32 protein-coding genes (1 of these 32 running past the window's edge) are annotated in these 44,893 nt (G+C 55.1%); 21 read left to right on the top strand and 11 right to left on the bottom strand.

Annotated elements, in window-relative coordinates; genetic code table 11:
• Window positions 1-158 precede the first annotated feature (158 nt).
• The 3 genes from KIS77_17855 to KIS77_17845 all read left to right on the top strand — a co-directional run bounded on the left by KIS77_17855 (window position 159) and on the right by KIS77_17845 (window position 6,713).
• On the top strand, window positions 159-2,195 hold the full coding sequence (locus KIS77_17855; protein ID MCW5924192.1) for a glycosyltransferase family 39 protein: 2,037 nt from the start codon (window positions 159-161) through the stop codon (window positions 2,193-2,195).
• Window positions 2,196-2,451: 256 nt separating this feature from the next.
• Window positions 2,452-5,829, top strand: a complete 3,378-nt coding sequence (locus KIS77_17850; GenBank protein ID MCW5924191.1) for a hypothetical protein — start codon at window positions 2,452-2,454, stop codon at window positions 5,827-5,829.
• Between the two features lie 482 nt (window positions 5,830-6,311).
• Entirely contained in the window at window positions 6,312-6,713 is a 402-nt protein-coding gene (locus tag KIS77_17845) for a DUF2721 domain-containing protein (protein ID MCW5924190.1), read from the top strand.
• A 6-nt stretch (window positions 6,714-6,719) separates the two neighbouring features.
• On the opposite strand, the gene recO is transcribed toward KIS77_17845, so the two are convergent.
• From recO to KIS77_17830, 3 genes are all read right to left on the bottom strand, one after another.
• Entirely contained in the window at window positions 6,720-7,451 is a 732-nt protein-coding gene (recO, locus tag KIS77_17840) for a DNA repair protein RecO (GenBank protein MCW5924189.1), read from the bottom strand.
• A 68-nt stretch (window positions 7,452-7,519) separates the two neighbouring features.
• Complete coding sequence (locus KIS77_17835; GenBank protein ID MCW5924188.1) at window positions 7,520-8,524, bottom strand: hypothetical protein; 1,005 nt, start codon at window positions 8,522-8,524, stop codon at window positions 7,520-7,522.
• Window positions 8,525-8,558: 34 nt separating this feature from the next.
• A complete protein-coding gene (locus KIS77_17830) occupies window positions 8,559-9,146 on the bottom strand; it encodes a sigma-70 family RNA polymerase sigma factor (protein ID MCW5924187.1) in 588 nt (195 codons plus the stop codon).
• 359 nt (window positions 9,147-9,505) lie between these two features.
• Here KIS77_17830 and KIS77_17825 point away from each other — a divergent pair, with 359 nt between their 5' ends.
• From KIS77_17825 to KIS77_17810, 4 genes are all read left to right on the top strand, one after another.
• Window positions 9,506-10,231: a PorT family protein gene (locus tag KIS77_17825; GenBank protein ID MCW5924186.1), complete on the top strand. Its 726-nt coding sequence runs from the start codon at window positions 9,506-9,508 to the stop codon at window positions 10,229-10,231.
• A gap of 179 nt (window positions 10,232-10,410) precedes the next feature.
• The gene (locus tag KIS77_17820; protein MCW5924185.1) at window positions 10,411-10,695 is read left to right on the top strand and encodes a hypothetical protein; all 285 of its coding nucleotides are present in this window, start codon (window positions 10,411-10,413) and stop codon (window positions 10,693-10,695) included.
• On the top strand, window positions 10,685-11,572 hold the full coding sequence (locus KIS77_17815; GenBank protein MCW5924184.1) for a hypothetical protein: 888 nt from the start codon (window positions 10,685-10,687) through the stop codon (window positions 11,570-11,572). The genes KIS77_17820 and KIS77_17815 overlap by 11 nt, the downstream gene beginning before the upstream one ends.
• Window positions 11,573-11,658: 86 nt before the next feature.
• Entirely contained in the window at window positions 11,659-12,477 is an 819-nt protein-coding gene (locus KIS77_17810; protein MCW5924183.1) for a MotA/TolQ/ExbB proton channel family protein, read from the top strand.
• Between the two features lie 166 nt (window positions 12,478-12,643).
• Here the strand turns inward: KIS77_17810 and KIS77_17805 are convergent, their stop codons facing one another.
• Window positions 12,644-13,261: a hypothetical protein gene (locus KIS77_17805; GenBank protein MCW5924182.1), complete on the bottom strand. Its 618-nt coding sequence runs from the start codon at window positions 13,259-13,261 to the stop codon at window positions 12,644-12,646.
• A gap of 336 nt (window positions 13,262-13,597) precedes the next feature.
• On the bottom strand, window positions 13,598-14,167 hold the full coding sequence (locus KIS77_17800) for a hypothetical protein (GenBank protein MCW5924181.1): 570 nt from the start codon (window positions 14,165-14,167) through the stop codon (window positions 13,598-13,600).
• Between the two features lie 79 nt (window positions 14,168-14,246).
• Here KIS77_17800 and KIS77_17795 point away from each other — a divergent pair, with 79 nt between their 5' ends.
• Window positions 14,247-15,449, top strand: a complete 1,203-nt coding sequence (locus KIS77_17795; GenBank protein ID MCW5924180.1) for a beta-lactamase family protein — start codon at window positions 14,247-14,249, stop codon at window positions 15,447-15,449.
• Window positions 15,450-15,642: 193 nt separating this feature from the next.
• Window positions 15,643-18,300 (top strand): transglycosylase domain-containing protein, encoded by a 2,658-nt coding sequence (locus KIS77_17790; protein ID MCW5924179.1) that lies wholly within the window; start codon window positions 15,643-15,645, stop codon window positions 18,298-18,300.
• A 97-nt stretch (window positions 18,301-18,397) separates the two neighbouring features.
• On the opposite strand, the gene KIS77_17785 is transcribed toward KIS77_17790, so the two are convergent.
• A complete protein-coding gene (locus KIS77_17785) occupies window positions 18,398-20,485 on the bottom strand; it encodes a PQQ-dependent sugar dehydrogenase (protein ID MCW5924178.1) in 2,088 nt (695 codons plus the stop codon).
• A 283-nt stretch (window positions 20,486-20,768) separates the two neighbouring features.
• Here KIS77_17785 and KIS77_17780 point away from each other — a divergent pair, with 283 nt between their 5' ends.
• Both KIS77_17780 and KIS77_17775 read left to right on the top strand, forming a co-directional pair.
• The gene (locus tag KIS77_17780) at window positions 20,769-21,203 is read left to right on the top strand and encodes an Hsp20/alpha crystallin family protein (GenBank protein ID MCW5924177.1); all 435 of its coding nucleotides are present in this window, start codon (window positions 20,769-20,771) and stop codon (window positions 21,201-21,203) included.
• A gap of 65 nt (window positions 21,204-21,268) precedes the next feature.
• Window positions 21,269-22,300, top strand: a complete 1,032-nt coding sequence (locus KIS77_17775) for an AI-2E family transporter (protein ID MCW5924176.1) — start codon at window positions 21,269-21,271, stop codon at window positions 22,298-22,300.
• On the opposite strand, the gene KIS77_17770 is transcribed toward KIS77_17775, so the two are convergent.
• Window positions 22,281-23,561, bottom strand: a complete 1,281-nt coding sequence (locus tag KIS77_17770; GenBank protein MCW5924175.1) for an acetyl-CoA hydrolase/transferase family protein — start codon at window positions 23,559-23,561, stop codon at window positions 22,281-22,283. The genes KIS77_17775 and KIS77_17770 overlap by 20 nt on opposite strands.
• Window positions 23,562-23,645: 84 nt before the next feature.
• Complete coding sequence (locus KIS77_17765) at window positions 23,646-23,834, bottom strand: hypothetical protein (GenBank protein ID MCW5924174.1); 189 nt, start codon at window positions 23,832-23,834, stop codon at window positions 23,646-23,648.
• A 454-nt stretch (window positions 23,835-24,288) separates the two neighbouring features.
• Between KIS77_17765 and KIS77_17760 the strand changes: the two genes are divergently transcribed.
• The 3 genes from KIS77_17760 to KIS77_17750 all read left to right on the top strand — a co-directional run bounded on the left by KIS77_17760 (window position 24,289) and on the right by KIS77_17750 (window position 30,447).
• Window positions 24,289-24,663 (top strand): hypothetical protein, encoded by a 375-nt coding sequence (locus tag KIS77_17760; GenBank protein ID MCW5924173.1) that lies wholly within the window; start codon window positions 24,289-24,291, stop codon window positions 24,661-24,663.
• Window positions 24,664-24,804: 141 nt separating this feature from the next.
• Window positions 24,805-29,214 (top strand): CusA/CzcA family heavy metal efflux RND transporter, encoded by a 4,410-nt coding sequence (locus KIS77_17755; GenBank protein MCW5924172.1) that lies wholly within the window; start codon window positions 24,805-24,807, stop codon window positions 29,212-29,214.
• Between the two features lie 39 nt (window positions 29,215-29,253).
• On the top strand, window positions 29,254-30,447 hold the full coding sequence (locus tag KIS77_17750; GenBank protein MCW5924171.1) for an efflux RND transporter periplasmic adaptor subunit: 1,194 nt from the start codon (window positions 29,254-29,256) through the stop codon (window positions 30,445-30,447).
• Window positions 30,448-30,516: 69 nt separating this feature from the next.
• Here the strand turns inward: KIS77_17750 and KIS77_17745 are convergent, their stop codons facing one another.
• On the bottom strand, window positions 30,517-30,990 hold the full coding sequence (locus tag KIS77_17745; GenBank protein ID MCW5924170.1) for a hypothetical protein: 474 nt from the start codon (window positions 30,988-30,990) through the stop codon (window positions 30,517-30,519).
• A gap of 803 nt (window positions 30,991-31,793) precedes the next feature.
• Between KIS77_17745 and KIS77_17740 the strand changes: the two genes are divergently transcribed.
• Window positions 31,794-33,851: a glycoside hydrolase family 65 protein gene (locus KIS77_17740; protein ID MCW5924169.1), complete on the top strand. Its 2,058-nt coding sequence runs from the start codon at window positions 31,794-31,796 to the stop codon at window positions 33,849-33,851.
• A gap of 176 nt (window positions 33,852-34,027) precedes the next feature.
• Here KIS77_17740 and KIS77_17735 read toward each other — a convergent pair whose 3' ends face one another.
• Entirely contained in the window at window positions 34,028-36,424 is a 2,397-nt protein-coding gene (locus tag KIS77_17735) for an alpha-L-rhamnosidase N-terminal domain-containing protein (protein ID MCW5924168.1), read from the bottom strand.
• Between the two features lie 197 nt (window positions 36,425-36,621).
• Here KIS77_17735 and KIS77_17730 point away from each other — a divergent pair, with 197 nt between their 5' ends.
• The 6 genes from KIS77_17730 to KIS77_17705 all read left to right on the top strand — a co-directional run bounded on the left by KIS77_17730 (window position 36,622) and on the right by KIS77_17705 (window position 44,304).
• Window positions 36,622-37,137: a hypothetical protein gene (locus KIS77_17730; GenBank protein MCW5924167.1), complete on the top strand. Its 516-nt coding sequence runs from the start codon at window positions 36,622-36,624 to the stop codon at window positions 37,135-37,137.
• A 189-nt stretch (window positions 37,138-37,326) separates the two neighbouring features.
• Window positions 37,327-38,397, top strand: a complete 1,071-nt coding sequence (locus tag KIS77_17725) for a TerC family protein (protein MCW5924166.1) — start codon at window positions 37,327-37,329, stop codon at window positions 38,395-38,397.
• 66 nt (window positions 38,398-38,463) lie between these two features.
• Window positions 38,464-38,655 (top strand): hypothetical protein, encoded by a 192-nt coding sequence (locus KIS77_17720; GenBank protein ID MCW5924165.1) that lies wholly within the window; start codon window positions 38,464-38,466, stop codon window positions 38,653-38,655.
• A gap of 91 nt (window positions 38,656-38,746) precedes the next feature.
• Window positions 38,747-39,994, top strand: a complete 1,248-nt coding sequence (locus tag KIS77_17715) for an insulinase family protein (protein MCW5924164.1) — start codon at window positions 38,747-38,749, stop codon at window positions 39,992-39,994.
• Between the two features lie 79 nt (window positions 39,995-40,073).
• The gene (locus tag KIS77_17710; GenBank protein ID MCW5924163.1) at window positions 40,074-41,117 is read left to right on the top strand and encodes a hypothetical protein; all 1,044 of its coding nucleotides are present in this window, start codon (window positions 40,074-40,076) and stop codon (window positions 41,115-41,117) included.
• Window positions 41,118-41,238: 121 nt separating this feature from the next.
• A complete protein-coding gene (locus KIS77_17705; protein MCW5924162.1) occupies window positions 41,239-44,304 on the top strand; it encodes a DUF2723 domain-containing protein in 3,066 nt (1,021 codons plus the stop codon).
• A gap of 296 nt (window positions 44,305-44,600) precedes the next feature.
• Here KIS77_17705 and KIS77_17700 read toward each other — a convergent pair whose 3' ends face one another.
• On the bottom strand, window positions 44,601-44,893 hold the 3' portion of the coding sequence (locus tag KIS77_17700; protein MCW5924161.1) for a site-2 protease family protein. The gene runs 946 nt beyond the window's last position; only the last 293 of its 1,239 coding nucleotides appear in the window; its start codon lies off the right edge, out of view; it ends in the stop codon at window positions 44,601-44,603.

Below are 44,893 nucleotides of genomic sequence, written 5' to 3'. Positions count from 1 at the left end.
GGGGGGGCTAACGACCCCGCAACGTTTCCGTCCGGCTGTCCGCCCGCGCCGATACGGGCGGGCGCGGGCGGGGCGCTCAAATGGGTGGCGGCGAACACTATTGCGGAGGAGTTGAGAATTCTTCGTTTTTTCGCGGTGCCAAAAATTGCGTTTAAAAAATGTCGAAACATCGGAAGCCCGCGCCCAGACCCGCCGCTGCGCCCTCGCGTGCGGTCAACGCCCCCAAGCAGGCCATCTATCAGCCGCCGGCCATCGTCGCCGCCGATTTTTTCAAGCGCACCCTCCTGCAAAGCGGGCTGATATTCGCGCTCGCGTTTTTGCTATACGCCAACACGCTCACGCACGGTTTCGTGCTCGACGACTCCATCGTCATCAATGACAACATGTTCACCCAAAAAGGCACGGAGGGCATCGCGGGCATCCTCACGAAGGACACGTTTTTTGGCTACTTCAAGGTGGAGGGCAAGGCCGAGTTGGTGATGGGCGGGCGCTACCGCCCCCTGACGCTGATGCTGTTTGCCCTTGTTTTTCAGTTTTTTGGTGAGAATAGCGTGGTGTTTCACCTGCTCACGGTGCTGCTGTTCGCGGCGACGTGCGTGGTGCTGTACCGCACGTTGCTGTTGCTGTTTGTGCCTCGTTTTGGGGCCGATTACTCGCTCATGCTGGCGTGGATGGCGGCGGTGCTTTTCGCGGTGCATCCCATCCATGTGGAGGTGGTGGCCAACATCAAGGGCTGCGACGAAATCGCTACCTTGCTTGGCAGTCTCGGTGCCTTGTATTTTACCCTGAAATTTTTCGACACGCGAAAAGTCGCGTGGGCGCTCGCCGCGGGCATCTCGTTTTTTCTCGCCTGCCTCTCCAAAGAAAACGCGGTCACGTTTTTGGCGGTGGTGCCGTTGGCTTTGTGGTTTTTTCGCCCGTCGCAAGCGGCTCAACAGCAGGCAGGTCCCTCCGTTTGGAAATACGCGCTGCCGCTTTTGGTCGCCTTTGTCGTTTTTTTTGTCATTCGCGGCAACGTGCTGCATTGGCCCAAACTCGTGGGAGGGCGCGTGCCGATGGAATTGATGAACAACCCCTTCCTCAAAATAGAGGGGAACGAGTGGGTGCCGTGGGCTTTTTCCGAAAAATTGGCAACGGTCTTTTTCACCCTGCTCAAATATGTACAGCTGCTTTTCGTGCCGCACCCGCTCACGCACGACTATTACCCCAAACAGATTGAGATGCTCCGCTTTGGCAGCCCGGGCGCCTTGCTGGGGCTGGCGTTGTATGTTTTTTTGGCCATCTATGCCCTGAGCGGCCTGCGTCGGCGCGACCCCGTGCGCTTCGGGATTTTGTTTTACCTGCTGACCATCAGCATCGTGTCGAACATCGTTTTTCCGGTCGGCACGCTGATGGGCGACCGTTTTGTGTTCATGCCCTCTGTGGGATTCTGCATCGCGGTGGCGGCACTGCTGATTCATTATTTTGGAAAAAACATGCAGGTCGCGCTCGGCATTTTCGGCATACTCGCCTTGCTTTACGCATTCAAGACGGTGACGCGCAACCCGGCTTGGGCAAGCAACGAAAAACTCTTTTTCACCGATGTGAAGGTCTCGCTCAACAGCGCGAAAATCCACAATGCCTGCGGCGGGGTGCTGTTTGACCGCGCCTCCAAAGAAAAAAACGAGGTGGAACGCTCCGAAATCTGTACCCAAGCCATGATGTATCTGAACAAGGCCATCCAGCTGTACCCGAATTACAAGGATGCGTACATGAGCCGAGGCGGTTGTAATTATTATTTGAAAAACTACGATGCCGCGGTGGAGGACTACCGCCGCGCATGGCAGTTGGCCGAAGGCGACCTCAAAATCAAAAAGGCGCTGGCGTTGGTGTTGCGCGATGGGGGCAAGTATCACGGGGAGCAACGCGGCGATTTGCGCCAAGCCATGACCTACCTGAGCGAGTCGTGGCAACTCAACACCGAAGACGGCGAAACGGCGCGACTGCTCGGTGTGGCCAACGGGGTGCAGGGCAAAGGAGCCGACGCGGTGATGTGGTTCGAGAAATCGGTGGCGCTTGAGCCAGACAACGCGACCTATTGGTTCGACCTTCACTTGGCCTACCGCGCAGTGGGCAATGCGGCCAAGGGCGAGGAAGCCCTACGCAAGGCGCTGGAAATCAACCCGAAAATCGTGGAAGAGCGAGGCAGGAAGTAACCGCAAAACGGTAATTTGCGCGACACAACTTCACTTTGTTGTTAAAAATGAAAGTCATGGTGCGTCGCTACATATTAAAACGCTAATTTTGTCACGCATAAGCATTTCTGTAATCTCGCCTTAATTTTTCAATCCTCCACCTCCCCCGCCCGCGTTGCGAAACGTGCTTGTCGTATGTGCAAGCCGCTCGTTTTCAGGTGCTTTTTAATCCCGCATGCGTAATTTTTTTTCCGATTACTAAACAACACCCTCTCCCATGGGAAGAACATTTACTCATCTCAATTTCCGAGCAAGCAGCGCCCCCCTCTCTTTTGGCGGATTATTGGCTCTCCTTCTCCTATTGCCTTCGTTCATTCAAGCGCAGCCAGTCACCGTGACCGTCACGGGCACCAATGTCACCTGCAATGGGGCTAACAACGGCACAGCCACAGCAGTCGGCGGCGGCGGCTGGCCCCCCTACACCTACCAATGGAGCAATGGCGCGACGACCGCAACCGTCACGGGCTTGGCCCCCGGCACCTACAGCGTCACGGCCACCGACATTGACCTCGGCTACGCGGTAGGCACTATCACCATCACCCAACCCACCCCGCTCTTCGTGGAGGCATCGTGCGAAAGCCAAATTTGCGACATCGTGCCGGATGGTTGGGCCAAGGTGATTCCGGCCAATGGCACCCCTCCCTACACTTATTTGTGGAGCAACGGACAGACCACGCCGCTCATCACCGGCTTGGATGCTGGCATCTACACCGTCACGGTGACGGATGCCAATGGTTGCACAAAAGCGGACAGCTGTGAGGTCGTTTTCTGGGACGAGGGCGTGTGGCTGATGGATAGTTCCTCCAATGTCACCTGCTTTGGTCTCAACAACGGTTTTTCGCACATCGGCCCCATGTCGGGTACGCCCCCTTACACCTACATCTGGAACACGGGTGCCACCACGCAAGATGTGTTCAACCTTGCCCCCGGCACCTACACCGTCACGGTGACGGATGCCAATGGCTGCTCCAACTTCCATGTTGTCACCATCACACAGCCACCGCAATTGCTCTGCAACGCTTCCTCCACTCCCGGGGCATGCGGACTGAAAGGCTCGGCAACCGTTGCTCCTTCCGGCGGAACGCCGCCCTACACAGTGTTGTGGAGCACGGGTTCCACCAATTTCACGATTGACGCGCTGCCCGGCACCTATGGTGTCACCGTCACGGATGCCAACGATTGCACCTGCTCCGCTATGGTCACCATTGATAGTACCACGAGTAGTCTCGTGGTGACGACGACCGTCAATAGCAATGCGGGGTGCACGATTGGAGGCGGGGCGACGGCCTCGGCATCAGGCGGCACGGGCAACTACGCTTATTCTTGGGACAACGGCCAGATGACGGCCACCGCCACCAATTTGACCGCTGGCAACCACACCGTCACCGTCATTGACATCACCACTGGGTGCACGGGCGTTGGCACGGTCAATATACCCGCCGCGCCTCCATTGACAGCCACTGCCACTTTGGTGGACGACGCGGACTGCCTCATGGGCGGCAGCGCCACCGCTGCTGGCAACGGCGGCACGCCTCCTTACTCCTTCCTGTGGGACAATGGTCAGACGACGGCCACCGCCACCAATCTCGGTGCGGGGCCACACACGGTCACCGTGTCGGATACGAAGGGCTGTATCGTGACCGCGCTCGTCACCATAGGCCAAAGTCAAGGCCCCATGGTGAACGTGGTAGTGAACGCCAACGCAACTTGCACCGCTGGCGGCAGCGCGACTGCCCAACCGAGCGGCGGTACCCCACCTTATATTTATTTGTGGGACAACGGCCAGACGACGGCCACTGCCACCAATCTTGCGGTTGGCACACACAAAGTCACGGTGACGGACGCGGGTGGTTGCTCGGCTACTGGCATGGTCAATATCACCCAGCCAGATGCGCCCACCGTGCAGCTGGTGAATGTCACCAACGCCACCTGTGTCATGGGCGGCTCGGCTACGGTAGCCGCCTCCGGCGGCACACCGCCCTATTCCTATGTGTGGGATAGCGGCTCCATCAATGCCACTACCATCAATCTTGCTGCCGACGACTACACCGTCACAGTGACGGATGCGGCAGGCTGCACGGCCACACTCACCGTCACCATCGGCGGGCCGATGCTGCCAAGCGTCATCATCACGGCTTCGGCAAACGCCAAGTGCGACCAGCCCGGCAGCGCCACAGCCAGCGCCGTCGGCGGGGCGGGCGGATATACTTATTTGTGGGACAACGGCGAGACCACCGCCACCGCCTCCAATCTTTCGGCTGGTCCGCACAGCGTCACGGTGACGGATGCCGCAGGTTGCACGGCCACTGCCTCGCTCAATATCGGGCTGACCAACAACGGCATCAAATTGGGCGACTACGTTTGGTACGACAATGACCAAGACGGCTTCCAAAATCCGCTCGAAACGGACGGCGTGCCCAACGTCACGGTCAAACTCATCAAAGCGGGGCCAGATGGGGTGTTCGGAACTTCGGACGACGAAACCGTGCAGACGACGACCACTAACGCCAATGGCAAATACGAGTTTGTTTGCGTCACGCCGGGTGTTTACATCATCAATTTCAGCGGCATCCCGCAGGGGTACCAGTTCACAAAGAAAGACTATGTGAACAACGACTGCAAGGACAGCGATGCCAAGCAAAATGGCAACACCGACCCATTCACCATCGTGGCAGGCCAAACGGACAATCTCTGCTTTGATGCGGGCATCCATATTTTCTGCGACAATGTGCTCAACGCTGGCACTATATGCTGCAATCAAACCATCTGCGAAGGGGAAACACCCGCGTTGATTTACAATGTGCTCACGCCGTGGGGCGGTAGCGGCACCATCGAATATCAGTGGCTACAGCTGTTGCAAATCGGTCAGTCCGCGCCCAACTGGGTGGCCATTCCCGGCGCTACCAACGCCACCTATCAGCCCGGCCCGTTGTTTCAAAATGCCTATTATATGCGCTGTGCGCGTCGGGCAGGTTGCGTCACGTTCCTTGAATCGAACATCGTGACCATCACCGTTGTGCCCGCTGGTTCTTCCAATTGTCCCGACTTCACGGGCGACCTCAGCGCAAGCCTCGCAGGCTCCAATGCGGTGAACGTGCAATGGACTACCACGCTGCCCGAGCTCGACCAATATATGTACACCGTGCAGCATTCTACCAACATGGTGGATTGGGTGCCTGCCACGAACATCATGGGCAAACGCGACGCGACCAAGCCCAATCATTACAGTTTCTTGCACCAAACGCCTGTGATGGGCAAAAACTACTACCGCGTGAAGCGCACGAACACGGGCGGGCTGGAAAGTTTCTCGCCTATTCGCTCGGTGGACCTCGAGGTATCGCTCACCGCGGCGGTAGCCATCAACCCCAACCCAGTATCGGATGTGCTCATTATCAAAAACGTGGCGCAATACGATGGCGACGTGACGGTAGAACTCATCACCACCAAAGGCGAGGTGCTGCGCGCATTGACCATACCGGCAGGCAAGCTGCACTACGAGGAATTGCCCGTCGCTGCGCTGCCCTCTGGACTTTACATGGCGCGTATCCGATTCCCGGATGGGTCGTTGCGCACGCTGAAAATCACCAAATTCTGATGGCTGCGTGATTCGGGCATTTTACAAAAAATGTTTGAAAGCCCCCGCATGGTTTGCCCGTGCGGGGGCTGCTTTTTGTGGGGGGGGCAAAATATCGCCATTTGTAGCCCGGCATGGTATCCCGGTGAGGCGTTCCATTTCGGGGAAGTATGGAAAGCCATTCCGCGCCATATATACCTCGTGCCGCCAACTGTTCAAAATCAAGGACATCCATCGTGGTGAACTGACAACCCCCGGTGAATCAACAGCTATTCTCGGTTTGTAAGAGGTGTCATCTTTTGAGGAACGAAAAAGGTGACACCTCGGCCTGTTTTTGAGATGTCACCCCTCCATGCTTCCGGGATGACACCTCAGAACCCAGCAAAGCGAGAATCGCTGGTGAATCAAGGTATATTTTGCGACAAATTGGGATGTGCTCTTTTTGTGGTGACGCTTTGCAAGAGCGACGTTTCTATGGGTGTTTCATTTCAAAAGTACACTTCATGGATTTACCGATTCAGACCCCCGCCTTGCTTTTTCCCGCCGTCTCGCTGCTGCTCATCGCTTACACCAACAAGTTTTTGGCCATTGCCAATCTCATCCGCAAGCTGGTGTCGGACTACGAGCACAACAAGCAACATCATCTTTTTAGCCAAATTCACAGCCTTCGCCGCCGCCTGATGCTGATTCGGTGGATGCAGGTGTTTGGCGTGGCGAGCATCTTGGTCTGTGTTGTTACCATGTTTTTCATTTACGAGGGCTGGCAGATTTGGGCAAAAATCCTCTTTGCGCTCAGCCTTTTGCTGATGATGGCCTCTTTGGTTATCAGTCTCATGGAGATTTTCCTGTCGGCGGGTGCGCTGCGGGTATTGTTGCGCGAATTGGAGGAAATGGAAAAAAGGTGATGCGCCTCAGAGTACCATTTCAAGCACCTCTGGCGTGTGGATGTCCGAGAATCCCGGCACATGGAGCTGGTAGAATTGCAAAAGCCGTTGCAATAGGGACTTGCGCTCGGCCTTGTTCAGGGCGATTTCGTGGCAAAGCTGGAGCGGGCTGCGCAGCAGCGCCACCAATTGGGCGGTTTGCAATGGCTCCAAATAATGTGATTGTAGGGGCGGCACAGGGCTGAAGGAGCCTTCTTTCAAATCAAAAAACAACTCTGCCTGCTCCTCTGCCATATCTGTTTGTGGCTGAAAACCAAGAAACCCCGAAAGGGACAGCAGGAAATGCAGGTGCAGGTTGGCGATAGGGTGGGGGGTGCTATCGAGCCAGCGCAGATTGTCCAGCAGGAACTCGAACAATTCGCGGTTTTCCTCCGCCTCGTGGATGCTTTTTCGACACACCTCCGCCATGAAAAGTGCCACGGCTCCCCGGCGAATGTCAAAAGGGATTTGAGCCCAAATCTCGGCAGCGCGAAATTCTTTCAGGCGATGGAGGGAGCCTGTCCCCTCGCGGTAGTAGCACACCATGTCAACCGCCGTCATGGGTTGAAAAAGACTGTACGGCATTCGAGCCTTCGCCGTGCGGACGCTGCCGGCAATGAACGAATGCAGCCCTTTTTCTTCGGTAAAAATGTCAGCGATGACGCTTGTCTCGCCGTATTTCATCGAGCGAAATACAATGCCGCGCGTGGACAAAAGCATGATGTGGGTGATTTGCAAACCTCGCCACAAGGTAAGATTCTCTAGGGTGCATTTCAAATTGTCGCTTTTTACTGCCCTACTTTCACCTTCAATGCTTTTGCCTTTGCCTGAAAAGCATGGTTGGGCTGGGCAGCTATTCGGTCGAGCGTGCGGTCGAGAAGGGCTTTTTGGGCAGGCATCAGATGGAGCAGGGTGAGGGCCATTGCCCACTCGGAGCGTTCGGCGATGGCTTTATCGCTGGCGCCAGAGAGTTGCCGGAAGTAGGTGAGCGCCTCGGCATATTGGCCGCGCTGGTAGAGAGAATGGGCGAGCAACTCTTTGTTTTTCAGTGCATCTGCGCCTTGTTGGCTTTTAGGTTTGAGCCATTTTTCCGCTTCCGCATACTTGCCGGATTTGAAGTTGTCAAGCGCCTGACCGTAGCCGGGTGCATCGCCGTTTGTGGGGGTGTTTGATTCCTGAATGAAATCGGCTTGCCGGTAAAACGTGGCGGCGAGCGCGGGGTAGTTGGGGGGGGGAGTGTAGGGTGCGGGCGCGGTAGGTTGGGTAGGTGGTGGGGTGGAAGGCACTGACGGCTTGGGCTGTGGCAGCTCTGCCACGCGCTCGTCTTCTTTTTCTTTGGTCGGAGGGGTGGAGGCAGGTGGTTTGGGTGAAGGTTTTGGAGACTTTGGTGGCGCGGTGGTGGCGGGAGGCTTTGTCGAGGGCGCGCTGACGATGGGAGTGGGGCCGCCTATGTCTGCTTGGGGTTGCAAGAGCCACCAGCCAAAAAACGCGGCGGTCAGGGTGGCGGCTATGCTTACTGCCCACCACATCGCCCGTCTCCGCACGCGGGCGATGGGTTGTTTCGAGGGGATGTCGCCGCGCATGGTGTCTCGTTCCCATCTGCTCATTTTGGTCAACAGGTCTCGCTCGACGAGCCATTCCAGCCCTTCCCGTTCCATGCGGTGGGTTTTTACCAGTGCGGCCAACACGGGGTTGGCGGCTATTTCCGCTTCAAAAGCCGATGCTTCTGCTGGGGAGAGGCGGCCTCGCAGATAGGCTTCTATTTTGTCGAAAAGTATTTCGTCGTGGTTCATGGTGCGTACAGGATTTAGAATGGTTTTTGGGGGGCTAACCAAGATATTCCGTCCAAAGCGGGTGGTTTTCCAGAAGCTCGCGCAGGCGCATACGACAGCGATAAGCCTCTTTCTTGGCGGTCTCGGCATTGGCATAGCCCATTTCGCGCGCGATTTCTTCCATCGAGTAGTCCAACTGGTAGCGGCGCAGTAATTCGCGGCATCGCTCGCCGATGTGCCCCATCGCCTCGGCCAACAGTTCGCGGTGCTCGTTGCGAAGTGTGTCGGCTTCTGGACTTTCCACCGTGCCATCGTATTGGGCGGGCGAAAGTTCCTGATAGCGACCTTGCTGGCGGCGCAAGGTGACCCAACGCCATTTGGCGATGGCCACGAAATAGGTGGCCAATGCGCTTTTGCCTTCAAATCTTCCTTCGCGCAAGTTGCGGTCGAAGAGCACGAGCGCTTCTTGAAAAACATCTTGGGCGTCGCTGCGGCTACCGCCGTTGTCGAGTATGTGCCGAACGACGGTCTCTCGCAGCCCGGGGAAAAGATAGATGTGCCGAAGGGCGGATTCGCGTGCTGCTCCGCCGCTTTGAATGGCGGCAAGGAGCGATTCGTCGGTCCAATTCGTGTGGGTTGTCATTAGTGCAGTTGATGGGCGAAAGGTAACCAAGTGTTTTCTGCATTGACGGGAGGATTTTTGGGTTGGCAGGATTTGCAAGGTTTGCAGGATGTTGAAAACGGCCAGTCCGTCCCAGCAAATTTTGTCCACAAAAAACTGTCAATCAGTGGGGTGTATAAGTCCTTTGGAAAGGACTTCGGGTGGATGAGTAGGGGCGCAGCTGTTAAGAATCGAATTGTTTCTTAACGTTTGGGTCTTTCAGCGGGCGTTTTCGTTACCATTTTCCTAAATGTCAAATGCGGGGGGTTACTTGTGGGGAGCATCTTGCACAAAGCAGCAACAACAATCGAAAATCATCACGCACAAAAAAACTGCAAGTCATGAAAAAATTGTTTTTGCTTCCGTTGTCACTCCTTTTCTTCCAAGTGTTGAACGCTCAAATAAGCGGCGTTGGCATACGTCCCGGTGTCAGTCTTTCCACCTTTAAACTCAACCGGGAGTACAACGACATCTATAACGCTTCGCTGCGCCCCGGTATGAGCATGGCGGCGTTCATGGAAATCAACCTTGGCAACCGTTTCACGTTGCAACCCGAAGTGGCTTTCACCCAGCGCGGTGCCAATCTGCGCAGCAAAAGCACCATCTACTGGGATGGCCCCGCTTTTGGGTATCCCGCTGACTATCGGGTGGTGGATTACCGTCAAAAAGAAACGCTCAATTATCTGGACGTGCCCATCATGGTGGAGAAAAACTTTGGCGGGGGCAATGTCGGCGCTTATGTGGCACTTGGCCCCGGGCTGTCCTTCGGATTCAAGGGCAAAGGCCGCGAGGAAATCACCTACGAGTTCCCGGTCAGCGACGGCCAAATTGACATAGGCGCCGACCGTTTTGAGTATGGCATCGAGATGGGCTCGGGTCGCTTCGACACCTACAAGGGTTTTGATTTCAGCCTCAATGCTGGCGCGGGCCTGCTCTTCTTGCTCGAAAATGGCGAAATCGGCATTGACCTCCGCTACACGCACGGTCTGAAAAATCTCAACGTGGACGGCCTGAAAAACCGGAACCTGCTGGTCGGTGTGTCGTATATGCACTACATTGGTCAATAAGGGATTGAAGGGGGGTGAAGGCGGGGAGTGAGAATGTTTAAAAAAGCTGTCAACCCTTCCCGGACGTTTTCTTTTTAAGCGGCAAACTCGTGCCCCTTCGTGCCTCTGTGTTTCCTTATCGGCGTCCATTGGGATGGTGTAGCCCCCTCCCCCCTTCAACTCACTCAACTTCTTTCGATATGAACTGCCCGAACTGCGGCCACCCCACGCCGCCCACCCACGCGGCGCGATGCGGCCATTGCAACTTCAAACTTCCGGCGAACCCGACATCGCAAGCCAGCCAGTCAGACACGACGCTGCCTTGCTGGAACTGCCGGCACCCCAATCCCGCCGAGGCCGAACGCTGCGAATGGTGCAATGCAAAACAGCAAGCATCGCCTCGCTCGGCAGTGCCCTTCGCCTCGCGGCAGCCCCTACAACCTCAAACCCGCAAATCCATCAACATCGCAAGCCATGACAAATAAAGGTTTCAATCCGCTTTTTGTGTCGGCGCTCGACATCCTGACTGGCGCATTGAGCGTGTTCATCGTTCTCAATTTTCTGAACACGCGCCTCATGGGAGTGCCACCCACGCCAGTCAATCCGCCCGAAAAAGAAAAGGTGGCGAAAAAAGAGGAGAAGGCGCCCAACAAAACCAAGCCTGCTCCTGCCGTCGGCCCGGGCACTTATCGGCAAAGACCTGTGGAGCCGACCAAGCCTTCCGTCCCCAATGAAAAGCCCAACCCAACCACTCCACAGCCGTCGCCCCCCAAACCGACCACCCCTGCGCCCGCTCCCCCATCCACAGTGCCCCATCCGCCATCTCCGCCATCCGACCCTGTCGCGGTGGATTTGATGAAGCAGACCAAAGGTGCGGTCGTCATCTTGTTGCAACAAGCCGACCAGTCGAAACAATCGGTGGAGTTCATGCTTCGGCAAGGCAATCGTACTTGGAAGCCGGGTCGCGCAAGCAAGTTTCAGGACAATGGCTTCAAGTATGAGAAGGCGCTGAACTATTTCTATCAGTCGGAAATAGAGCCGGGGACCTATGAAGTGCTGGTGCGCGTGAAAAGTGGTCAGCGAGGTGGTGGCGCCAAACCCTTCAGCCTGTTTGGCAAGTTGGTGCCTCCCGGTCAAAAATCGCTGTCCTACAACTTTGGTGCGTACGCTGTGAACGGCGCTGCGAGCGATTGGGTATCTGCTGGCACGCTCAAAGTAAGTGCCTCGGGATTGCAATACCAGTCACGCCTGCCCGTCGCCACCAAATCGGAAACGGAGCCGACACAGAACGCTCCCACCACGCCCGATTCAAAACCGGCACCTGCCACCAAACCATCAGGCAGGAGCGGAAAGTGGGGATAATCAACCAATGGACGGTGCACGGGGGATTCCTGCCAACTCTTGAAAAACCACTTCAACCTTTTCTAACACTCAAACACATCTCAGCCATGTTTGCCAATAAAAATCTGCAAATTGTTGCCGGTCTCGGCATTGCTTTCGTTATCGCCGCTTTGATGGCGCTCGGTTATCACACCGCTCCGTCTGGCTCTTCCTTAGAAACCTTCTTCTTCGCGCTGGGCGGCAAAATGCCCGCCGGAATCATACAGGCCGCCACGATTGCCTGCTTCTTCATCTGCTTGTTTGGCATCCACGCGCTCAGCCAGCGCATCCAGCAGGAAGAAGGGGCCTACATGGCCAAGTTGCTGCCGGAGGCCGAGCAATATGTGCTCTACCCGGAGGATGTGGCCCGCATCAAGTTGGAGACCATTGATGCCGAAAAACGCATGGGGCCGCGTTTGCTGACCGACCTCATCAAGCAAGCCACCACAAAATTCCGCGCGGAAAGCTCCACCGGCGAAACGCTCTCCATGGTGGAAACAGTGAGCGAGATGCAGCGCAAATCGCTCGAGAAAGAATTTTGGCTCATCAGCACTTGCCAGACTTTGATACCGACCTTCGGTTTCCTCGGCACGGTGTGGGGCATGGCCTCGGCGATATTGAGCATGGGCCAAACCAAACCAGTGATAGCTGCCGCCACAACGACGGCGACACCTGCCGCCACGCCTGTGGCACCTGCAGTGAGTTCTACCGACATTCAGGCGTTGATTGACTCGATGGGCTCGGCGTTTTTCACCACGATTCTGGCCATCATCTTGGGCATTGTCGTGAGCATATTGGTGAAAAGACTCGAAACGCGCGTGGAAGATTTCCAGACCGGGATGAAGCGCTATGTGGTAGAGAATCTGGTGAACAGGATTCACAAGTAGTTGGAAAGGTCATTAGGGGCATTCTCAAAAAAACACCGAGACCCAAAGGCACACAGAGAGGGTTGATTCTGAAAAAATTGACGCTGCGTGCTGCTGGGTCTCGGTGTTTTTGTTTGCAACCCAAGAACAGTGGGCATCCCCTTGAACGCACCCCAAAAAATGGTTTTCACTTCACTTTCTGCCACAGCTTCAGCTTTCGGTCGAAGTCGGTAGCCTGTATCTCATAACTGTCCGGCACTTCGTCGAGATAACTAAAATAGGTGGCCACCCTTGTCCCGACGGGCATGGTGTCCAATTGTTGGCGCACATACAGCGAGTAAACGGCATAAAGGATTTTGTCCAATTTGACCGAATTGTCTATTGGATTCGATTGCAGAATATTTTCGTAGAAAGGATTGAAAAGGTATATCGCATCGAAGGTGTTGAAATCAACATACACCATGTTGGACAGGATGAAGTGCGTGTTCGCGACATGGTAGCGTTCCGACAGCCGCACCGACAATTGGTGCAGGCGCTCGCGTTGCTCCACTCCGGTGAAATGCCCTTCGGTACAGCTGGCACCAATCATGCAAAACTTTCCCACGCCCGACCCCACATCGAGCACTCGTGTGCCCGGCTCGTCAACGAGAAAATCCGCAGCGGCAAGCGCCACTTTTATAGGCGTGAAATGCACCTCTGACAGTGCCCTGATTTTTTTGGAAAAAATGGCATCAAAATCTGCATCAAGTACCTCGGCACCCGTTTTCAAACGTTCGAAGATCTCTAACCCAAGTCTTTTTGTCATCTTGGTGGGCGGACTGGATTGGCAAGCGGGCAAACGTGCGAACAACTTTGTGGGGACAGTGCCATGCCAATTCTTTGTGGGGCAAATTTAGTGCTCCATAAATTAGATTTTGCCACAAAGTCGCTACTAAACAAAGGATTAACTAACAGATTTTGAAAGCCTTTGAGTCTTTCTGGCATCTTCAGGCGACTTGGGTTGCAGCGTACTTGCAAGGAGGCCGCCCCAAGGCAAACGCACCAAAATCGCACAAACCTCGGAGAGGTCAAATGTTGGAAGGATGACAAATCCAAGCGAATCAAGGTATATTTTGATGCCTTTCCCTCCCCACGCCCAACATCAGTATTCCCACCGTCTGGGCAGGCCCTCCTGCTGAGCGAGCTGCGCGGTAGGCTTGAAGCCCCAAATAAAATCAAGCAACTCATTCAATTCGCGGCGAAACTCGATGAAATAGTCCTCGTGCAATTTTTCGGCTTTTTTCAAAATAACCGACACGCGCTTCACGACGTATGGCGCGAAAGTCTGGCTGCGGTGGGCTGGGAAGCGAAGAAGCATTTCGTTGTGCCGCCGAAACGCTTCGGCCAGCAGAAAAACGACGAGACTCACCTCGCCCGATTTGTCTTTGGTGGCTTGCACATGCTCGTTGATGCGGGCGTTCCAATGCCGCAGGTCGAGCAGCAGCAGCCCGGGCGTGAGATAGAGCGCGCCTGTTGTGGGCAGATATTTGGCAATCTGTTGGCGCAGCTCATCGGCACGGTCGTCGCGGGTTTCGCCGCCTTCGAGCAGTTCGAAGATGAGTTTTCTGACCAATTTTTCATCTTTGGCCACAAGGCGAAAAAGCAGTTTGTCTTTTTCTTTGACTGGCAATCGGGCGATAGCTGCTTTGAGTTGGTCGTCAAGTTTTCGCATGGGACAAAAGTAATGCTTGGCACATTTTGGAAAATACAGACTGGCAAAATCTCGTTGGTGAACTATTTTCGCCCCCAGCATGAAATCATCCCGTATCCTCTCACAAATGCCCGCGGTCGCCGCGATAATCCTCGCCTCACTCGTGCTGCCCACCTGTGCAGACGCGCCAGCGCAATCGCTGGCTTCCTTTCATCATCCGAAGTCGCTCACCGCTCATCCGTACCTCAGCGCCTTTCTCGACGAATACGACCAGTTTTTTGCCAACGAAATGGCGCTGACACAAACGCCCGGCGCAGCGGTGGTAGTCGTGAAAGACGGGCAAATCGTGTTCGCGCGTGGCTATGGCGTGAAAGTGGCTGGCACCCAAGACTCGGTGGATGCCAATACGCTGTTCAGAATCGGCTCGCTGTCAAAAGGATTCGCGGGCGTGCTGACGGGCATACTGGCAGCGGACGGCCTGCTCGATTGGGATGAAAAAGTGCAAAAGCATTTCCCCCAATTCACGCTGGGCGACCGCCAACAGGCCGCGCGCGTGCGCCTCTGGCACCTGCTGTCGCACACCACCGGGCTGCCCTACCATGCCTACACCAACCTCGTGGAGCGAGGCTACAGCATCCGAAAAATCGTGACGGACTATTTTCCCAAAGCCCCCGTAAAAGGCAAGGAAGGCGATTTTTTCGCGTATCAGAATGCCGCGTTCAGCATCATCGAGGAAGTCATGCGCGGAGCCACCGGCAAGCCATATCAGGAACTTTTGTTTGAAAAAATACTGCGCCCGGCGGGCATGAACGCTGCCTCATGCGACTACTCCACCATGCAATTCGCCGCCAACAGGGCGCTGCCCCACTTCAAAACCGCCGCCGGATGGAGAATCGGCGACATCACGACGCGCTACTACAACGCCGTGGCCGCCGGCGGGGTGAACGCCAGCGCCGCCGATATGGGCGCATGGCTGCAAGTATTGCTTGGGCATCGGCCCGACATCGTCGCGGAGGCAACGCTCGACCGCGTGTTCCGCCCCGTCATCAAGACCGACAAGGAACGCCGCATTTTCCCCAACTGGCTCCAGCGCGACGCGGCTTCCTACGCGCTGGGCTGGCGGGTGTTGCAGGATGGCACAGACACCATCATCTACCACGGCGGCTATGTGAATGGGTTCAAGGGCGAAATAGCCTTCAATCGCCGCGACGACATCGGGGTGTGCATCCTGTTCAACGCGCACTCGGAACTGAGCAGAGAGTGCATTCCCGTCTTCTTCGAGCGGTGGAAGGATTGCAGATGAGCGCCCGCCAAGAGCCCTCAAGCAATTCGTGCGGAGATTTCATTTTTTTGAAAATCAATGTTTTTGAAAAAATCTCTGTGTCTCGGCGCCGCAATGTATTAAAAGTGCCCAGTGGCGTGTTAGTTAAGCCTGCGTCTGAATACTTTTGTGCATCCGAATCCCTCCCAAGCCATTCATAGCACCCCTCGCGCACATGGAGCCTCAACATCTTATCTCTATCAAAGCAGCCCTGCAAGAAAAACGCGCATCGCTCTATCGCAGCATCGTTCGCTGGACCTGGCGCTTGTTGGCAGGCGGCCTTTTGGCCGTCATCATCCTGTTTTTGAGCATCAGCTTCTCCGCCATCCCCTCGTTTCGAGAGCTCGAAGACCCCAGCTCCGCATTGGCCAGCGAAGTGTTGGCCAACAACGGCGAAGTGTTGGGGCGCTACTTCATCGAGAATCGCGTCCCGGTAGCTTACGAAGACCTCAGCCCCCACCTCGTCAATGCGCTCATCGCCACGGAGGACGAGCGATTTCGGCAGCACTGCGGCATTGATGCCAAGGCTGTGGCGCGGGTGATGTTTCGCACCATCCTCATGCGCGACCAAAGCGCGGGCGGCGGCTCCACCATCACGCAGCAGCTGGCAAAAATGCTCTATTCCGACCGCGACTTCGCGGGCATGGGCAAATTGCAAAAGACCTTCAAGTTGATATACATGAAACTCCGCGAATGGATTACGGCGGTGAAACTGGAACGCAGCTACACCAAAGAGGAGATATTGGCCATGTACCTCAACCAGTTCAATTTCATCAACAACGCCTACGGCATTCACGCGGCATCGGAAGTTTATTTTGGGAAAAGCCAAGCGGACTTGAGCCTCGAGGAAGCCGCCTTGCTAATCGGGATGCTCCAAAACCCCTCTTATTTCAACCCCGTGCGCTTTCCCGAACGCGCCATGAAACGGCGCTGGATAGTACTGTATCAGATGTACAACAACGGCTTCATCACCAAAGAGGAATTCGACCGCGTGAAAGTGATACCACCCGACATGAGCCGTTTCAAGCGAGTCAACTTCACCGACGACCGCGCGCCATACCTCTGCGCCGAGTTGAAAAAAGATTTGGCCCGCATCCTCGACGCGCCCGAAAGCCGCCGCCCTGATGGCTCCAAATACAACATCTACAAAGACGGCCTTCGCATCTACACCACCATTGACCCCGCGTATCAGCTACACGCCGAGGCCGCCATGCAGGAGCACATGAAAAAACTCCAAGAGCGATTTTTCCAAGTCTGGAAAAACCGCGACCCGTGGACCTACCGCACGGGCGACACCTCTCCCAAGGAAATCGAGATACGCAAGGAATCGCTCTGGGATAGGGTGCGCGAAAGCGAGCGATACCAAAACATCCGCCCGCAATTTTTCGATGCCATCACCAAGCGCGTGCAGCAGAAATACGACTTCGAGCTACGCGATGCCGACATCAAGCGTATGTTGGAAGAAGAAAAAACAGCGGGCGCGCTCAGCAAAATGATAACGGATGGCTACGTCACCCCCGAGCAAGCATCTGTCTATCGCCGCATCATGAACGGGCCGGAGTGGTCGGAAATCAAGACGCAGTATCGCGCCCTGCAAGCAGCGGCCAAAAAGGCTTTCGACACCAAAGTGCCAATGACCGTTTTTTCGTGGGACAGCCCCAATTTTGAAAAAACGGTGGTCATGTCGCCTATGGACAGCCTGCGCTACCATCGGATGCACCTGCAAGCAGGCATCCTCGCCATGGACCCTTCCACCAGCGAGGTGAAAGCATGGGTAGGCGGCATTCATTTCAAGCATTTTCAGTTCGACCACATCCGCACCGACCGACAGGTAGGCTCCACGTTCAAGCCCTTCGTGTATGCCACCGCTATCGCGCAGCAGCACATCAGCCCGTGCTTTTCCGTCTATGACCAACCGGTGACCATCCCGGCGCGGTATCAGAATTTTACGAACATCACCGACTGGACACCCAAAAACGCCACCAACTCATACTCCGGTGCCCGGCTCACGCTCAAGGAGGCCCTCAAAAACTCGGTGAACTCCATCAGCACCTATTTGATGAAACAAATGGGCGACACCGAGCCTGTGCGCGGTCTTTGCAACAACATGGGCATAGATTCCTCGCTCGGCCCCAACGGTCGCTATCGCATACCGAAACAACCATCCATCTGCCTCGGCGTTGCCGACCTGACGGTGTGGGAAATGACTGCCGCTTATGCCACTTTCGCAAACAAAGGTGTGTATGGGACTCCTTATGTCATTCGGGAAATCAGGGACAAGAACGGCCGCCGCATTTACAGCTCGTTGCCGGAAGAACGCCCGGCCCTGCCGCCCAACGCCAATTATGTGATGCTCGAAATGTTGAAATACAATGTGACGGGCGCACCCGGTGTCAACGCCCTCAAAAGCGAGGTAGGCGGCAAGACGGGCACCACGCAAAACCAGACCGATGCTTGGTTCATGGGCGTGACACCGCGCCTCGTGGTCGGCACTTGGGTCGGCGGCGAAGACCGCTGGATTCGTTTTACCACACTCTCCGACGGTCAAGGCTCTCGCATGGCCCGACCCATTTTCGCCGGGTTCATCAGTCGCTTGGAAAAAGACCCCAACTCGGGCTACGATTTCAACGCTCGTTTTGTGCGCCCGCCCGGCGATTTGGGCATAGAGACCAACTGTGCCAATTACACGGACGGCGCCGCGCCGCCCACGCGAGACGAGGAATTTTACCCAGACAATTACAAGGACATCTACAACGACGAGCTCGATGAGGATAGAGCCGCCCCGGCCAAGAAAAAACGACCCGACGATACATTTGGCGACCAGATACGTTGAGAAGTGTTTTTTGTTAAACACAGAGGCACAGAGACACGGAGGATAATTCCAAGTAGTCTCCGTGCCTCTGTGTTTTTTTTTAAAAAAACAACCCTCCTCAGTTCTTCACCACCCTTCTCACCAAACGTCCCGCATCCGTCTGAATCGTAAGGAAATACGTCCCAGCGGGAAGCGACCTAAGGTCAATGGGCACCGTCAATTTTTGACCTTGACGCGATTGGTTATACACCACCTTTTGCCCCACATCGCTCAAAAAGAGCGTGATGCTCTCGTAGCGTTCCAACTCCAACGTCAACACCACCTCGTCCTTCGTCGGGTTGGGAGCCAGCGAAAAATGACGCACATCGGGCGGGAACGACGCGCTGACCGTCACCTGATAACCGGGCGTGTAAACGCAGCCATTGGGCGAGGTGAACAAACATTCGTAGAATCCCGATGCCTGGGCGATATAGGTATTGCCTGAGGCACCCGGAATGGGCTGGCCGTCGAGCAGCCACTGCTCGCATGGAGCGGATGCCACCACCGTGTCGCCCACCTGCCCCACAAACGGGGGAAGAATCGTCTCCTCCGTTATCTCGATATCGCCAGAATAGGGCGCACAAACAGTATCCACCACCAAAACGGCATAGATGCCCGGCTGCGTGACAGACAGCGAAAAACTACTTTCGGAGGAAGTGGTCGTGGTGAAAAGCGCCCCGTCGAGATACCAATTCAAGGTGTTGGGCACTGTCAGGTTGGAAGCCGTCAGCTCGATGGACTGACCGGGGCACAGCACCGTGTCGGCTGCGGCCAAAACAGGCACATCCGGCCCCGTCTGCTCGATTGCAAAAGTGTCGCGCCGCACACAGCCGTTGCCGTCCGTCACCGCGACGGTGTAAGTGCCGGGGTTGAGGTAAACAGCGGCAGACTCAGTGGTGCCATTCGACCATGCGTAAGTGACAGGGGTGGCTCCTCCGCTTGCGCCTACTTCCAACAGGCCGCTAAAAGATTGGGCGCACACAGGGCTTATGATTTTTGTCAATTCTATTTGGAACGGCGAGCACACTTCCCGCACCCTTTGTACGCTGCCCGAACCGAGCAGCGTCACATACAATTCACCATCCTTGTCCTCCCCAAAACTGCTGTACTGATAGGTGGAAAAATTGGCCAGCACCGAAGTGCTGAACGTCCCGTTCGGGTTGCGGCGCGTGTACCACCAACGCCCGCTGCAATAGTCGGCAAACACATAGCAACCATACAAATCCGGGTACTTCGAGCCGCGATAGACAAAGCCGCCCGTCACCGAACATCCGTTGCCCCCGCCGTGCGTGTAGTCGAATACCGGCGGCGTGTAGTTGCTCGCTCCCAAGCAGCCGCTCGTGTTGTAGGCCGCGTTGCCCTCGTAGCATCGCCAGCCGTAGTTTCGTCCCGGCGTGTTGGCAGGTTCAAAATCAATCTCCTCGCGAGCGCCTTGCCCCACGTCGGCTATCCACATTTCGCCCGTGAGCCGGTCGAACGAAAATCGCCACGGATTGCGCCAGCCCAACGACCAGATTTCCGGCAGGTAGGTCGCGTCGCCCACGAAGGGATTGTCGGCAGGCACGGTGTAGGGCTGGCTCGCGTTGCTGTTGCTCACGTCAATGCGCAGGATTTTTCCGAGCCATGAGTTTTTTTTCTGGCCATTGTTCTGCGGGTCGCCGCCGGAGCCGCCGTCGCCGAGCGCGATGTAGAGGTAGCCATCGGGGCCGAATTTGATGCAGCCCCCGTTGTGGTTGGCAAAAGGCTGGCTTTGGGTCAGCACGAACAATTCGCTGTTGGGGTCGGCCTTGTTGGGGTCGAGTGCGTCGCGGGTGAAGCGCGAGACGCGGGTCGCCCCATCCGTTTGGCGCGTGTAGTTGACAAAAAAATAGCCCGACGTGGCGTAGTCGGGCGGGAAGGCCAAACCGAGCAAGCCCTGTTCGTTGCCGTTGGAGCGCACCCGTGTCTGAATGTCGAGAAACACCTCTGGCAGGCGGTTGCCGAGGCTGTCGAGTATCCAAATTTTGCCCGCCTGCTCCACCACAAACAAGCGGCTGTCGCCGCAATGCGCGATGTCCACTGGGCGGGAAAAGCCCGTGGCGACATTTTGAAGTTGAATTTTGGGCTGGGCCAAAAGCCAAGAAGCCGTGGTGAAAAAGACAAGCGCGATGGCGAACAATTTGTGCATGGCGGTAGCAGGTTGAAGTTTGGTGAACCGAAAAATTGGGTGGGTGAAGGTAGCCCACAGCCCTCATACGCGGGAAGCCTTCTTGTGGCGGGTGTCCAAGATTGGCGAAAAGTGTGGCGTGTCGAGTTGTCTGAAAAAATCTTGACGAAACACAAAGTGCGGTGAGCAAAATCAACGCCGCGCCTATTGGAAGTCATTGCCACTGGCGAAGGGCGGCCCCGATATTTGTGATGGATTCCGACTCACGGGTTTTATCCAAATCACAAAACAAAAGGAGGTCATTATGTCACTCATTAAATGGAACCCAGAAACCAGTTTTTTCCCCTCGATTTCAAGTTGGATGGATGACATTTTCGACGACAACGGCCGCTGGCCCGCCGTCAAGGGTGTGTCGGTGCCTGCCGTGAACGTGACGGAAAGCAAAAACGCTTTCAAGCTGAAAGTGGCCGCTCCCGGCTTCAAAAAAGAGGACTTCAAATTGGAAGTGCAAGGCGGCTACCTCACCATCTCCGGCGAATCAAAAGAGGAAAAGGAAGACAAGGATGAAAAGTACACGCGGCAGGAGTATCGCTACAGCTCGTTCAGCCGCTCGTTCACCCTGCCCGACAATGTGAAAAGCGACGACATCTCTGCCGAATATGCCGACGGGGTATTGAAGGTGGTGTTGCCGAAGAAAAAAACAGAGGAAAAAACCGCCACCCAAATAGCGGTGAAGTAAAAGTATAGTGGGTAATTTTGCTGTCAGCAGGCCGCTCGCTTCGGGTGGCCTGTTTTCTTACGACCATGATGAATCAGATACCCGGCATCCAAGTCCGCCAATCGCTGCTGCTGCTGCTCATCGCGGTCATTTTTGGGGTGCTGTTCTGGAATCTCCGCTTTTTCCTTCCGGCGCTGTTGGGTGCCTACACCCTGTATGTGCTGCTGCGGGGGCCGTTGGTGTTTCTGACGGAAAAATGGAAATGGCGAAAAAAAGCAGCGGTGGCAGCCCTCCTCCTCACCTCGTTTCTGATACTGCTTTTTCCCGCGTATTGGATTTTCGGGATGCTCGAAAAGCGCCTGATTGCGCTCTTGATGAATTCTGAGCAACTGATTCAGAATGCCAGCGACATCCTGCGCAAATTGGAAGCCCGCTTCAGCATTGACTTGCTGACACCCGACAACATCAACAACGTGGCCGGTTGGGGCATGGCCGAGGCGCAGCGCATCGTGAACGCGACGCTCGGCGGCTTGGGGCTGTTGCTGGCCGCCTACTTCATCGTGTGGTTCATGCTGACGGAGAGCGAGCGGATGGAACGCTCGTTTTTCAACTGGCTGCCGCTCAAGGATGAAAACCGGGATTACGTCCGCACCCAGCTCAACGACATGGTGTGGGCCAATGCGCTGGGCATCCCACTTATGGGTTTGGTGCAGGGTTTTGCGGCGGTCATCGTGTATGGGCTGATGGGCGTGGAAAACCCGTGGCTGTGGTTTGCCATCACCTTTGTGGCAGGTATGTTGCCTGTGCTGGGCGTGGCGTTGGCCTATATCCCCCTGTCGCTCATCCTGTTGGCAGAGGGCATGGAGCTCAAAGCGTTGATAATTTTCCTCTATGGCTTCATCGTGGTCGGCTCGGTGGACAATCTGGCCCGGATGTGGCTGTTGAAAAAGATAGGCCACGTTCATCCCATCATCACGTTGTTCGGGGTCATTGTCGGGCTGAAATTGTTTGGCTTCATCGGGTTCATCTTTGGTCCGATTCTGATTGCGCTCTTCATCCTGCTGCTGCGCATTTATCAAAAGGAGTTTGACAAAACCGTTATTCCGAAAACGCCTTGAACCGCTCCACACACGCCTTTTCCAACATTTCCCGGTCGTCGGGATGCGCGATGTCAATGAGTGCCTTGGCGCGTTGTCGCAGGTTTTTTCCAAACAAATAAGCCACCCCGTACTCGGTGACGACGTAGTGAACGTGCGCCCGAGTGGTCACCACGCCAGCGCCGGGTTTCAACATCGGCACAATGCGCGGAATGCCTTTGGCCGTGCGGGCGGTGAGCGCGATGATGGGCTTGCCGCCCTCCGACATGGCCGCGCCGCGCATAAAATCCATCTGCCCCCCCACGCCCGAGTATTGATAAGTGCCGATGGAATCGGCACAAACCTGCCCAGTCAAATCCACCTCTATGGCGCTATTGATGGCAATCACTTTTGCGTTGCGGCGGATGATGTAAGGCTCATTCACATAGTCAATATCAAGAAAAACCACCGAGGGGTTGTCGTCCACAAAATCGTAGAGCCGCCGCGAGCCGAGCGCAAAAGCAGTCACCGTTTTGTTGGGGTGAATGTTTTTGTGGCGGTTGTTGACGATGCCTTTTTCCACCAATTCGATGATGCCGTCGGAAAACATCTCAGTATGCACGCCGAGGTCTTTGTGGTTGTGCAGGCATTGCAGCACCGCATCGGGGATGGTGCCGATGCCCAATTGGAGGGTGCTGCGGTCGTCAATCAATTCGGCCACCAAATGCCCGATTTTCATCTCTGCCTCCCCGATATCGCTGCCAAAACGCGCCTCTTGGAGCGGCTCTTCCTGAAACACCATCGCGTTGAAGCTGCTCACATGAATCAGGCCATCGCCGTGGGTGCGCGGCACTTGGGGGTTTACCTGCGCCACCACATATTTGGCGGTGTTCACCGCCGAGCGCCCAATGTCCACCGATGTGCCGAGCGAGCAATAGCCATGTCGGTCGGGTTCGGACACCTGCACCAAGGCCACGTCGAGCGGCAGGATGTCGCGCTTGAAAAGTTCGGGTATTTCGCTCAAAAAAACCGGCACATAGTCGGCGCGGCCCTCTTGCACCGCTTGGCGGATGCTGGCCGATACGAAGAGCGAGTTGAAGTGAAAGTGCGGGCGATATTTCGGCTTGTCGAGCTCCACATCACCGTAAAGACTGATGGAGACCAATTCCACATCGCGCAGGCGAGGGGCTTGCTCGGCCAATTTTCTCAACAAAAAAAGCGGGGTGCAGGCGCTCCCGTGCACAAAAACCCGGTGGCCGGACTGAATGACTTGAAGGGCTTGTTCGGCAGTGACGTATTGCATGGCAGGTGAGCAAATAAAAACACCTGCAAAGTCGGCAAAAAGGGCCGGCATTTGCAGGTGCGCAACAGAGTTTAGGCTTAGCGGTTATTTGGATGTCTTTCTGCTGTTTTTGACCTCCAGCACATCTTTGCGGAGTTCGGTCGCCAGGTTTTTCAGTTCCTGCATCGCTTTCCTGACTCGGCCACCCGCAGCGTTGTTGCCGCCATAAAACTTCGAGACATCTGCTTCGGCTTCAGCCAGTTTTTGCTTGATGGTTTCAAAAATTTTGCTCATAATAAAGTTGGGAATGGTGAACAATTGAGGCGGTAAATGTACGATGCAAATGCTATTTGCAACTTTTTGAACAAAAAAAGTGGGGCCTCGACGAAAAAAAGGCGGTTTGCAAAACGAGTTGGCGCACCCCGTGGTAAAAACCACCCATCTACCGCTCCAGCGTGTGGGCGCTATCTTGCACGTTTGCGAAACCTTTGAGATTTCGCCAACGCGGCGCCCCAATATCTCCCCGAATCTTCCGTTTCCAAAAAAAAAACCGTAAAAACTTAGGCAGCCCCAAGCGTATAAGACTCTGTTGGCAGGCTTATAGGTTTTTGACAGGATTTACAAGATTTACAGGATAGAAGGAGTGGCTTCACCGCTAAAAATCCTGTAAATCTTGTAAATCCTGTCAAAGATTCAATGTCTGCTGTCCTGCCTAAGTTTTTACAAAAAACCTACCTTCGCCCCCGTCATGAAGCGCATCCTCGTCTGGGTTCTCATCCTGCAATTCGCCACTGGCCACAACCTGCTGGCCGAACTGGCGCGGATGCCTTCGCTCATCGGGCATTTTCACGAACATCGGTCGGAGGCTCCCGGCCTTTCGTTCGCCCATTTCCTCTGGCTCCACTATCTGGACAATTCCCACAAACACGACGACCGCAGCCACGAACACCTGCCCTTGCACTGCTCGCACCACCCATTGGCAGAGTCCGTGTTGCCCCAGTCTCCCATTATTGAGCTGGCCGCACCCGCGCCCTTGACCGAACGCACTGGCCTGCCACTGCACCACAAGGTGTTGGCGACCGACGATTATGCATCCGGCCTGTTCCGCCCACCCATAGCGTAGTCCCGTTTTCACCTTTTTTATTTTTTCAAAAACACATTTGCGAACCTCCAAAGGTTTCGCAAACATCCGCATCATTGACCAATTGGCACATTCGCTGATTGGCACCACTCGTCCCGAAGTTTCGGAATTCACCAACGGACTATGTTTCAAAAAATCATATCATTCTCGCTACACAACAAGGTATTGGTAGGGTTGGGGGTGTTGGCGCTCGTCGTCGCGGGCGTCTTTTCCTTCACTCGCCTCCCGATAGATGCCGTGCCGGACATCACGAACAACCAAGCCCAGGTGCTGACCGTGTGCCCCACTTTGGCGACCCAAGAGGTGGAGCAATATGTGACGGCTCCCATCGAGGCGGCCGTGCGCAACCTGCCCGGCGTCATTGAGCTGCGCTCCATCTCGCGTTTTGGATTGAGCGTCATCACGGTGGTTTTCAGGGAAAATATGGACACCTACCGCGCCCGCACTCTGCTCCATGAAAAACTGCAAAGCATCGCCGACCAGATACCCGCAGGCGCGGGCAAGCCCGAATTGGCCCCCATCTCCACGGGCTTGGGCGAAATACTGCACTACCGCGTGGAACCCAAACCCGGTTATGAGGGGCGATACTCGGCCATGGAACTTCGCAACATTCAAGACTGGATGCTCAAGCGCCAATTGGCCGGCATACCCGGCGTGGTGGAAATCAACAGTTTTGGCGGCTACCTGCAACAATATGAGGTCGCCATCACCCCCGAACGACTGCGTGCCGCCGGGGTCAGCATCGGCGAGGTGTATCAGGCGTTGCAAAACGCCAATGAGAACACCGGAGGAGGCTACATCGAACAAAACGCCTCGGCCTACTTCATTCGCAGCGAAGGCTTGGCGAAAAACTTGGACGATTTGCGGCAAATCGTCGTGCACACACAAGGGGGCGTGCCGCTTCGGGTGGGCGACATTGCCGAAGTGCGGCTCGGCCACGCGCTGCGCTACGGCGCGGTGAGCCACAATGGCGGAGGCGAAATCGTGCTCGGCATCGTGATGATGCTCAAGGGCGAAAACGCCGCCGAGGTCATTCACCGGGTGAAGACCCGATTGGCGGAAATAGAGCCGGGACTGCCCGAGGGTATCCGCATCACCCCCTTCCTCGACCGCGAAAATTTCGTGCAGCGCACCGTGGCCACCGTGCGCACCAACTTGGTGGAAGGGGCGCTCATCGTCGTGTTCGTGCTGGTGCTACTGGTGGGCAATTGGCGGGCGGGATTTATCATCGCGTCGGTCATTCCGCTGTCCATGCTGTTCGCCATCACCATGATGCAGGCGACTGGCCTCACGGCCAATCTCATGTCGCTCGGCGCAATTGATTTTGGTCTCATCGTGGATGGAGCGGTCATCATCGTCGAGGCCACGCTGCATTATTTGCATAAATATGCACAAGGAACTGTTCCAGCCGAAAGCGAAGCGGCGATGTCAAGCCGCCGCCTCACCACAGCCGAGATGAACGACGGGGTCAAAACCGCTGCCCATCGCATCGTCCGTTCCTCGGTATTTGGCGTGGTCATTATCCTTATCGTTTACTTGCCCATATTGTCGCTCGAAGGTATCGAGGGCAAAATGTTCAAGCCGATGGCGCTCACGGTTTCTTACGCCCTCATCGGGGCGCTGCTGCTGTCGCTCACCTATGTCCCCGTCGCGTCGGCGTTGTTTTTGAGCAAAAAAATCAATCTGCGCCCCACCTTCGCCGACCGGCTGATGGATGCCATTCGGAACCGCTACCTGCCCGTGCTAAAAGGCGCATTGAAAGCGCCGCGGCTCGTGGCGGGGCTGACGGTCGGTTTGTTCGCCGTGGCACTCGCGGTGTTCCTGCGGCTAGGCGGCGAGTTCCTGCCCACACTCGACGAGGGCGACATAATGATGCACGGTTTTTGCAAACCCGGCACCTCGCTCACCCAAACCATTCGCAGCCACGAGCTCGCGCAAAAGGTGATTTTGGAAAATTTCCCCGACGAGGTCGAACAGGTGATTTCAAAAATCGGCACAGCCGAAATTCCCACCGACCCTATGGCTCCCGAAACTGCCGACAATATCATCTTATTGAAAGACAAAAAGTTTTGGACCAAAACAACATCGAAAGCAGAATTGGTGGAAATGATTTCCGAAAAGGTGCAGGAGGTGCCGGGCATGGCCTACGAGTTCACCCAGCCTATCAAAATGAGGTTCGACGAAATGATGACAGGCGTGCGCTCCGATGTCGCCATCAAAATTTTTGGTACTGACATGGATAGCCTCGCCGCTGCCGGCGAACGCATCAGCCACCTCATCCACGAGGTGGAGGGCGTGGCCGATTTGAAGGTGGAACAAGTGGAAGGGCTGCCACAAATCGCCGTCGTGTACGACTACCAACGGCTGGCCCGATACGGTCTTCAGGTACGCGATGTCAATGCCGCCTTACGCACCGCTTTTGCGGGCGAGGTGGCTGGCACCGTGTTTGACGAGGGTCGCCGTTTCGACCTCGTGGTGCGGCTCGACACCTCGCGTCGCCGCAGTTTGGCCGATGTGCAGCAGCTCCCCATTGCCACCACGCACGGGCCGCTCGTGCCGCTCGGCGAGGTGGCACAAGTCGAGTTTCGCCTCGGAGCCGCTCAAATCAGCCGCGACAACGCCCAACGCCGCATCGTGGTGGGAGCGAATGTGCGCGGCAGGGACGTGCAGACCGTCATCGAGGAAATACAAGCCACTTTGCGGACGCGGCTAAAATTGCCGGCAGGCTACTTTGTCACTTATGGCGGGCAGTTTGAGCATTTGGAGGCGGCCAAATCGCGTCTGGCCGTCGCCGTGCCGGTGGCGCTGGCGCTCATTTTCGCCTTGTTGTATTTTGCTTTCCATTCTTTGAAAGAAAGCCTGCTGATTTTCACGGCCATCCCGATGTCGGCGATTGGTGGCGTGTTTGCCTTGTGGCTGCGCGATATGCCGTTTTCCATCTCGGCAGGGGTAGGGTTCATCGCATTGTTTGGGGTGGCCGTGCTCAACGGCATCGTGCTGATTTCGTATTTCAACGAGTTGGAAAGAGAGGAAGGCGAAGTTGTTGGCGAGGATGCCAACAACAGCAGCGACAGCGGCGAGCACAACGTCCAAGAGCGCGTGGTGCAAGGCGCGTCGGTACGCTTGCGTCCGGTGCTGATGACGGCGGCAGTGGCTTCCTTGGGCTTCTTGCCAATGGCACTTTCGTCCGGCGCGGGCGCGGAGGTGCAACGGCCTTTGGCGACGGTGGTCATCGGCGGTTTGGTGACGAGCACGCTGCTGACCTTGATTGTGTTGCCCGTTTTGTACGCGATGTTTTTTGGTGCGAAAAAACGGGGCATGGGCGGCTCGGGCACGGCAACGAAAATGGTCAAGTCGCTGGCTATCATCTTTTTGTTTGTCCAGCCTGCGCTTGCTCAAAAAACAGTGACCGAAGCGGATGCCTTGAAAATAGTGACCGAATCGCACCCGGCCATTCGCGCCTCCAACGCACTCGTCCGCAGCACCGATATTCTGAAAACCGGGGCTTCCCGCGTTTGGGAGCCTTCCGAAATTTACCACAATATCGCCGCCGACCCTGACTATGGCATGTTTGGCACTTCTGCCATTGGCATCAACCAAGTATTTCCGTCGGGCAGGCAGACCCGCGCACAACGCAGTGTATATGAGCGCCAACAACGAGTTTTTGAGGCAGAAAAAAACCTGACGCAACACCAATTGACCCGCGAGGTGCGCGAGATATTCCAACACCTGAGTTATTTGCAAGAAAGGCGCACGCGCCTTACGGCGCTCGACAGCCTTTATCAAAAAACATCGCGCATCGCCGAAAGCCGCTTCCTGAATGGCGAATCGGCCCAAGACGAACGCTTGGCCGCCCGCGACCAAGCCGCCCGCATCCGGCTTGAATTGGAGACCATCGGCCACGAGGCCGCCTTCGACCAACAGGTGTTGGGGCAGTTGCTCGGCCTCAACGAACCGCTTATCCCGGTAGTGGAGCCTTTCCGCCGCCGCGAGTTTGGGCTGGCCGATACTGCGCGAGTGCGCATGGGAGCCATATCGCAGCTAATGAAAGCTAAGGCCGCGGTCGCCGAATCGCTCACCGAGCAGGAAAAGGCCAAGCGCGGCCCCGTCGTCACAGCAGGAGCCAACATACAGTACCTCGCCAACGACTTGGTTTATCCCGGTTGGGCGGTGGGCCTGCGGGTGCCACTGGCGCAAAAAGGCCTGCGAGCGCGTGCCGACGCGGCAGCAGCGCAAGCCGACGCGGCGCGTGCTCAATACGAGGCCACCGTGTTGAACGGTCAAATGGAACTGGCGCACCTGCTGCACGAGATAGAAAAATACGACATCTTGCTTCAATACTGGGAATCGGAGGGCCGCAATCTGGCAGCCGAACTACGCCGCACCGCTTTCCGCCGCTACGAACTGGGGGAATCGGATTTCACCACCTTCGTGCAGTCCGCCGACCGCGCCATGCGGCTCGAAATGGAATACTTGGACAACCTGAACATGCTCAACCGGACGCTTCTGGAAATCGAGTTGCTGCTGCCGTAAGTTCTACATTTTCAAACCACTTTGTTCAAAATCAACAACATGAAAAATAAAATTGCTCTCGCGTCAATCATTGTGCTGTTGCTCGCATCTTGCAAAAACAAGCATACAACCGAACAACATGCCACCGCGCACCAGCGGTCGGTCGAGGAACATCCGACAACGACGCTCATTCACCTTTCCGCCGAGCAAGTCCAACGTGCCGACATCGCTTGGGGGGCGGTGGAAACTCGCCACGTCAGCACTACCTTGCCCCTTACTGGCGAGTTGCGCATCCACCCCGAAAATCGCGCGGTGGTGAGCGCCCCAGCAGATGGTTTTTTGGGTGACTTGAAGGTCAGGCTAAACCAGTCGGTGCGCAAAGGAGACCTGCTGGCCACCTTGCGCAAGCCTGATTTGGTGGATTTGCAGCAGCAATATCTCGAAAACCGCGACCGATTGGCTTTTTTGCAAATAGAGTTCGACCGCTATCGAACGCTGCAAAACGACGAGGCCACCGCTGCCAAAAATTTCCAAAAGGCAGAAGCCGAGCTCCGGGCCGCTACCACGACGGGCCAATTGCTGGCCGCCAAACTCCGCCTCTACGGCATTGATGCCGAGCAACTGTCGCCTGCCAACGTGCGCGCCGAGCTACGCATCGTCGCGCCTTTGAATGGTACGGTGACGGCCATACACACAAGCACTGGGAGCGCCGTTCAGTCCGGCACGCCCATTTGCGAGGTAGCCGATTTTTCCGCCCTGCACGCCGATTTGTTTGTTTTTGAAAAAGATATTTTGAAAATAAAACCCGGTCAAAAAGCAGACATCTTTTTGGCAGGGGGAGCGGGCAAAGCCCTCCAAGCCACTGTTTTCAGCATTGACCGCGTGCTCGACCCTGCCAAAAACGCTCTCCGTGTCCATGCCCGACTCGAAGCCCCCGGCCAACTGTCGCTGGCTGATGGCCTCTATCTCGACGCGAAACTCGCGCTCGAAGCGCCTGTCGCTTTGCCTGCCCTGCCCTCCGATGCTATTGTGCGCGAAGGGCTTGAAGAATTTATCTTGATTTTGGAAAACGAAAAAGAGGGAGCCGCGACTTTCGAGGCCGTGAAAGTGAAAACCCTCGGCACGACGAATGGCTTCGCCGCTTTTGAGCCTGAAACACCGCTGCCCGCCCACGCAAAAGTGGTGCGACGCGGTGCCTATTTCGTGTGGTCGCAAGGTAAAGTGGAAGAGTTCGCAGAGGAGGAGGGGCACTAATAGGCGTTTTTCGGCACGGAGATGCGGCATCTGCGTATGCTGCACCTCCGTGTTCGAGGCGCCTACACACTACGCCTCATCCAACTTTCTTTCCTCGTGGGGCGGCAAATCCAATTCGTGAATGATTTTTTCCCGCGTGGGCAACTGCGTGATGAACAAGCCAATGCCCGCCGCTGCCAAGGCGAGCAGCACATAATTCGCGGAGACGAAGAAGTAGCCGACCAAACAAATCAGCACTGCCGATTCCATGAGCGCGAAGCGCGCCACCTGTGCGGCGCGGTAGGCCGAGATTTTTTCTGAAAAAACCGTCAGGGAGCGGGCGGCCTCTACCCGTTTGGGAATCAGGAAGTACGCGGAGGCTTGCAAGGCGAGCCACGCCACGACGAGCGCCATGTCAAAGGGCTCTTGGTAAATGCCGGGCCGACCATTCGGAGGCACCAGAAACCATAAGATGACAAAAATGGCGATTTGGCCCACCAACAGGCCGAAAAAGAGAATCTTGAGCGATTGAAGAAAGCCGGGCTGGCTCTGATTGTTCGTCATGGTGCATTTATTCGCTTTTATGGATTTTCACCCAACCTGCCGACAAGAGGGAGGCGTTTCACATTAGACTTGTTGCGGTGAATGCCTTTGGCGAAGGGAAAGCCCTTTTTCCGACTGGCTTCGTTAAATTTTTCGCCGAATATGCCCGATTTCGACTGCAAAATTTGCCTTGCCAGTCGAAAAAATGACAATCCCCTTCACCCAAAGCCCTCCACCGCAACAAGTCTATTGTCGTAAGCAACATGGGGCATCCCGAATTTTGAAAAAAACAGATTTTGGCTCACTATTTTGCTAAAAATCAAGTCTTCTACAGCTATTCTCGGTTTGTAAGAGGTGTCATCTTTTGAGGAACAAAAAAGGTGACATCTCGACCTGTTTTTGAGAGGTCACCCCTCCATGCTTCCGGGATGACACCTCAGAACCCGACAAAGCGAGAATCACTGAGTCTTCTAACTGCCCCAGCGGGGCTGAATATGGGCAAAAACCTCCTTCATATTCCGCCCGCTGGGGCAAAAATTCGGGAGGACTCATGATATGCCGGAACAGCGTTACGGCGTACAAAAGCGACCATTTGAAATCCCCCCCCCCCGATAAGGACATTGATTTTGAGCAAAAATCGCGGCTGCAAGATATGCTTCGCGCCGTTAGGTTTGGGGCATGGCTGCAATCGCAATCTGCTAAAAGTCACGGACATCAATCATGTTCATCTAACAAATCCTAGCGAATCAAGGTATAAGTCAGTAGCGCAAACCACACGTTTGTCATGTTCTCCCTATTTTTCCCGCCACAAAATGCAAGCATCCATGAAAAAAGCAATCGTAGCTCTTGGTTTCATCATTTCTCATTCGTCATTTCTCACCAGCCAATCCGACCCCGGCCATGCCGCTGGCGCTACCGATGCCTGGCATATCGTCGCCGACAACATTGACCCGGCCAACTACTATGGCATCACCGTGGCCAACGGCATGATTGGCCTCGTGTCGTCGCCAGAGCCGATGCGCGTGAAAGACGTGGTGCTCAACGGCGCTTATGACAACTACGGGCGCGGGCGTGTCTCGAACATTCTAAAAGGGTTCAATTTTATGAACATGAACCTCGATGTGGACGGGCGAAGAGTGACCCGAAACGACATTTCTCAATACAAACAAGTGCTCAATATGCGTGGCGCGGCGCTGACGACAAGTTTCGATGTGGGCGACCGAGTTTCTGTGAACCATAAAGTTATGGCCCTGCGTCATCTTCCTTACTGCGCTCTTTCCATCGTGGAGATAACAGCCAAAAAAGACGTGACCATCACGCCCGCATCGGTCATCGAAGCGCCGGACATCTTGCAGGATGTGCGGAATTTTTACTCGGAGATTGACCGCCCGCACGTTTTGATTCCGCTTTTGACTTCGGTGGCAAAAAGCCCGAGCGGGAAATACACCGTAGCGGCCTCGACGAGTTTTATTTTTGAAGAAAAACACGGCTCCGAACCCGACTTGATTCACGAGGACTGGGACTACAACATGCACCTGCTGAAATTTTCCAAAAAACTGAAAGCAGGAGAGAAATACCGCTTTGCGGTGGTCGGCACGGTCATCTCCAGCGCCCATGTGCCCGACGCGCACAACGAGGCCGAACGCCTCACGATTTATGCCGCTTTGGAAAAAACCGACCGCCTGCAACGCCGCCATGTGGCCGAATGGGAAAAACTCTGGGCTTCCGACATCACCATCGAGGGCGACGTGACGGCCACCCGCGATGTGCATTCGGCGATGTATCACCTCTACTCCTTCGCCCGCGAAGGCACTGCCTTGAGCCTATCGCCGATGGGGCTTTCGGGCTTGGGCTACAACGGCCACGTTTTTTGGGACACAGAACTTTGGATGTACCCACCGTTGCTGCTCTTGCACCCCGAAATCGCCAAGTCGTTGCTCGAATTCCGATTCCAACTGCTCGAACAAGCCAAGCAAAACGCCTTTTCGCACGGCTACAAAGGCGCGATGTACCCCTGGGAAAGCACCACGACCGGCCAAGAGGAAACCCCCGTGTGGGCTTTGACGGGGCCGTTCCAACAGCACATCACGGGCTGTGTGGCGTGGGCGGCGTGGCAGTATTATCTGGTGACGAAAGACAAAACTTGGCTCCGCGAGCGCGGCTGGCCGCTCCTCCAAGCCTCCGCCGAATTTTGGGCCAGCCGCGTGGAGCGCAACGGCCCCGGCAGATACGACATCAACAACGTCATCGGGGCAAACGAGTGGGAGGAGAACATTGACAACAACGCATTCACCAATGGCATGGCCAAAACCGTGCTGGCCCATGCAACCGACGCGGCCAAAGAACTCGGCCTTTCGCCCGACCCCGACTGGCTCCAAGTGGCGGCGAATATCCCTATTCTGAAATTCCCCGACGGCACCACCCGCGAAAACGCAACCTACGACGGCGTGAATATCAAACAGGCCGATGTGAACCTGCTGGCCTATCCGCTCAAAGTCGTCACCGACCCAGCACAAATCAGAAAAGACCTCGACTACTACGAGCCGCGCATGGCACCCGATGGCCCGGCGATGGGCCATGCCATTCTTTCGGTGTTGGCCTCGCGGGCGGGCGACTCCAAGCGTGCCCACGCGCTCTGGGCGAAAAGCTACAAGCCCAACGAGGTGCCGCCATTTGGCGTGCTGGCTGAGACGGCGGGCGGCACGAACCCCTATTTTGCCACCGGAGCGGGTGGTTTTTTGCAAGCGACGCTCATGGGCTTTGGCGGTTTGGACATCACGCCGCAGGGTATCGTGCAGTTGAAAACCAAGCTCCCGCTGGGTTGGAAATCGCTGACGATGACGGGAATTGGGGTGGAGCGGAGGACGTTTACGGTAAAGTAACGCCGACCTTCTGGTTGGCGACCAACTATACCTTGATTTGCTAGGATTTGTCAGATGAACATGATTGATGTCCGTGATTTTGAACAGATTGCGCTTTTTAGCCATGCCCAAAACTTGGCGGCGCGAAGTATAAAAGTTGGCGTTACTTTCAAGTAACGGCGAGTTTATTTGCATCCTCACATCTCCATTCGCTGCGCCCCACTTCTGAGCGCCACCACTTTCCCTTTCCAATGAAAAGTGCCGTCCAGTCCTTCCGGCAGTTCGATTTCCGCGGACAGGCCCCCGGTCGAGGTTTTTTGCAAATTCACTTTGACAATTCCTTTTGGATGCGGCATCTGGCCTTTGACCAACTCCAACTCGCCCAAAAACGGCTCGATGCGCACCGTCTCAAAACCCGGCGAACCGGGATTGATGCCACAAACGGTCGAGAGAAATTCGTACACTGGCGAGGCGCTCCAAGCGTGACAGTCGGAGCGCACAGGTTCAGGGTTTTCGGCAAACGTCGTGAGACCGTTGTCGAGCATTTCGTACCAAGGGCCGAGCTGTCGGAGAAACTGGTCGCCCATGCCTGTTTTTTTCAAAGCCTGAAAAAGGTAAAATTTGAAATAGTAAGTCGCCTGTCGGATGCTCGTGTCGGCCATGATGCGGCGCAGCAAAGCGGGCTGTTCCGCTTCCGGCACGGCATCCGTCAGCACCGCCCAGATGTTGGCGTGTTGGCTGAACGCCTTTTTTTCAGGCGTGTCGGCAAGCAGTTGGCGGGTTTCGTCCCAACAAAGGTTTCGAGTTTCGAGCGCGATTCGGTTGGCGCGGCGCTCGTAAAAAGCGGCTTTTGAAGTCAATGCCTCGTCTTTTTCAAAATACTTGAACAACTCTGCGGCTTGTCGCAAGGTGTAGGCGTATTGCAGCGACAGGATGGACGAGCCGCCGTTTCGCGCCCCATCTGGCACGCCGCCGATGCGCTCGGTGTTGCTCCAAGGCCAGCTCCAGTCCACGAAATTCCACCATTCGAGTGGGCCGTTCATGGTGGTGTTTTTGTCCAATCGTTCGTCGTGCCAAGCCAGCACTTGCTCTATGCCGGGCAGGAGCGATTGGACGAAAACATCGTCGCGGCGGTGCATCCAGTAGTCATGCACCATGCTCACCCAAAACAGTGAAAACGTAGGGATTATCTGCATATCGCGGCAGGGATAGCGGCTTTGCGTGAGGCCGTCGGCGATGCGCGAATGGTCGTAATCCCGAATCGCTTTGCGCATCAGCCGAGCATCGCCACTGACGTAGAGCGAGATAAGTGCCTGAATGCGCGTGTCGCCCGTGTATTGCAACTGTTCGTAGTAGGGGCAGTCCACATAGGTCTCTTGGGCGCAGAGCCGGGCAGTGCGCCAGCCCACTTCCCAGACCTTGTTGGGTCGTTTGGGTATGCTGAAAAAAGTGGCTTTTTGCTCAAAAGGGTAGCCTGTGAAAACCCCGAAAAAATCCTCGATGCGAAGTGGTTCGCCTTGCGTCCGAATGTCCATCTGAACGTAGCGCCAAGTGCGGAACTCCAATGGGACGAACAGCCGGTTCGCGCCGCCATCGGCGATAAACACATCTCGTTTGCCCAGAATCGTCTTGCCTTCGATGTCGTTTCGATTGCCTTTTTCCCGTTTTTCATCAATCAAGGCCTCTGCGTAGGTCAGCGTCACGGCGGCGTTTTTTCCTTGGCTCACGACCAATTGCGGATAGGCGTTGGTCAAATGGCCTTGGTCGAGCAAAATCGTGGCACTGGTGTTGGCCGGAATCACGAGCGGTTGTTTCCCTTGCAAAAAAGCATCCGTAGCCGTCACGCCTTGCGCTCGCCGAACTTTTGCCAACCGCTCCGGGCGCTCTTCCATCGGGGGGATTTCTCGCGGCACAAGCATCCAGTTGCCATCGGAGCCAAGGCCGCGCGGTTTGGCCGGAAACCACAAAACCCGCGCAGGCAGCCATTGGCCATCGTCGAAATTCGGCTGCTCCCAACCCCAGGGGTACGTTGAGCCATCCACCCGTTCGCCATCGCCGACGACGATATAGGTGCGCATTTTCGCCATGTCAAGCGCTTCGGGCGCGTATGCGGGATTTTGCAGCACCCGCCAAGAGGTGTCGGTGTCCACCAGTGCCTCCGATTTGCCGTCGCCTTGCAGGATAAAACCAGTTTGAAAGCTCATTTGGGCGAAGGGCGCATTTTCCCCGCCGTTCCACACGACCGCCGCCAACACATTTTTGCCTTTTTGCAAAAACGGCGCGAGGTCGAGGCTCTCGAAATTCCAGTGCCAGATGTCGCTCCGCGCTGGCCCATGGCTCACGGATTTTCCGTTGACAAACAATCGGTAGCGATGGTCGGCGGAGACATGGACGAAGAAACGGGCGGGTTTTTCGGGCAAGTCGAATGTTTTTCGGAAATGAAAAACGCCGAATTGGGTGGCGGGAGCGGTCGGGTGAGCGAGCCAACGAGCTGGCCAATAGTTGCGCAACAATTCAGGATTGACAGGTGTATGCTGGGCATTGACGGATAGGGTCAAAAGGAGCAGCGTCGGACACAGCAATTTTGAAAACATCGGCGAAGTGGGCGATTTTTTGAAAAACCCGACCGCTAAAGTGAAAACTTTTGATGAGAAATGATGCCCCAACAATTCGTCAAGACTTATTCAGGGGGGAGCGGGATTCACAGATGAAATACGCGCACATTTTGCCTCTCTGCGAATGGACTTTTTCGTGTAGGTTTGCCAAAATTATCGAACAAAACAGACAAGCCATGATTCGTTTCATTCTCAAAATCGGCATGATGCTCGTGGCGGGCATCCTTATCTACAACTTTTTCTTTGGCACCAATGAAGAAAAAGAACAGTCGCGCAAGATTTTTGGGCAACTGAAAGACGTAGTCGTGTCCGTGAGTCATTTGGTCAAGTCGGAGAAGCAGAAGTATGACGCGGGCAAGTACGACACGGCTTTGGAAAAATTGGGCGGTGCCTATCAAGCCGTGCGCAAACAGGCCCAACATCTCGATGCCAACCTCCTGAAACGCCTTGACGAGTTGGAGCAGCGAAAGGCCTCGCTCAAGGCCGAGCTGGACAGCATCGAGCAGGGAGAAAGGGAACTCTCCGCCGCACCCGCTCCGAAAAAGGGCATACGCGCCGACCCTAAGGCCGAAAAAGCCAAGGCGGACAAGGAAGCCGACCAACAGCGACGCAAGGAAGCTCTCCAACGGGAGCTGGAACAGCTGTTCAAAGATTCCGAGACGCTGTTGCAACAAGCGCAAGAGCGAAAATAAGTTAGAATTGGTAAGAAATTTGCAGGTGTCAGGCCTTCGCCTTCAGGGGAGCGCCAACCGCCTGCTTGGTTTGTGAAAATGTCTTTAAATTGTCATTTTTGCAACTTTCAAGAGGCTAAATGCGACCTTCCCCGTCCCAACACGCTCTGAAAACTGTTATGCTAATCCTTCAAACGGAATTGACCTGACATGACTGAACTACTGTCGCAAATACTCGGCGCTGATTGGGATAACGCGCTGATTATCATACTGAACCTCATCATCATTGAAAGCCTCCTGTCTGTTGACAACGCCGCCGTGTTGGCCACGATGGTCATGGACCTGCCCCAGCACCAACGCGCCAAGGCATTGCGCTACGGCATCATCGGTGCATATGTTTTTCGTGGCTTGTGCCTCATTTTCGCGGCATGGCTCATACAAATATGGTGGCTCAAGCCATTGGGGGGGCTTTATTTGATATTTCTCGCCTACAATTATTTCCGCACGAAAGCCACTCCGCAGCATGATGACGACGTGCTGGTGAAAGAGGAAAAATGGTTTTACAAAATTTCCACAGGTCTTTTCGGCCAGTTTTGGGCGACTGTGATTGCGGTGGAAATCATGGACTTGGCGTTTTCGCTCGATAACGTATTCGCGGCAGTCGCTTTCACCAACAATATCTGGCTAATATGCATAGGCGTGTTCATCGGGATTCTCGCCATGCGTTTTGTGGCTCAATGGTTCGTGAAACTTTTGGAACGCTATCCGTTCCTTGAGGTGAGTGCCTTTATCGTCATTGGCATACTGGGTCTTAAATTGTTTTTGTCACTTCCGGGCCACTTCTTTGCCGGCCATTGGATGGTCAGGCTGCTCGAAGGCGAGATGTTCGACCTCTTCATCTCCATAGTGACGGCTGGGTTTTTTTTCGTGCCCATCATCACTTCACGGTTGTTTGGCTGGCCATCCAGCACCAAGTCGAAAAGCGACACCGCAAGCAACGGCATGGGTGTGGCCCCAAGCCCCATTGACCAGCTTGGGCCAGCAGCCACCAAAGATTTGGGGGAAGACGGCCCGCCGGATGAGCGCCAACGAGCCAATGTTCATTGGAAAAATGGCCCCCTGCTTCGTCCGACTTTTCGCGACAACTTGACTTTGCAAGACAGATACGCCTTATCCCCTCTGTATTATGAGCAAAAACCAAGATTGCGACAAAATCCTTCGCTAGAACCTCGAGCGTATCATCCCGGCCATCCTTCGCAAATCTTGCGGTCTTTCTTCTGAAAAATTGACCGATTTGCCCACTGGCTTTCCTAGCGGGTGGTGCGTCACGCTCGCTCAAATAGAACGTTGCACAGGTACATCACTCAATTGGAAATCCTCGCAACCCTGCGTAACTTGCAGCCTCAAACCATTCAACCAATAGAAGCCAACGACATCATCACCGATATTCTCAACCAACAAGGTGTCGAGAAGGGTATCGAAGCCAAAACCCGAATCATGGTTACCAAACTTCTCAAAAAGAACCTGCTTACCCTGTAAGAAATTGCCAAATTGGCGGAATTGACGGTTGATTACGTCATCAAAATTCAAAATGAGCTAACAGCACTAGAGAAGAAAGGCAAATAGCCAGATGGTACATTTCACTCGCCAGATACTCCCCAACGGTCTCCGCGTCCTTGTTCACGAGGACACTTCCACGCCACTTGTAGCCGTCAACGTCACTTACTATGTGGGGTCACGCGACGAGCAAGCCGACAAGACCGGCTTTGCCCACCTATTTGAGCACCTCATGTTTGCTGGTAGCAAAAATGTGCCTGATTTCGACGACCCGCTCCAGCGTGCGGGGGGCGAAAACAATGCCTACACGACCAACGATTATACGACTTTCTACGAAATAATGCCCGCCGAAAACCTGGAGACTGCCCTATGGCTCGAAAGTGACCGTATGCTGGCGCTCAATATCTCCAAAAAAGCTTTGGATGTGCAACGCAAGGTCGTGGTCGAGGAGTTTAAAGAAACCTGCCTCAACGAACCTTATGGCGATGCGTGGCACCACCTCTCCGAGCTCATGTATCGCGAACATCCGTATCGGTGGCCAGTCATTGGCCTCGTGCCGGAGCATGTGGAAAAAGCGGAGCTCGACGATGTCCGCTCATTTTTCAAACAATGGTACACGCCGAACAACGCCGTGCTGTCCATCGCTGGCAACGTGCGGGCGGGCGAGGCTTTCCAACTGGCCGAAAAATGGTTTGCGGCGATTCCGCCCGGCCCTGCCCCCCACCGCCAGTTGGTGCCCGAACCTCCGCAAGACATCCCACGCCGTCGAGAAGTACGTTCCTCCAACGTGCCCGTGCCAGCCGTTTTCCTTGCCTTTCGCACCCCTGCTCGACTTCACCCGGATTTTTATGCGGTTGATTTGCTGTCGGATGTATTGGCACAGGGGCAATCGTCGAGGCTATATCGCCGCCTTCTGAAAGAGCGCCAGTTGTTTTCTCAAATAGACGCATACATCACGGGCAACATTGACCCCGGCTTGATGGTCATCGAGGGTCGCCCATCGATGGGTGTGACACCTGATGAGGCGTTGGCCGCGATATGGCAAGAGTTGACACTGCTGAAGACACACCCCATCGAGCAGCGCGAGTTGGAAAAAATCCAACACCGTTTTGAAAGCACGGTTGTGTTTTCGGAAACGAGTGTGCTCAACAAAGCCCAAAACCTCGCTTTTTACGAAATCCTTGACCGAGCAGAGCTGATGAATGAAGAAGTTGACATTTACCTTGCCGTGACACCCGCTGATTTGCACCGCGTTGCCAATGACCTTTTTCAAGAACGCAACTCGGCCATTTTGACTTATCTGCCTGCTTTGACTGTTTAGGCCCTTTTTCAACCAGCACCCAACGAAAGCGCCCTGTAGCTCGTGATATTGAGAAAGTTGAACCAAACCGCTTTCTCGCATGAAATCATTGTCGTTTTTGGCTCTTTGCCTCCTTCCCTCACTCACCCTCCCGGCACAGTTGGCTCCCGAATTGAAGAACCTTGAAGGTATCTGGTATCAATCGGGGCGCACGGCCGCTTGCTACTCGATTTGGGCCTATTTGGGCGAAGACACGTTTGAGAACCAAACTTTTACCATACTGTGCGGCGATACGATTGAACAAAGCCGGGCCACTGTTGCAAGCTTTGAAGGCGCGATGTCCATGACACTTCGCACCGATTCTATCGGCAATAGTCCGGTACAAGTCTTTCGCCTTGCTCGTCTTAGCGGCGATGAGATTTTCTGGCAAAATGAAAATCCAGAAGGTACGCCGCAGCAGCTAGCTTGGATTTTTCATGGCAGCAGCTACGCTACTTTTAGCGCCGACGGATTGGAGGTGGATTTTCGCCGCAAGCGGCTACCCATGAAGATACTGCTCAGGGTTTCGGCAGGTGCCAATCTGAGCACGTTTGCGGGCAATCGTTCGCCCCATGAATTTCTCGCATTGCAAAATGTGGCCTTCACCGAAAGCTCCCATCAAAGATTGCCGGGGCAGGAAGTCGCTTTTTCAGCCGGATTGCTTTTTCGAGAAACACCGCTGCGTCTTTTTTTTGAATTATGGGTGGCCCGACGTCAAGTCGGTGTGCAAGCTCGTTTTGTCACCGAGCAGGGCGGCTACGCACGTCACGGGGTGTATGATTATTTCAACACCTCTTTTGCGCTTGTGCCCGAAGTGTTCCTCGATAAAAAACAGCGTTTGGCGTTGTCAACTGGTTTCTACTTCGACCTTGCGCAGCAAAGAAGCTATCGCGGTGACAGGGCCAGCCCCTCTTCCAACGCAACGTTTGCCGACCCTCGGCAGGACATTGACAGGGAGCGAGGTGTTTTGGCGGGTGTGTCGTATCGTATTTCTTTTCTGGAAAAATGGCAACCCACCATGTATGTGAGACATGCATTCGGGCTAAACGACACACGGGTGCGGGCGATTTCGCTTGGCTTGTCTTTTCAGTTGGGTAAAAAATAAATGACTTGCGTGTAGTAATGACGAAATAACTTGGGGATGGGCGGACTTTTTTAGTTTTGCGCTTCTTTTTGTCGCCGAAGCCTTGTGGAAGGCGAACGAAGGCAATAAAACACACGAAAACATGAACCTATCCTTCAAGACACTCAACAACATCGCAGGCTGGCTGGTATTTGGCATCGCAGCCATCGTATTGGGCATGGCAGCCGAACGCACAGGTAGCCTGTGGGACTGTGGCGAATTTATCTCTGGCGCATACAAACTTCAAGTGGTGCACCCCCCCGGCGCACCCGTATTTCTGATTGTGGGACGCTTGTTTACATGGGTTGCGGAAATCCTATCCAACAATCCAGCCGATATTGCTTTCGCCGTGAACCTGATGTCGGCGCTTTGCACGGCTGCAACGGCGATGTTTGTCTGTTGGAGCACGACCATCCTCGCGCGATTGGCCTTGGAAGGTCGGGGCCACGAGCCTGAGGGCAGCCATGCCATCGCGGTGGCGGGCGCGGGCTTGGTGGCGGGCCTCACCACCGCGTTCACCACTTCTATTTGGTTTTCGGCAGTGGAAGGCGAGGTGTATGCCATGTCCACATTTTTCACGGCCATGACGTTGTGGGCCACCTTGAAATGGTACAACTTGCCCGACACGGCAGAGTCGGACAAATGGCTGGTGTTCGCGTTTTACTCGACGGCGCTTTCCATCGGCGTGCACTTGCTGAGCTTGCTCACGTTCCCGGCACTGGCCATGTTTTATTATTTCAAAAAAGAAAAGAAACCCACGGTGTGGGGCACGCTTGTGTCAGCAGGCGTGGGTGTGGTGTTCATAGTGGCCATTCAAAAACTCATCATCGCAGGTATTCCGGCATTTTGGGCATTTTTCGACAAACTTTTGGTGAACAGCTTTGGCCTGCCGTTCTATTCGGGCATCATACCCGTGTTGCTGATATTTGGCGGAGCCATCTGGTTTGGTCTCAGGCAGGCAGAGAAAAGAGGCAACGGCCTGCTGCAACGCTTGGTGGTGGGGCTTGGCTTGGTGGTCATTGCGTATTTTTCATACGGCATGGTCATCATACGCGCCAACGCCAACCCTCCCATCAACATGAACGACCCTTCCGACCCCATGCGACTGCTGCCCTACCTCAACAGGGAGCAATATGGCGAACGCCCCCTCTTGCGCGGCCCGAACTTCGATGCGCGGCCCATCGGCATCAAGTCCCAAGAACGCTACGGGCGCGTCGGCAACCGCTACGAGGTGGTGGATGAAAAGGTGGACTACGAATTTCCCCCAGCCAGTCAGACCCTTTTCCCGCGCATGGGCGATTATTCACAAAACCGGCCCGCGCTCTATCGCCGATGGATTGACAAACCCACGGGCGAACCGACTTTTGCCGACAACATTGAGTTTTTCTGGAAATACCAGCTGGGCTGGATGTATGGACGGTATTTCATGTGGAATTTTGTTGGCCGCCAAAATGGCGAACAAGGCTTTTTCTCGTGGGACCCCAGCTCGGGCAACTGGCTATCGGGCATTGATTTCATTGATGAAATGCGCTTGGGCAATCAGAAGGAATTGCCCGATGCCCAGAAACACAACCAAGCAAGGAACAAGTATTACTTTATTCCGTTCCTGCTCGGCCTTTTAGGGCTTTTCTTCCACTACAAGCGCAGCCCGCGCGATTTTGCGGCCATCATGGCGCTGTTCATCATCACGGGCATTGGCATCATCGTCTATTCCAACCAGCCGCCCAACGAACCCCGCGAACGCGATTATGTGCTGGCTGGCTCCTTTTTTACCTATGCGATTTGGATTGGCTTGAGCGTGCTCGCGCTGTTTGAACTGCTCACCACCCGCCTGCGGCTCTCGGAAGCCCTCGGAAGCGTGGGGGCCACACTGTTGGCTTTGAGTGCCCCTTTGCTCATGGTGACGCAAAACTGGGACGACCACAGCCGCCACGAACACTTTGCCAGTCGTGACTACGCGAGCAACTTCCTCAATTCGTGCGACAAAAACGCCATCATCTTCACTTATGGCGACAACGATACCTACCCGCTTTGGTACTGCCAAGAAGTGGAAGGAATCCGAACCGATGTGCGCGTGGTGAACCTTTCGCTCATCGCGGTTGACTGGTACATCAATCAGCTGCGCCGAGCGGTGAACGACGCACCTGCCATCGAGATGAGCATTCCGCAGGAGCAAATTCGGGGCTACAAGAGGGTGCAAACGCCTTTCTATGCCCTCGGTGGCGAACGAGAGATGCTGTTGTCGGACGTGTTGAAGTATCTCGGCGAAGACCACAAATTGCCTACCCAAGGAGGACGCGATTTCGATACGCACCTGCCGACCCGACAATTCGTCCTTCCCGTCAACAAGGCAGAGATGATTGCCAACAACCTCATCTCGCCCAACGACACCACCATACTCGACACGATAAGGTTCAACTTGGGAGAAAAGGAATACCTTATCAAAGACGAGCTGGCGATTCTCGACATCATCAACTCTAACTTTTCCAAGCGCCCCATTTATTGGGCGGTGACCTGCCGCGAAGACAAGTTGCTCAACCTTCAGGACTTCATGCAACTGGAAGGCTTGTCGCTGCGCCTCGTGCCCAAATACACGCCCAGCGCCACCGATGCCTACGGCATCATCGGCAGCGGCGGGGTGGACACGGAGACCGCTTACAAAAACATCATGGAGAAATGGCGCTGGGGCAATTTTGACCAGAAGCGGTTGTTCGTGGACCGTTCCTATATGCCCAGCCTTCAGACCATGCGGGTCGTGTTCATTCGGGTGGCCCGCCAGTTGGTGCTGGAAGGCAAAAAAGACAAAGCCATTGCCTTGGTGGACAGGTATTTTGAGGTTTTCCCCGAATACAATTTCCCCTACGACCAATTCTCCGCGTTTTTGGCCGACGTGTATTTCCGCGCGGGCGACAACAAAAAGGCCAAGGCAAAAATTCGGGACATCGCCAAAACGATGGAGCAGAACCTGCGACACTACAACTCGCTCTCGCCCAACTTCCAGAAGGGCTACAAACAGGAAAACGACTTCGCGTTGGGCACCGCGCAAACCCTGATGCGCATGGCCGATGATTTGAAGGACGACGATTTGAAAAAGGAATTGGAGCGGATTTTTGTCCCATACATGCCCAATCGCCCACTCTTGCCAGGCACGGAAGGGATTCCGCAGTAGTGCCGCCTCGCGTGAGGGCGTTTTTTGCAAAAAAACGGGGGGCACCAATTCGGCTGTGGATGATATTCGAATCAACCACAGCCGAATTGGTGCCCCCCTTTCTTTTTTTGACTTGTGAGCCTGTCTCGCATATCTACGCTCATGCGGACAAATCGTGATGCAGCCTCAAATACGCAAAATATACCTTGATTCGCTAGGTTTTGTTAGATGAACATGATTGACGTTCTTGATTATGAACAGATTGCGATTGCAGCCATGCCCAAAACCTAACGGCGCGAAGTATAGCGTGACGCGCCTCAAAAACCTCCGCTCGACTGCAGGCGCAGGAAATGCTGCAAGCCCACTTCGTCAATCACCCCCACCAATTCGCCGCCGTCCACCACGCCCAAGATAGGAAGCCCCTGTTGCCGAAGATGATAGTAGATGGTCTGCAACGGCTCGTTGATGTGCACCAACTCTACCCTTTGAAGATAGTTGGCCACCTCTGAGGAAAAGTCGCGTCGTTTCATGGCGGCCACGATGGCTTCTTCTCGCAACGCGCCTACCAACTGGTCGTTCAAATCAAAGACGAGAAAATGGCGCTCCAATC

The organism is Saprospiraceae bacterium (assembly GCA_026129545.1).
Taxonomy (GTDB): domain Bacteria; phylum Bacteroidota; class Bacteroidia; order Chitinophagales; family Saprospiraceae; genus M3007.
This window is presented reverse-complemented; position numbering and strand designations above follow the sequence as displayed.

What these genes read in the sequence shown, in the direction of transcription:
- KIS77_17820 (MCW5924185.1), top strand. Translation starts at nt 10,411, where the DNA reads ATGAACTGCCCGAACTGCGGCCACCCCACGCCGCCCACCCACGCGGCG.
- KIS77_17715 (MCW5924164.1), top strand. Translation starts at nt 38,747, where the DNA reads ATGGTACATTTCACTCGCCAGATACTCCCCAACGGTCTCCGCGTCCTT.
- KIS77_17775 (MCW5924176.1), top strand. Translation starts at nt 21,269, where the DNA reads ATGATGAATCAGATACCCGGCATCCAAGTCCGCCAATCGCTGCTGCTG.
- KIS77_17770 (MCW5924175.1), bottom strand. Translation starts at nt 23,561, where the DNA reads ATGCAATACGTCACTGCCGAACAAGCCCTTCAAGTCATTCAGTCCGGC.
- recO (MCW5924189.1), bottom strand. Translation starts at nt 7,451, where the DNA reads ATGCTTTTGTCCACGCGCGGCATTGTATTTCGCTCGATGAAATACGGC.
- KIS77_17735 (MCW5924168.1), bottom strand. Translation starts at nt 36,424, where the DNA reads ATGTTTTCAAAATTGCTGTGTCCGACGCTGCTCCTTTTGACCCTATCC.
- KIS77_17725 (MCW5924166.1), top strand. Translation starts at nt 37,327, where the DNA reads ATGACTGAACTACTGTCGCAAATACTCGGCGCTGATTGGGATAACGCG.
- KIS77_17750 (MCW5924171.1), top strand. Translation starts at nt 29,254, where the DNA reads ATGAAAAATAAAATTGCTCTCGCGTCAATCATTGTGCTGTTGCTCGCA.
- KIS77_17765 (MCW5924174.1), bottom strand. Translation starts at nt 23,834, where the DNA reads ATGAGCAAAATTTTTGAAACCATCAAGCAAAAACTGGCTGAAGCCGAA.
- KIS77_17785 (MCW5924178.1), bottom strand. Translation starts at nt 20,485, where the DNA reads ATGCACAAATTGTTCGCCATCGCGCTTGTCTTTTTCACCACGGCTTCT.
- KIS77_17705 (MCW5924162.1), top strand. Translation starts at nt 41,239, where the DNA reads ATGAACCTATCCTTCAAGACACTCAACAACATCGCAGGCTGGCTGGTA.
- KIS77_17710 (MCW5924163.1), top strand. Translation starts at nt 40,074, where the DNA reads ATGAAATCATTGTCGTTTTTGGCTCTTTGCCTCCTTCCCTCACTCACC.
- KIS77_17835 (MCW5924188.1), bottom strand. Translation starts at nt 8,524, where the DNA reads ATGAACCACGACGAAATACTTTTCGACAAAATAGAAGCCTATCTGCGA.
- KIS77_17815 (MCW5924184.1), top strand. Translation starts at nt 10,685, where the DNA reads ATGACAAATAAAGGTTTCAATCCGCTTTTTGTGTCGGCGCTCGACATC.
- KIS77_17790 (MCW5924179.1), top strand. Translation starts at nt 15,643, where the DNA reads ATGGAGCCTCAACATCTTATCTCTATCAAAGCAGCCCTGCAAGAAAAA.
- KIS77_17795 (MCW5924180.1), top strand. Translation starts at nt 14,247, where the DNA reads ATGAAATCATCCCGTATCCTCTCACAAATGCCCGCGGTCGCCGCGATA.
- KIS77_17740 (MCW5924169.1), top strand. Translation starts at nt 31,794, where the DNA reads ATGAAAAAAGCAATCGTAGCTCTTGGTTTCATCATTTCTCATTCGTCA.
- KIS77_17760 (MCW5924173.1), top strand. Translation starts at nt 24,289, where the DNA reads ATGAAGCGCATCCTCGTCTGGGTTCTCATCCTGCAATTCGCCACTGGC.
- KIS77_17800 (MCW5924181.1), bottom strand. Translation starts at nt 14,167, where the DNA reads ATGCGAAAACTTGACGACCAACTCAAAGCAGCTATCGCCCGATTGCCA.
- KIS77_17780 (MCW5924177.1), top strand. Translation starts at nt 20,769, where the DNA reads ATGTCACTCATTAAATGGAACCCAGAAACCAGTTTTTTCCCCTCGATT.
- KIS77_17730 (MCW5924167.1), top strand. Translation starts at nt 36,622, where the DNA reads ATGATTCGTTTCATTCTCAAAATCGGCATGATGCTCGTGGCGGGCATC.
- KIS77_17745 (MCW5924170.1), bottom strand. Translation starts at nt 30,990, where the DNA reads ATGACGAACAATCAGAGCCAGCCCGGCTTTCTTCAATCGCTCAAGATT.
- KIS77_17805 (MCW5924182.1), bottom strand. Translation starts at nt 13,261, where the DNA reads ATGACAAAAAGACTTGGGTTAGAGATCTTCGAACGTTTGAAAACGGGT.
- KIS77_17850 (MCW5924191.1), top strand. Translation starts at nt 2,452, where the DNA reads ATGGGAAGAACATTTACTCATCTCAATTTCCGAGCAAGCAGCGCCCCC.
- KIS77_17755 (MCW5924172.1), top strand. Translation starts at nt 24,805, where the DNA reads ATGTTTCAAAAAATCATATCATTCTCGCTACACAACAAGGTATTGGTA.
- KIS77_17845 (MCW5924190.1), top strand. Translation starts at nt 6,312, where the DNA reads ATGGATTTACCGATTCAGACCCCCGCCTTGCTTTTTCCCGCCGTCTCG.
- KIS77_17825 (MCW5924186.1), top strand. Translation starts at nt 9,506, where the DNA reads ATGAAAAAATTGTTTTTGCTTCCGTTGTCACTCCTTTTCTTCCAAGTG.
- KIS77_17810 (MCW5924183.1), top strand. Translation starts at nt 11,659, where the DNA reads ATGTTTGCCAATAAAAATCTGCAAATTGTTGCCGGTCTCGGCATTGCT.
- KIS77_17830 (MCW5924187.1), bottom strand. Translation starts at nt 9,146, where the DNA reads ATGACAACCCACACGAATTGGACCGACGAATCGCTCCTTGCCGCCATT.
- KIS77_17855 (MCW5924192.1), top strand. Translation starts at nt 159, where the DNA reads ATGTCGAAACATCGGAAGCCCGCGCCCAGACCCGCCGCTGCGCCCTCG.